At 68.1% G+C, this 55,201-nt stretch carries 53 protein-coding genes, 1 tRNA gene, 1 other RNA gene, 5 pseudogenes and 1 riboswitch (2 of these 61 cut by a window edge); of the genes and pseudogenes, 31 read left to right on the top strand and 29 right to left on the bottom strand.

Annotated elements, in window-relative coordinates; all coding sequences use genetic code 11:
- From metG (WT26_RS16585) to WT26_RS16595, 3 genes are all read left to right on the top strand, one after another.
- On the top strand, positions 1-503 hold the end of the coding sequence (gene metG / locus WT26_RS16585; RefSeq protein WP_069273300.1) for a methionine--tRNA ligase. Its footprint begins 1,675 nt before the window's first position; the window shows 503 of its 2,178 coding nt (coding positions 1,676-2,178); its start codon lies off the left edge, out of view; its stop codon occupies positions 501-503.
- A gap of 308 nt (positions 504-811) precedes the next feature.
- Entirely contained in the window at positions 812-1,945 is a 1,134-nt protein-coding gene (locus WT26_RS16590) for a hypothetical protein (protein ID WP_069270457.1), read from the top strand.
- Positions 1,929-3,077, top strand: a complete 1,149-nt coding sequence (locus tag WT26_RS16595) for a DNA methyltransferase (RefSeq protein ID WP_069270458.1) — start codon at positions 1,929-1,931, stop codon at positions 3,075-3,077. The genes WT26_RS16590 and WT26_RS16595 overlap by 17 nt, the downstream gene beginning before the upstream one ends.
- Before the next feature lie 34 nt (positions 3,078-3,111).
- Here WT26_RS16595 and WT26_RS39070 read toward each other — a convergent pair.
- Positions 3,112-3,317: pseudogene (locus WT26_RS39070) on the bottom strand (hypothetical protein); the annotation flags it as partial.
- Between the two features lie 7 nt (positions 3,318-3,324).
- On the opposite strand from WT26_RS39070, the pseudogene metG (WT26_RS35865) reads away from it, so the two are divergent.
- The 3 genes and pseudogenes from metG (WT26_RS35865) to WT26_RS35870 all read left to right on the top strand — a co-directional run.
- Positions 3,325-3,867 (top strand): annotated as a pseudogene (gene metG, locus WT26_RS35865) (methionine--tRNA ligase subunit beta); the annotation flags it as partial.
- A 255-nt stretch (positions 3,868-4,122) separates the two neighbouring features.
- Positions 4,123-4,605, top strand: a complete 483-nt coding sequence (locus tag WT26_RS16605) for an Hcp family type VI secretion system effector (RefSeq protein ID WP_059537036.1) — start codon at positions 4,123-4,125, stop codon at positions 4,603-4,605.
- 14 nt (positions 4,606-4,619) lie between these two features.
- Positions 4,620-5,234, top strand: a complete 615-nt coding sequence (locus WT26_RS35870; RefSeq protein WP_080406652.1) for an N-acetylmuramoyl-L-alanine amidase — start codon at positions 4,620-4,622, stop codon at positions 5,232-5,234.
- 506 nt (positions 5,235-5,740) lie between these two features.
- Here the strand turns inward: WT26_RS35870 and WT26_RS16610 are convergent.
- Positions 5,741-9,775, bottom strand: coding sequence for a translocation/assembly module TamB domain-containing protein (locus tag WT26_RS16610; RefSeq protein WP_069273301.1), 4,035 nt, complete (start codon positions 9,773-9,775; stop codon positions 5,741-5,743).
- A gap of 28 nt (positions 9,776-9,803) precedes the next feature.
- Entirely contained in the window at positions 9,804-11,612 is a 1,809-nt protein-coding gene (locus tag WT26_RS16615) for an autotransporter assembly complex protein TamA (RefSeq protein ID WP_069273302.1), read from the bottom strand.
- A gap of 219 nt (positions 11,613-11,831) precedes the next feature.
- Here WT26_RS16615 and WT26_RS16620 point away from each other — a divergent pair, with 219 nt between their 5' ends.
- The 4 genes from WT26_RS16620 (at position 11,832) to panD (ending at position 14,401) form a co-directional block, all read left to right on the top strand.
- Positions 11,832-12,020, top strand: coding sequence for a DUF3460 family protein (locus tag WT26_RS16620; RefSeq protein WP_006478107.1), 189 nt, complete (start codon positions 11,832-11,834; stop codon positions 12,018-12,020).
- Between the two features lie 4 nt (positions 12,021-12,024).
- Positions 12,025-12,897 carry a segregation and condensation protein A gene (locus tag WT26_RS16625; protein WP_021164248.1) on the top strand — a complete coding sequence of 291 codons (873 nt, stop codon included), beginning with the start codon at positions 12,025-12,027 and terminating at the stop codon, positions 12,895-12,897.
- 234 nt (positions 12,898-13,131) lie between these two features.
- On the top strand, positions 13,132-13,971 hold the full coding sequence (gene panC, locus WT26_RS16630; protein WP_059665107.1) for a pantoate--beta-alanine ligase: 840 nt from the start codon (positions 13,132-13,134) through the stop codon (positions 13,969-13,971).
- 43 nt (positions 13,972-14,014) lie between these two features.
- Positions 14,015-14,401, top strand: coding sequence for an aspartate 1-decarboxylase (panD, locus tag WT26_RS16635; protein WP_069273303.1), 387 nt, complete (start codon positions 14,015-14,017; stop codon positions 14,399-14,401).
- A 130-nt stretch (positions 14,402-14,531) separates the two neighbouring features.
- Here panD and WT26_RS16640 read toward each other — a convergent pair whose 3' ends face one another.
- The 4 genes from WT26_RS16640 to WT26_RS16650 all read right to left on the bottom strand — a co-directional run bounded on the left by WT26_RS16640 (position 14,532) and on the right by WT26_RS16650 (position 17,592).
- Entirely contained in the window at positions 14,532-15,173 is a 642-nt protein-coding gene (locus tag WT26_RS16640) for a ParA family protein (protein WP_069273304.1), read from the bottom strand.
- A gap of 136 nt (positions 15,174-15,309) precedes the next feature.
- The gene (locus tag WT26_RS16645) at positions 15,310-15,726 is read right to left on the bottom strand and encodes a DoxX family protein (RefSeq protein WP_069273305.1); all 417 of its coding nucleotides are present in this window, start codon (positions 15,724-15,726) and stop codon (positions 15,310-15,312) included.
- A 149-nt stretch (positions 15,727-15,875) separates the two neighbouring features.
- The gene (locus WT26_RS38050) at positions 15,876-16,040 is read right to left on the bottom strand and encodes a hypothetical protein (protein ID WP_231130455.1); all 165 of its coding nucleotides are present in this window, start codon (positions 16,038-16,040) and stop codon (positions 15,876-15,878) included.
- 52 nt (positions 16,041-16,092) lie between these two features.
- Complete coding sequence (locus WT26_RS16650) at positions 16,093-17,592, bottom strand: cobyric acid synthase (RefSeq protein WP_069273306.1); 1,500 nt, start codon at positions 17,590-17,592, stop codon at positions 16,093-16,095.
- A 74-nt stretch (positions 17,593-17,666) separates the two neighbouring features.
- Here WT26_RS16650 and cobU point away from each other — a divergent pair, with 74 nt between their 5' ends.
- Genes cobU through WT26_RS16670 form a run of 4 tightly spaced genes read left to right on the top strand, consistent with a single transcriptional unit; the run spans position 17,667 to position 21,085 of the window.
- Entirely contained in the window at positions 17,667-18,221 is a 555-nt protein-coding gene (gene cobU, locus WT26_RS16655) for a bifunctional adenosylcobinamide kinase/adenosylcobinamide-phosphate guanylyltransferase (RefSeq protein ID WP_059531857.1), read from the top strand.
- On the top strand, positions 18,215-19,159 hold the full coding sequence (gene cbiB / locus WT26_RS16660; protein WP_069273307.1) for an adenosylcobinamide-phosphate synthase CbiB: 945 nt from the start codon (positions 18,215-18,217) through the stop codon (positions 19,157-19,159). Before cobU ends, cbiB begins: the two co-directional genes overlap by 7 nt.
- Complete coding sequence (gene cobD, locus WT26_RS16665) at positions 19,152-20,171, top strand: threonine-phosphate decarboxylase CobD (RefSeq protein WP_069273308.1); 1,020 nt, start codon at positions 19,152-19,154, stop codon at positions 20,169-20,171. The genes cbiB and cobD overlap by 8 nt, the downstream gene beginning before the upstream one ends.
- On the top strand, positions 20,168-21,085 hold the full coding sequence (locus tag WT26_RS16670; protein WP_069273791.1) for a cobalamin-binding protein: 918 nt from the start codon (positions 20,168-20,170) through the stop codon (positions 21,083-21,085). The genes cobD and WT26_RS16670 overlap by 4 nt, the downstream gene beginning before the upstream one ends.
- A gap of 14 nt (positions 21,086-21,099) precedes the next feature.
- On the opposite strand, the gene cobC is transcribed toward WT26_RS16670, so the two are convergent.
- The 6 genes from cobC to WT26_RS16700 are packed head-to-tail and all read right to left on the bottom strand — an operon-like array spanning position 21,100 to position 27,276.
- Positions 21,100-21,684: an alpha-ribazole phosphatase gene (gene cobC, locus WT26_RS16675; protein WP_069273309.1), complete on the bottom strand. Its 585-nt coding sequence runs from the start codon at positions 21,682-21,684 to the stop codon at positions 21,100-21,102.
- Positions 21,669-22,445 carry an adenosylcobinamide-GDP ribazoletransferase gene (locus WT26_RS16680; RefSeq protein ID WP_069273792.1) on the bottom strand — a complete coding sequence of 259 codons (777 nt, stop codon included), beginning with the start codon at positions 22,443-22,445 and terminating at the stop codon, positions 21,669-21,671. The genes cobC and WT26_RS16680 overlap by 16 nt, the downstream gene beginning before the upstream one ends.
- Complete coding sequence (gene cobT, locus WT26_RS16685) at positions 22,435-23,487, bottom strand: nicotinate-nucleotide--dimethylbenzimidazole phosphoribosyltransferase (RefSeq protein ID WP_069273310.1); 1,053 nt, start codon at positions 23,485-23,487, stop codon at positions 22,435-22,437. Before cobT ends, WT26_RS16680 begins: the two co-directional genes overlap by 11 nt.
- 52 nt (positions 23,488-23,539) lie before the next feature.
- Entirely contained in the window at positions 23,540-24,355 is an 816-nt protein-coding gene (locus tag WT26_RS16690; protein WP_069273311.1) for an ABC transporter ATP-binding protein, read from the bottom strand.
- Positions 24,352-25,350 (bottom strand): FecCD family ABC transporter permease, encoded by a 999-nt coding sequence (locus WT26_RS16695; protein ID WP_069273312.1) that lies wholly within the window; start codon positions 25,348-25,350, stop codon positions 24,352-24,354. The genes WT26_RS16690 and WT26_RS16695 overlap by 4 nt, the downstream gene beginning before the upstream one ends.
- Before the next feature lie 42 nt (positions 25,351-25,392).
- Positions 25,393-27,276: a TonB-dependent receptor domain-containing protein gene (locus WT26_RS16700; RefSeq protein ID WP_069270465.1), complete on the bottom strand. Its 1,884-nt coding sequence runs from the start codon at positions 27,274-27,276 to the stop codon at positions 25,393-25,395.
- 63 nt (positions 27,277-27,339) lie between these two features.
- Positions 27,340-27,594, bottom strand: a riboswitch (cobalamin riboswitch).
- 154 nt (positions 27,595-27,748) lie between these two features.
- On the opposite strand from WT26_RS16700, the gene WT26_RS16705 reads away from it, so the two are divergent.
- From WT26_RS16705 to WT26_RS16725, 5 genes and pseudogenes are all read left to right on the top strand, one after another.
- Entirely contained in the window at positions 27,749-28,099 is a 351-nt protein-coding gene (locus WT26_RS16705; RefSeq protein WP_021160796.1) for a hypothetical protein, read from the top strand.
- A complete protein-coding gene (locus WT26_RS16710) occupies positions 28,096-28,410 on the top strand; it encodes a cell division protein ZapA (protein WP_011352906.1) in 315 nt (104 codons plus the stop codon). The genes WT26_RS16705 and WT26_RS16710 overlap by 4 nt, the downstream gene beginning before the upstream one ends.
- An 81-nt stretch (positions 28,411-28,491) precedes the next feature.
- A non-coding RNA gene (gene ssrS / locus WT26_RS16715) (6S RNA) lies at positions 28,492-28,673 on the top strand.
- A 72-nt stretch (positions 28,674-28,745) separates the two neighbouring features.
- The gene (locus tag WT26_RS16720; protein WP_021160795.1) at positions 28,746-29,207 is read left to right on the top strand and encodes an EVE domain-containing protein; all 462 of its coding nucleotides are present in this window, start codon (positions 28,746-28,748) and stop codon (positions 29,205-29,207) included.
- A 180-nt stretch (positions 29,208-29,387) separates the two neighbouring features.
- Positions 29,388-30,131: pseudogene (locus WT26_RS16725) on the top strand (SIMPL domain-containing protein).
- A gap of 84 nt (positions 30,132-30,215) precedes the next feature.
- Here the strand turns inward: WT26_RS16725 and lgt are convergent.
- Together lgt and WT26_RS16735 are read right to left on the bottom strand one after the other, a co-directional pair.
- Positions 30,216-31,106 carry a prolipoprotein diacylglyceryl transferase gene (gene lgt, locus WT26_RS16730; protein ID WP_069273313.1) on the bottom strand — a complete coding sequence of 297 codons (891 nt, stop codon included), beginning with the start codon at positions 31,104-31,106 and terminating at the stop codon, positions 30,216-30,218.
- 89 nt (positions 31,107-31,195) lie between these two features.
- Positions 31,196-32,110 carry a LysR substrate-binding domain-containing protein gene (locus WT26_RS16735; protein ID WP_069273314.1) on the bottom strand — a complete coding sequence of 305 codons (915 nt, stop codon included), beginning with the start codon at positions 32,108-32,110 and terminating at the stop codon, positions 31,196-31,198.
- 148 nt (positions 32,111-32,258) lie between these two features.
- Here WT26_RS16735 and ilvD point away from each other — a divergent pair.
- Positions 32,259-33,927: pseudogene (ilvD, locus tag WT26_RS16740) on the top strand (dihydroxy-acid dehydratase).
- A gap of 126 nt (positions 33,928-34,053) precedes the next feature.
- A complete protein-coding gene (locus tag WT26_RS16745; protein WP_069273315.1) occupies positions 34,054-34,377 on the top strand; it encodes a c-type cytochrome in 324 nt (107 codons plus the stop codon).
- An 11-nt stretch (positions 34,378-34,388) separates the two neighbouring features.
- On the opposite strand, the gene WT26_RS16750 is transcribed toward WT26_RS16745, so the two are convergent.
- From WT26_RS16750 to WT26_RS16760, 3 genes are read right to left on the bottom strand one after another with little or no spacing between them, the layout of a single operon-like run.
- The gene (locus tag WT26_RS16750) at positions 34,389-34,985 is read right to left on the bottom strand and encodes a DUF2486 family protein (protein ID WP_069273316.1); all 597 of its coding nucleotides are present in this window, start codon (positions 34,983-34,985) and stop codon (positions 34,389-34,391) included.
- Positions 34,986-35,005: 20 nt separating this feature from the next.
- The gene (locus WT26_RS16755) at positions 35,006-35,422 is read right to left on the bottom strand and encodes a DNA polymerase III subunit chi (protein ID WP_059531813.1); all 417 of its coding nucleotides are present in this window, start codon (positions 35,420-35,422) and stop codon (positions 35,006-35,008) included.
- 34 nt (positions 35,423-35,456) lie between these two features.
- The gene (locus WT26_RS16760) at positions 35,457-36,968 is read right to left on the bottom strand and encodes a leucyl aminopeptidase (RefSeq protein ID WP_059531810.1); all 1,512 of its coding nucleotides are present in this window, start codon (positions 36,966-36,968) and stop codon (positions 35,457-35,459) included.
- Between the two features lie 122 nt (positions 36,969-37,090).
- On the opposite strand from WT26_RS16760, the gene lptF reads away from it, so the two are divergent.
- Genes lptF through WT26_RS16775 form a run of 3 tightly spaced genes read left to right on the top strand, consistent with a single transcriptional unit; the run spans position 37,091 to position 39,748 of the window.
- Positions 37,091-38,182 carry an LPS export ABC transporter permease LptF gene (lptF, locus tag WT26_RS16765; protein ID WP_059531806.1) on the top strand — a complete coding sequence of 364 codons (1,092 nt, stop codon included), beginning with the start codon at positions 37,091-37,093 and terminating at the stop codon, positions 38,180-38,182.
- A 3-nt stretch (positions 38,183-38,185) separates the two neighbouring features.
- Positions 38,186-39,334: an LPS export ABC transporter permease LptG gene (gene lptG / locus WT26_RS16770; RefSeq protein ID WP_059531803.1), complete on the top strand. Its 1,149-nt coding sequence runs from the start codon at positions 38,186-38,188 to the stop codon at positions 39,332-39,334.
- 27 nt (positions 39,335-39,361) lie between these two features.
- Positions 39,362-39,748 (top strand): sirohydrochlorin chelatase, encoded by a 387-nt coding sequence (locus WT26_RS16775; RefSeq protein ID WP_069273317.1) that lies wholly within the window; start codon positions 39,362-39,364, stop codon positions 39,746-39,748.
- 87 nt (positions 39,749-39,835) lie between these two features.
- On the opposite strand, the gene cobA is transcribed toward WT26_RS16775, so the two are convergent.
- From cobA to WT26_RS16805, 6 genes and pseudogenes are all read right to left on the bottom strand, one after another.
- Entirely contained in the window at positions 39,836-40,585 is a 750-nt protein-coding gene (cobA, locus tag WT26_RS16780) for a uroporphyrinogen-III C-methyltransferase (protein ID WP_069273318.1), read from the bottom strand.
- 71 nt (positions 40,586-40,656) lie between these two features.
- On the bottom strand, positions 40,657-41,973 hold the full coding sequence (locus WT26_RS16785) for a sulfate adenylyltransferase subunit 1 (RefSeq protein ID WP_069273319.1): 1,317 nt from the start codon (positions 41,971-41,973) through the stop codon (positions 40,657-40,659).
- A 22-nt stretch (positions 41,974-41,995) separates the two neighbouring features.
- Entirely contained in the window at positions 41,996-42,958 is a 963-nt protein-coding gene (cysD, locus tag WT26_RS16790; protein ID WP_059531791.1) for a sulfate adenylyltransferase subunit CysD, read from the bottom strand.
- A 76-nt stretch (positions 42,959-43,034) separates the two neighbouring features.
- Positions 43,035-43,782: pseudogene (locus WT26_RS16795) on the bottom strand (phosphoadenylyl-sulfate reductase).
- Positions 43,779-44,336, bottom strand: coding sequence for a DUF934 domain-containing protein (locus WT26_RS16800; RefSeq protein WP_069273320.1), 558 nt, complete (start codon positions 44,334-44,336; stop codon positions 43,779-43,781). Before WT26_RS16800 ends, WT26_RS16795 begins: the two are co-directional and overlap by 4 nt.
- A 25-nt stretch (positions 44,337-44,361) precedes the next feature.
- Positions 44,362-46,041 (bottom strand): nitrite/sulfite reductase, encoded by a 1,680-nt coding sequence (locus tag WT26_RS16805; RefSeq protein WP_059531785.1) that lies wholly within the window; start codon positions 46,039-46,041, stop codon positions 44,362-44,364.
- A gap of 216 nt (positions 46,042-46,257) precedes the next feature.
- Here WT26_RS16805 and WT26_RS16810 point away from each other — a divergent pair, with 216 nt between their 5' ends.
- The 3 genes from WT26_RS16810 to WT26_RS38055 all read left to right on the top strand — a co-directional run bounded on the left by WT26_RS16810 (position 46,258) and on the right by WT26_RS38055 (position 47,787).
- A complete protein-coding gene (locus tag WT26_RS16810; RefSeq protein ID WP_014896306.1) occupies positions 46,258-47,199 on the top strand; it encodes a CysB family HTH-type transcriptional regulator in 942 nt (313 codons plus the stop codon).
- 171 nt (positions 47,200-47,370) lie between these two features.
- Positions 47,371-47,455, top strand: a tRNA-Leu gene (locus WT26_RS16815).
- Between the two features lie 164 nt (positions 47,456-47,619).
- On the top strand, positions 47,620-47,787 hold the full coding sequence (locus WT26_RS38055; RefSeq protein ID WP_196774777.1) for a hypothetical protein: 168 nt from the start codon (positions 47,620-47,622) through the stop codon (positions 47,785-47,787).
- Between the two features lie 60 nt (positions 47,788-47,847).
- Here the strand turns inward: WT26_RS38055 and WT26_RS16820 are convergent, their stop codons facing one another.
- The 4 genes from WT26_RS16820 to WT26_RS16835 form a co-directional block, all read right to left on the bottom strand.
- Positions 47,848-48,768: a LysR family transcriptional regulator gene (locus WT26_RS16820; RefSeq protein ID WP_069273793.1), complete on the bottom strand. Its 921-nt coding sequence runs from the start codon at positions 48,766-48,768 to the stop codon at positions 47,848-47,850.
- Between the two features lie 148 nt (positions 48,769-48,916).
- Complete coding sequence (locus WT26_RS16825; RefSeq protein ID WP_059531772.1) at positions 48,917-49,690, bottom strand: SDR family oxidoreductase; 774 nt, start codon at positions 49,688-49,690, stop codon at positions 48,917-48,919.
- A gap of 132 nt (positions 49,691-49,822) precedes the next feature.
- The gene (locus tag WT26_RS16830; protein WP_069273321.1) at positions 49,823-50,323 is read right to left on the bottom strand and encodes a DinB family protein; all 501 of its coding nucleotides are present in this window, start codon (positions 50,321-50,323) and stop codon (positions 49,823-49,825) included.
- 53 nt (positions 50,324-50,376) lie between these two features.
- The gene (locus WT26_RS16835; protein WP_069273322.1) at positions 50,377-50,751 is read right to left on the bottom strand and encodes a copper resistance CopC family protein; all 375 of its coding nucleotides are present in this window, start codon (positions 50,749-50,751) and stop codon (positions 50,377-50,379) included.
- A gap of 123 nt (positions 50,752-50,874) precedes the next feature.
- Here WT26_RS16835 and WT26_RS16840 point away from each other — a divergent pair, with 123 nt between their 5' ends.
- Entirely contained in the window at positions 50,875-51,591 is a 717-nt protein-coding gene (locus WT26_RS16840) for a pseudouridine synthase (protein WP_069273323.1), read from the top strand.
- A 105-nt stretch (positions 51,592-51,696) separates the two neighbouring features.
- Positions 51,697-51,885, top strand: a complete 189-nt coding sequence (locus WT26_RS16845; protein WP_069273324.1) for a hypothetical protein — start codon at positions 51,697-51,699, stop codon at positions 51,883-51,885.
- Here the strand turns inward: WT26_RS16845 and WT26_RS16850 are convergent.
- Positions 51,868-52,902: an NAD-dependent epimerase/dehydratase family protein gene (locus WT26_RS16850; RefSeq protein WP_069273325.1), complete on the bottom strand. Its 1,035-nt coding sequence runs from the start codon at positions 52,900-52,902 to the stop codon at positions 51,868-51,870. The two genes, WT26_RS16845 and WT26_RS16850, sit on opposite strands and share 18 nt — an antisense overlap.
- A gap of 107 nt (positions 52,903-53,009) precedes the next feature.
- Here WT26_RS16850 and WT26_RS16855 point away from each other — a divergent pair, with 107 nt between their 5' ends.
- Entirely contained in the window at positions 53,010-54,041 is a 1,032-nt protein-coding gene (locus WT26_RS16855; protein ID WP_039368138.1) for a CDP-6-deoxy-delta-3,4-glucoseen reductase, read from the top strand.
- A gap of 293 nt (positions 54,042-54,334) precedes the next feature.
- Positions 54,335-55,201 carry the 5' portion of an acetylornithine transaminase gene (locus tag WT26_RS16860; protein WP_069273326.1) on the top strand. The gene runs 318 nt beyond the window's last position, so 867 of the gene's 1,185 nt are visible here — the first part of the coding sequence; it begins with the start codon at positions 54,335-54,337; its stop codon lies beyond the right edge, outside the window.

The raw sequence follows: 55,201 nt of genomic DNA on the forward strand, positions 1-55,201 counted from the left end.
ACGCGCTGCTCGCCGCGAACCGCGATTCGCTGGCCGGCGCGGGCGCCTCGACGGATGCGGCCGGCAGCGCGAAGGCTGCGAAAGCCGCGACGGCCGACGCCAAGGCCGCGAAGGCGAACGCGAAGCCCGCAGCGGCCGCGAACGGCGCGGACGGCACCGACGCGCCCATCTCGATCGACGATTTCGCGAAGATCGACCTGCGCATCGCGAAGATCGTCGCGTGCCAGGCCGTCGAGGGTTCGGACAAGCTGCTGCAGCTCACGCTCGACGTCGGCGAGGAAAAGACCCGCAACGTGTTCTCGGGCATCAAGTCCGCGTACCAGCCCGAGCAGCTCGTGGGCAAGCTGACGGTGATGGTCGCGAACCTCGCGCCGCGCAAGATGAAGTTCGGCCTGTCCGAAGGGATGGTGCTCGCCGCGTCGGCCACCGACGAGAAGGCGGAACCGGGTCTCTACATCCTCGAGCCGCACAGCGGCGCGAAGCCCGGCATGCGCGTGAAGTAAGCGGCGCGCGCCGCCGCTTTTGCGCGACAGCCCCGCACGATGCGTGCGGGGCTTTTTTATGTTTGAGCCGCCCGGTGCGTCCCGCGGACGGATTCCGTTACCATGTCGGCTTGCGCGGCAGCCGCTCGCGCATGCCGACGCAATATGCAGCACCGGAACCCGCCGGATTCCGAAGACCGCCGCGAGCGGTCGGCCACGGGCCGTGGCGGCGGGCTCCGCCCACAGAACAACGAAATGAAAACGCACCCGACACCTTCCCGGCCGGCCGGACGCGCGCGTCGTCCCGCATGAGCCGCGCCCGTTCCCCGATGACGATCCCGCTCGTGCCGGTCGCCGACGCGAACGGCGTTGCGCCGCTCGTCGCGCACAGCCGTGCGTTCGGCGCGCTCGCCGAACGCTTCGCGTGGCTCGCGCTGCGCGAGCCGCCCGCCGACGACAATGCCCGCTGGCACACGCACATGCTCGGCAAACGCGCGATCCGCTTCGCGCAGCCGCTGACGTTCACGCCCTACGCCGCCGCGCAGCCCTGCTCCGCGCGCTGCCGGTTCTGCTCGGAAACGCTCGTCGACGAGACCGCGTCCGGCCCGATGGCCGCGAGCCTGCGCCCGGGCGCGAACTATTTCGACCGGCTCGGCCGCGCGCTGCGGGCGCTGCGCGGCGTGCCGCTGTCGTATTCGCTGTCCGGGCTCGAGAACACCGACGATCCGGGCTGGCTGCTGTCGCTCGTCGCGACCCTCGGCGCGGCCGGCGCCGACGGCCCCGACGTCGGCGGCAGCGTGCTGTACACGAACGGCGCGGGCCTCGTCGAGCACGGCGGCGCGCTGCTGCCCGCGCTCGCGAGCTTCGGGCTGTCGTGGCTCGAATGGTCGCGCCATCACGATCGCGACGACGTGAACCAGTCGATCATGCGCTTTCGCCCCGGCCAGCCCGTGATGCGCGACGCCGCGTTCGAGACGGCGTTCGCCGCCGCGCGCGAGCGCTTCCCGGTCAAGCTCGTCTGCATCGTGCAGCGCGGCGGCGTCGAGACGCCGGCCGACGTGCTCCGTTATCTGGACCGCGCACGCGTGCTCGGCGCAAGCGCCGTGATCTTCCGCGAGTTCTCCGCGCTGCCCGACACGTACCGGCACAACGCGACGCGGCGCTACGTCGACCACGCGCGGGTCGCGATCGACGCGCTGCTGCTCGCGTGCGTCGCCGACCCCGCGTTCGCGTCCCGGTGCGAGCCGATCGCGCTGACGGGCGGCTACTACTTCTGGAACGCGCGCTGGGCGCACCGCGACGGGTTCGAGGTCGTGTTCGAGGCGTCCGACTACGGCGCGATGCGCGAGCATGAACTGCGCGACGCCGTGTACAAGCTCGTATTTCATCCGAACGGCAACCTGTGCGCGGGCTGGCAACCGACGCGCGACATCCTGTGGAGCGACGATGACCACCGTGACTAGCTGGCTGCGCCTGACCGAAGAGGCCGCCGACACCACCCTGCCCGCCGACCTGCGCGCGCGGGATTCATTCGCCGCGCGCGATTGCGGCTGGGTCGAGCAGATGGTGCCGTTCATCGGCAGCCACGCGACGCCGGGCGGCTGGATCGTCGATCCATTCTGCGGCTTCGGCACGACGCTCGTCGCCGCCGCGCAATGCAGCGCGCCGGCGCTCGGCGTCGAGGTCGATCCGGAGCGCGCGGCGTTCGCGCGCGAACGGCTCGCGCGGGCGGGCGCCGCGGCCGGCCGCCATCCGGTGCTCGCGGGCGACCTGTCGACCGCCGCGACGCAAGCCGCCGCGCGCGACGCCGGCGGCCCGTTCACGCTGTGCCTGACGAGCGTGCCGTATTTCGGCTGCGACGAGCTGCCCGGCAAGGCGGCCGACGGGCAGCTGTACGGCGTCGCGCACTACGCGCCGTATCTGGAACGGATGCGCAACGTATTCGCGGGCGTGCACGCGCTGCTCGAACCGGGCGGCTGGTGCATTGCGATGGCGCAGAACCTGCGCGTCGGCGGCCGGTTCGTGCCGCTCGCGTGGGATGTCGCGCGGCTGCTCGGCGAACGCTTCGTGCTGCACGAGGAACGCGTGCTGATCTACGAACGCGCGGGCGGCCCGGCGCCGCATGGCGACGGCGCGACCGATCGCACGCATGAGTACGCGCTCGTGTGCCGCAAGGCGCCGCTTGCGAGCGACGCCGACGCCGCCCGTGCGCTCGTCGCCGCGCTGACGCGCGACGGCTTCGCGTTCGCCGTGATCGGCGGCTTCGCGCGCCGGTTCGCGGCCGAAGCGGGCCATGTCGATGGCGACGCCGACGACGACACCGATACGCCGCTGAACGACGTCGACCTCGTGGTGCCGCCCGACGACGCGGGCGTGTCGCGGCTGCTGCAATGGCTGGAAGCCGACGGCTTTTCGCTGGAATCGTGGAATGCGCGGATCACGCCGCCTGTCGCGGCCGCCGCGCTGCGCTACCGTCGCTACTTCCGCGCGCGGCGGGTCGATGCGCGCGGCCGGCTGTTGCAGGTCGACGTCACGGTCGCCGACTCGCAGGAAGGATACGCCGCGTGCGCGACGGCAGGCGCGAACGACCGTTGAGCCGGTTGCGCGCGCGACGCGACGCGCGCCACCGTCACCGCTGGCCGAACCACCGGTCGAAGCGCCGCGTGTAGTGCCGCCGTACGCAGACGCCCACCAGAAGCGCGTCAGGTTGATCGTCCCCTTGAACGCGTTGGCCGCCGATTGCAGCCCCTGCTCGTAGCCGAGCACGAAGCGCTCGTTGATCGCCTTCGAGATCTGCACGACCTGTGGATCGGTCAGGCCGACATCGCTGCGGCCGAAATAGATCGACGCGCTGCTCGCCGCGAACCGCGATTCGCTGGCCGGCGCGGGCGCCTCGACGGATGCGGCCGGCAGCGCGAAGGCTGCGAAAGCCGCGACGGCCGACGCCAAGGCCGCGAAGGCGAACGCGAAGCCCGCAGCGGCCGCGAACGGCGCGGACGGCACCGACGCGCCCATTTCGATCGACGATTTCGCGAAGATCGACCTGCGCATCGCGAAGATCGTCGCGTGCCAGGCGGTCGAAGGCTCGGACAAGCTGCTGCAGCTCACGCTCGACGTCGGCGAGGAGAAGACCCGCAACGTGTTCTCCGGGATCAAGTCCGCGTACCAGCCCGAGCAGCTCGTGGGCAAGCTGACGGTGATGGTCGCGAACCTCGCGCCGCGCAAGATGAAGTTCGGCCTGTCCGAAGGGATGGTGCTCGCGGCGTCGGCAACCGACGAGAAGGCCGAGCCGGGCCTCTACATCCTCGAACCGCACAGCGGCGCGAAGCCCGGCATGCGCGCGAAGTATGCGGCGCGCTGCCTGCGCGACAACCCTCGCACGTAGATAGCGTGGTTTTTTTATGCCTGCGCCACGCCGTTGTCGATGCTGACGTTGCGAGCGCCAATGACATCTACCGCACGCTGCTCCCCGTTTGCAACGACCTACGAGATTACCCCCCCGACGCCAACGCAACAATCCGTCAAAACGATACATGTCCTATGGATTAAATGCACCAGGATGAGTAATTTTTCACACGAGAGCACTTTGAGCAGCAGGCAGGTGCTTTCGATTTCTCAATAATCCGATAGGAGAAATAAGATGGCGCAGGATATTTTCTTGAAGCTCACGGGTATCGAGGGCGAATCGACCGATCGCAGTCATTCGAATGAAATTGAGGTCCTGACGTGGACGTGGTCGGTAAGTCAGCAATCCAATATGCACATGGGAAGCGGTGGTGGCGCAGGCAGATGCACCGTTGACGATCTAGCGTTCGAGCACTACATCGATCGCGCCACACCGAATCTGATTCAGTATTGCTTGACAGGCAAGCCTCTCGACAGCGCTGTGCTGGTGATGCGTAAAGCTGGCGGCAAACCACTCGAATACCTGAAGATCACGATGGAGGACGTGCTCGTCACCGGAGTCAAACCAGTTAGCAACCCCAACATGCGGGTCCCGCGCGAAGAAGTTCGATTGTCCTTCTCCCGTGTGAAGCAAGAATATGTGATTCAGAACGCCCAGGGCGGCAGCGCCGGAACAGTGGCCATGGGTTACGACATTAAAGCCAACAAGACCATCTAACAACGGGACATATCATGCTATTCATTTCAAAACAAGGTCACGTCGATGCGGAGCGCATCCAGGTCAATATTTTTTCAGAAATTGAACGAAGCCCAATGAGCAAGGTTAATGGAATCGTCGTTCATCAAACAGACAGCCCAACTGCAGAAAGCACCTTCAATAGCTACAGGAAAAAAGGCGCCAATGGTGCGCACTTCCTAATCGACAAAGACGGAACAATCTATCAAACAGCTTCACTACTCAAAAGAACCAATCACGTCGGAAAACTCAAATCTCGCTGCATTATTACACACGAATGCCCTACCGCAGAATTGAAGATAGCAACCGGAATGGAAAACAAATATACAAAACTATCAATTCACGAGCACAAAAAAATATGGCCGAATCGCTACCCATCGAACAACGACTCGATTGGCATTGAATTGGTTGGAGAGACACACGACAAAGACATACCCGGCACAAACAGGAAGGAGAAAGTGTATGAAAGCGTCACGGAAAAGCAAAATTCATCCCTGCAATGGCTAATCAAAGAGTTAACCGAAACTCTTTATATTTCACCCCATGAAATTTATCGCCACCCTCAGCTATCTTACAAAACACCGACAGAAGCAGCCACCGCAAAATGGTAAATTCCAGGTCAGCCAAACTCTTGCTCCCACTTGTTTTCCTCACACTACAAACAACAGCCCAAGCAAGAACCGTGAGTACAGTGACGATCGATGAAACAGGATTAAATCTTGACACCAAGGACTCCAATTTGACGGAAAGCTGCAAGAAATTTAAACCAACGATCAACCAAGTCAGGCATTATTTCGAAAAAGCATATCCTGTTGAGAGTCATATAATTACGACCGAACGCTACTCACCCTGCTACGCAACCGGGACAATTACATTCAGCGACAATAGCGCCGGCAAATTCCAACTATATTCAGGAGGCACTTCCACACTATTTTGGTCCAGAGGGGGAGCAGTCAATTTGCTATATAAAAAAAATAAGTGGCACGATCCCTTTGCTTGCAACTACGGCCTTGGCGACGAGCAAGAATGCTGAGCCAGGCTCTTGAGGCCCCCGGTGCCCACCTCGTGCAGAACGCCAGGAGTCGTCCCCGGCGCTCTGTCATGCCTCCCCCCGCCGTCACCGGCCCCCGAACCACCGGTCGAAACGCCGCGTGTAGTTCAGGTCGACGCCCTGGAACGTGCCGCCGTACGCGGACACCGACCAGAAGCGCGTCAGGTTGATCGTCGCCTTGAACGCGTTGCTCGCCGATTGAAGCCCCTGCTCGAAGCCGAGCACGAACCGCTCGTTGATCGCCTTCGACACCAGCACGACCTGCGGATCGGTCAGGCCGACCTCGCTGCGGCCGACCGACACCTCGTCGAGACCGAAGGTCTGCGCGACGCGCTTGCCGGTCACGCTGCCGAGCAGCCCGAGCGCCGCCGTCATCGTGCCCTGCTGGCCGACGTTGTTGCCCTGGTCGGTGCCGTGCCCGAACAGCAGCCACGACAGCTTTTCGTTGTCCGTGACGTTCGGTTCCGACACCAGCTTGACCGTCAGCGACTGGATCGTGCCCGTGACCTGCACGCCTGCCTCGACTTCCTGGTTGCGCCGCATCGCGAGGATGTTGACGCCCGGGTTCGACACGGGGCCGTTGAACGTGAAGAAGCCGTTCTCGATCGCGAGCTTGCGGCCGAACGACGTATACGTCGAGCCTTCGGTCACGCGCACGTTGCCGACCGCGCGCAGCGGCACGCCCGGCGCGCTCATCACGGTGATCGTGCCGCGCAGCCCGAGATCCGCGCCGTGCCCCTTGAAGCGGAAGTTGTTGCCGAGGCCGATGTCGATGTTCGCGCGCGGCGCGAGCGACGGCGCCGGCTTGTCCTCGACCGGTTTCGGCTTGGCGACCGCGGTGCCCGTCGGCGTCTCGCCGCGCACCGTGCCGTCCGGCTGAACGATTACCACGTCGTCGGACAGGTGCGGCGCCGACTCCTCGGGCAGGTCGAACAGCGCGCGGTCGACGACGAACTTGCCGTCGATCGACAGCGCACCGCGCGGCCCGTCGTTCGCGACGGTGGCCTTGCCCGACAGCGACAGCTTCCGGTCCGGCGCCGCGAACAGCTCGAGCTTGTCCGCGACGATGCTCGCGGTCAGGTCGGGCGCTTCGCCGTCGAGACGCACGCGGCCGAGTGCGCGCAGCGTGCCGTCGCCGCCGTGGAACTCGACCTGCTGGAATTCGACGAGGTTTTCCGACAGCTTGATACGCACGATGCCGTCCTTCAGCTGCACGCCCTGGTCGACGAGCGTCGCGGACAGGTCGTCGCCCGTCAGCATCCCCGACAGGTTCGGCTTCACCGGCGTGCCCGCGACGGTCAGCTTCAGCGCCGCGCGCCCGCCGAGCAGGTAGCTCGGCCCGAACAGGTTGCCGGTCGTCTTCAGCGCCGGGACGTCGACGTCGATGCGGCCCGACAGCGGGCCGTCGTCGGCCACGCCGAACATGCCGTCGCGCAGCGCGAACGGCACGATGACGTTCGCGTCGAGCGTGCCGATCCGGTTCGCCTTCGCGAGCGCCGTCACGTTGAGCCGGTTGCCGGGCGTGAAGCTCGCGCGCGCGGACAGGTCGGTCAGCCCCAGCGACGCGATACCGCGCCCGCTCTCGATCGTCACGTCGCCGCCGCGACGCTTCACCTGCACATGGCCGGTCGAGTTCGCGCCGAGCGAGAAATCCCAGTCGGCGTCGAGCACGACGTCGGTTCGCACCGGCGGCCGCTGGCCCGTCAGCTCCTGGCGGATCTCGAGGAAACGCGCGACCGACACGCCGCTCACGGTGCCCGCCGAGCGCATCTGGCCGTGATCGAACACGAACGACTTCAGGTCGATCGCCGCGCCCTCGAGCGTGAGCCGCGTCGCGCCGAGCGTCACGCGGCCGGCGCCGGCCGACACCGTCAGCGGCGACTGCAGCGCAATGGCCGGCGTGCCGCGGTTCGCGAGACGCGTCACGGTGCCGTCCCAGCGCATCCCGTCGCGGCTCTCGACCACGCCGCCGTTCGCCGCGAGCGTCACGTCGATCACGCGGCCGCCGGCCGTCCCGAGCGCCGACGCGTCGAGCGTGTGCTTCGCGCGCGTGCCGTCGAGGTTCGCGCGCAGCGATTTCAGCTTCAGCGAGCCCAGCGCGAGGTCGGTCGCGTCGGCCGTGAACACGAGTGCGCCGTGCGCGCCGTCGCGGATGTCCGCGCGGCCCTGCGCGGCACCGATCCGGTTCGAGCCGACGACGACGTGCTCGGCCTTGTAGGTGGCCGTCACGTTCGGGTGCGAGAAGCTGCCGGTCAGGTCGCCCTGCGCTTGCACGAGCCCTTCGACGCCGAAGCCGAGCCGGTCGAGCTGCGGCGCGTCGACGACGAAGCGCAGCCGGTCGCCGGGCGCCCCGAAGCTGCCGCGCAGGTCGACATGGTTGCCCGCGATCGACAGGGTCGCGTTGCTCGGCAGGATCCGCGAGCCGGCGAGCTGCACGACGCCGGCGCCGGTCAGCGGCACGCCGTCGTACAGGCTGTCGCCGAGCTTGAAGGTCGCCTTCGTCGACACCTGCGGCGCGAACGCGCCCGACGCCGTCAGCGTGCCCGACACGCGCGTCTCGCCGCGCTTGGGCGGCGCCTTGGCCGCCTTGGCGGGCGCCTTGCCGCCGCCGGCCTTCGGCGCGCTCTGCGCGGCGAGCAGCAGCGGATCGAACGCCGTCAGCGTCGCCTTCGCGTCGTAGCTGGAATGCGCATCGTGGCGGAACACGCCCGTCAGGTCGATGCGGCCCTTGCCCGCCGTCACGCGCGCATCGGTGAGCACGGTCTGCTGCGGCGTCAGCGCGACCTTCGCGCGTGCGCCGAGCGCGAGCTTCGGATCGTTCAGGTCGAAGTCGACGGTCGTCACGTCGCCCGCGAGCGTCACGCCGAGCGGGCCGCCCAGGCGCATCGGCCGCAGCTCGGCGACGAAGGCGTTCAGGTCGAGGTTCGCGACCTTCAGGTCGAAGCGGCCCTTGCCGCCCGTCAGCGTGCCGTTGCCCGTCACGCTGCCGTCGCGGATCAGCTTCAGCGCGAGCGCGTCGATCCGCTGCGCGTGCGCGTCGAGATGCACGTTCGCGTGCGCGTCGATCACCGGCAACAGGTGATCGCCGAGCGTGCCGGGCTTCGCGTTGACGATCGACACCGGGCCCGTCACCGCGAACCCGTTTGCGGGCGCCGAGCCGGCCGGCGCGGTCACGGGTGCGAGTTCCGCGCGCACCGCGAGATCGGCGGCCGGCGCGCCGGGCGCGAGCGCCTGCGGGTTCACGTGATCGAACGCCAGCGACGCGCGCGTGAGCGGCACCGCGCCGAACGGCGCGGCCTCGACGTGCGCGCGCCCGTTCAGCTTCATCCCGCTCGCGTCGACTTCGGCGACGAGCGCCTCGAGCGAGCCCGACACGCGGGCGCGCGCATCGACCGGCTCGTCGGACAGCTTGCCCGCGTAAGTGGCCTCCCCCGTCAGCGCGAACGGCTTCACGCCGTCGAGTTTCGCGCGCGCGGTCAGCGCACCGTACGGCGTATCGACGCCGTCGAGCACGAGTTCATGGTGACGGCCGTCGCTGCGGCCGTTCAGCGCGAGATGGTCGAGCTGCGTCGTCGAGCCGCCGTCGTGGATGGCCAGGCGATCGACGCGCAGGTCGCCGATCCGCAACTGCAGCGGCAGGCTCAGGTCCTGCGGCGTCGTACTCGGTGTCGACGGCCCCGGCGCGATCCGTACGTCGATCGTGCCTGCGCGGAGGTAGTCGACCGTCAAGCGCAGCGGCGCGCGGGTCAACGCCCAGCGGCCGTCGAGACGGTCGATCCGCACCTCCGTGCCCGTGCCGTCCGGGCTCGTCCACGCGAACGACTTCACGCGCACGCCGGTCGCGAGCGAGCCGCCGTCGAGCGTGCCCGCGAGCCGCGTGCCGAGCACGCGCTCCGCCGCCTGCCACGCGAGCCGCGTGCCGTGCTCGGTCGTCGCCGCGGCCAGCACGAGCCCGACGGCCAGCACGACGAGCAGCACGACGCCGGCCAGCGTCCACGCGACGCCGCGCACGAGCCGCGACCGACGCGGCGCGTCCTCGGGCGCTCGCTCGGGCGAGTCCGGATCGTGGGGCGGCGGCGTGTCGTGGGCGTCCTTCGTCATGCGGTGCGTGATGGATGAATCGGTTGGGTCAGAAAGCGATGCCGAGCGTCAGGTACGGGCGCACGCTATGGTTGCGCAGCCCGTACGCGACGTCGACGTTGATCGGGCCGACGGGGCTGCGCCAGCGCGCGCCGACGCCGACACCCGGGTAGAACACGCGTTCGCCCCACGCATCGGTGGCCGTGCCGATGTCGAAGAACGTCGCGGCGCCCCAGTCGCGGTTGAACCAGTGCTGGTACTCGGCGGTGCCCGTCATCAGGTACTTGGTCGGCAGGACCGAGCCGTCGACGCTGTTGCCGATGCTCTGGTAGCCGTAGCCGCGCACCGAGTTCGAGCCGCCCGCGCGGAACAGCAGCGACGCCGGCACGCCGGTCGAGCTGCCGCCCGTGAACACGCCGCCGAGCTCCGCGCGGAACACGAACAGGTCGCGCTTGCCGACCGGCAGGTACTGCTGGCCGCGCGCGTAGCCGCGGATGAAGGTCTGGTCGGTCAGCACGCCCTTGACCGCGAAGCCGGCCTCGGCGTGGATCAGGTTGCCCGAACGCGGGAACAGCGGATCGTCGACGTTGCGGCGCGTCCATGCCCATTGCGGCACGAGCGCGCGGCTCGTGGTCGGCCCCGCGCCGTTCTGGTCGAGCCGGTCCTGGTAGTACATCAGCGAATACGAATAGTCGATGAACTGGCCCGTGCGCGTGCGCTGCACGCCGACCCGCGCGCTGTAGATGCGCGTATCCGACACGTTGGTGTTCGTGTACGACGCGAGCACGCTGTTGGTCCACCCCTTCTCGCCCGGCGGCATCGACAGCTGGACCTGCCCGTATTGCTGGATCTGGTCGAGCCGGCCCGACACGGTCAGCGGCCACGCGGCGCCGAACGTGTCGAGATACGTGTAGGAGCCCTGCACATGCGGCCCGGTGTCGGTCGCAAAGCCGACGCCGCCGCGGATGTTGTTGTACGGAAACTCGCTGACCTTCACGTGCACGGGCGTGCGCTCGGGCTTCGCCGTATCGTCGCCGACGTCGATCGCGACGCTCGCGTAGTACGGCGTGTTCTGCAACTGCCGCTGCAATTCGGTGATCCGCTGCACGTCGTAGATCTCGCCTTCCGACAGCGGATTGACGTTCGTGACGATCTTCTCCGGATAGCGCCGCACACCGTCGACGTCGACCTTGCCGATCGTAAACGTCGGGCCGCTGTCGAACGTGACCGCGAGCGTCGCCCGCTGCGTGCGCGGGTCGATGCGCGCCTCCGACGACGCGATCTTCGCGCCGAGATAACGACGCGACTGCAGTTGCCTGAGCGCCGCGCCCTTCGCGCCGTCCCAGTCGGACTGCGTGAACGGATCGCCCGGCTTCAGCGAAAACGCGAAACGGGTCGCGGCTTCCTGCTTCGGGTCCTCGGTGCCGACGGGCCCCTTGAAGATCAGGTCGACGCTCGACACGACGGTCTGCTTGCCCGGATCGACCGCGATGCGCACGTCGCGCTTGCCGTCGCGCGTGCGCACGTCGGTGCGCACGACCGGCGAGAAATACCCGGCCGTCGCGGTCAGGTCGCGCACCTGCTGCGGGGTGGCCGTCACGAGGAAGTCGAACTGGTCGTCGCTGATGTCGTCGCGCTTCGCGAAGCGCGCGATGTCGAGGTGCGTCTTGAGCAGCTTGCGAACCGAGCGCGGCGCGTCGATGTCGACGTCGTACTTCGCCCAGGCGGGCAGTGCGGCGAGCGCGGCCAGGCAGCCGGCGAGGATGCGCGCGGCACGGGCCGCGCCGGCGTCGCCGCGTCGGGCGCCCCGCGCGGCGTCATGCGCCGTGTTTCGTTGCTGGTGTGCCTGCCCCGCCAAATATGACCTCGCCCTCAATGATGTGAATTGTTCGAAAACCCGTATTTGACCACACGGACGTCGCCGCCCCCGCCCGCGCGCCGCTTTGATGCTTGCGCGCAACGGCGCGATGCCCGCGCGTTCGACGCGCGATTGCCGCCGGCCGTTCCCGCGATGCGGTAAAATCCCGCCATCGTGAATCCGGCGCATCGTGCGCCGCCCGAAACGGAAGACCCAGCCATGCCGTACCAGTCCGATGTCACGCAGTTCCTGAACCAGCTCAAGCAACAGAAGCCGACGCTCGAGGAAGAGCAGCGCAAGGGCCGTTCCCTGCTGTGGGACAAGCAGCCGATCGACCTCGAAGAGCGCGCCGAGCAGCAGGAATCGCGCGTGAAGCAAACGTCGTACGTCTACTACCAGAACTTCTGACGACGTGAGCGCCGCCGACGAGGCCAGCGCCGCCCGGCAGGACGACGCGATCGCCGCGCCCGCGGGCGCCGATTCGACGCCCGACACGGTCGACGGTGTCGCGGCATTCGCTCGCCTGTACGGCGAGCCGCTGTTCAAGCTGCCGCAGGATCTCTACATCCCGCCCGATGCGCTCGAGGTGTTCCTCGAGACCTTCGAAGGCCCGCTCGACCTGCTGCTCTACCTGATCCGCAAGCAGAACTTCAACGTGCTCGACATCCCGATGGCGCAGGTCACCGCGCAATACCTGGGCTACGTCGACCAGATCCGCACGTCGAACCTCGAACTCGCGGCCGAGTACCTGCTGATGGCCGCGATGCTGATCGAGATCAAGTCGCGGATGCTGCTGCCGGTCAAGAAGGCCGACACCGGCGAGGAAGCCGAGGATCCGCGCGCCGAACTCGTGCGCCGCCTGCTCGAATACGAGCAGATGAAGCTGGCCGCGCAGCGGCTCGACCAGTTGCCGCAGCTCGGCCGCGACTTCCTGCGTGCCGAGGTCTACATCGAGCAGAGCGTCACGCCGCGCTTCCCCGACGTGAATTCGGACGACCTGCGCGCCGCGTGGGCCGACGTGCTCAAGCGCGCGAAGCTCGTCCAGCACCACAAGATCTCCCGCGAGGAGCTGTCGGTGCGGGAGCACATGAGCCTGATCCTGCGCCGGCTGCAGAACGCGCGCTTCATGGAATTCGCCGAGCTGTTCGACACGTCGCGCGGCGTGCCGGTCGTCGTCGTGAATTTCATCGCGATGCTCGAACTCGCGCGCGAATCGCTCCTCGAGATCACGCAGGCCGAGCCTTTCGCGCCGATCTACGTGCGCCTCGCTTACCTGCCCGCCTGAACCGCACCGCCGGGCGGCGCGCCGGACCCGGCCCGCCCGCGCGGCCGCATTCCTGATAAAAGTGAACGATCGTCCTTTTTTCGATGCGTTTGGCGGCCAAATCCTCTACAATCCGCCGACGCCCGATGCGCCGCCCGCGCGCGGATGCCGCGGATACTACTTTTTGCCGCTTCGACCCCGACGCCGCTGCTGCGGCGCCAACGCGCGCATGCGCGAGGAAACCGCTACCCGATCATGAAAGTCATCAGCTCGATCCAGGAACTGCGCGACCAGTTGCGTGGACAGAACCGCACGGCGTTCGTGCCGACGATGGGCAACCTGCACGAAGGGCACCTGTCGCTGATGCGCCTCGCGCGCCAGCACGGCGACCCGGTCGTGGCGAGCATCTTCGTCAACCGGCTGCAATTCGGCCCGAACGAGGATTTCGACAAGTACCCGCGCACGCTCCAGGACGATATCGAGAAGCTGCAGCAGGAAAACGTCTACGTGCTGTTCGCGCCGACCGAGCGCGACATGTACCCGGAACCGCAGGAATACCGCGTGCTGCCGCCGGACGACCTCGGCGGGATTCTCGAGGGTGAGTTCCGGCCCGGCTTCTTCGCCGGCGTGTGCACGGTCGTCACGAAGCTGATGTCCTGCGTGCAGCCGCGCGTCGCCGTGTTCGGCAAGAAGGATTACCAGCAGTTGATGATCGTGCGCCGGATGTGCCAGCAGCTCGCGCTGCCGGTCGAGATCGTCGCGGCCGAAACCGTGCGCGACGCGGACGGCCTCGCGCTGTCGTCGCGCAACCGCTACCTGACGACCGACGAGCGCAAGGAAGCGCCCGAACTCGCGAAAACGCTGCAGCGCGTGCGCGACAGCGTGCTCGGCGGCGAACGCGACCTCGGCAGGCTCGAGCAGCACGCGCGCACGCACCTGGCCGAGCGCGGCTGGGCGCCCGACTACATCGCGATCCGCCGACGCGCGAACCTGATCGCGCCGAGCGCCGCCGAACTCGAAGCCGGCGAACCGCTCGTCGTGCTCGCGGCCGCGAAGCTCGGCGCGACGCGCCTGATCGACAACCTGGAAATCTGACGGCCGCCCGCCCGCGCCTATCACGACGCATCACGGAGACACCATGCAGCGCCACATGCTCAAATCGAAGATCCACCGCGCGGCCGTCACGCACTGCGAGCTGCACTACGAAGGCTCGTGCGCGATCGACGAAGACCTGCTCGAAGCGGCGGGTATCATCGAAAACGAACGGATCGACATCTGGAACATCAACAACGGCGAGCGCTTCTCGACGTACGCGATCAAGGGCGAGCGCGGCAGCGGAATGATCTCGCTGAACGGCTCGGCCGCGCGCCGCGCGCAGCTCGGGGACCTCGTGATCATCGCGGCATTCGCGATGGTCGACGAAGCCGAGATTCAGGCCGGCTGGAGGCCGAAGCTCGTGTTCATCGACGACGGCAACAAGATCAAGGGTCACCGCGATCACGTGCCGACGCAGAACTGGACCTGAGCCGGAGCGCCGCGTCAGGCGGCGCCCAATGCAAAGAAGGGCCGGATTCCGTCCAGCACGGAATCCGGCCCTTGTCACGTGCGCGCGGCGCGCCGGCGGTTGCCGCCGGCGGCCGATCCGCGCCGCACCATCATGCGCCCTTCGACGCCTTGCGCTCCGCCCATTCGACGATCGGCCGCCACTGTTCGAGATCCTTCTCGACCCGGCTCTTCGCGACGTCCCACAGCGTGAGGCCGTGCGCGGCGATCTGCACGTAGTTCTGCGTGTCGCGCACATAGCCGAGCACCGGCAGGCCGAGCCCTTCGACGAACCGGTGCAGCTGGTCCGACGAGCGCGTGCGCGCATCGACCCGCATCCCGACGATCCCGACCTCGACGCTGCCCTTGCGCACGGCCTTTTCGTTCGCGAGCCGTTCGAGAAAGTGCTGGGTCGCGAGGATGTCGAACATCGACGGCTGCAGCGGCACGATCACCTTGTCGGCCAGTTGCAGCGCGACATTGAGCCGGTTGCCGTGCAGCCCGGCCGGTGTATCGATCACCGCATATTCGAGGCCGCGCGGCGGCTTCGTCGGCGCGTCCGGATCGAGTTCCCATGCCTCGATTGCCGGCAGTCCGGCCGGCCGCAGGTCGAGCCACGCATGCGCGGACTGCTGCCGGTCCAGGTCGGCAAGCGCGACCCACGCGCCCTGCGCCGCGAAATAGCCGGCAAGATTGGTGGACAGCGTGCTCTTCCCCACGCCGCCCTTCGGATTCGCCACCACGATCACCGTCATGAATTCCCCCGAAAAAGCCGCGCGGCGCCCGCCGCAGGGCAGGCGCCGCTCGATTGCGGATACAGGGAGCGATGATATCGGCAAACGGGGTGTCACCGGAACCGGCGGCATCGATGCCGCCCGGCGCCGGACCGGGTCACGCCGCGCGCTGCGCCGCGGCCCGCGGCGCGCCGAGCGCGAATGCGCCGCCGCCCAGCAGCGCCTGCACGGCGAGCGTGACGGCCCAGAACGCCGGGTATTCCCAGCCGCCGTTCGGCGACGCGAAGCTCCAGCCGTTCGGCAGATGCGCGGCGAGCGCGCCGAGCATGAACGGCAGCAGCACCAGCGCGGCGACGCGCACGCGGAAGCCCGCGAGCAGCGCCAGGCCGCCGGCCAGTTCGACCGCCGTCGTGACGTAAGCAAGCCACGCGGGCAGGCCGATCGACGCGAAGAACTGCGCGGTGCCGGGCAGCGTGAAGACGAACACCTTCTGCGCGACGTGCGCGAGGTACAGCACGCCGAGCGCGACGCGCAGCAGGGTCGCGGCGAAATCGTTGAGGCGATTGGGGTTCATGTCGGGGTTCCTTCGTGAGTGGATTGGAATGAACCGCACTCTATTTGAACCTTTTCCGCCAATAAACACGCAACACCGCTTAAATTATCTCTCCACGAGAACGAATCAAAATAAAAAGGGACATGAGCCATCATGCCCCGATTCGTGCGTCAGTAGCCGCCGCCCTTGCCCTGCGATCCGCTGTAGCCGGACGAGCTGCCGCCGCCCGATCCGTAATCGCAGGCCTGCGCCCACGTCGGGACCGTCAGCAACGCCAGCAGCAATACGGCCCACCACCATCGAGCCTTCATCGTCGCACTCCTCCAGGCGGACATCCGCCCTCCTTTGGTTGTACGCCACGCGACGAAAAATGCGAGGACGAATCGCTCAGCGGAATTCGGCGTACAGCGCCGGCAGGTCGAGATGGTCGGCGAACGAGTCGGCCAGCCGCTCGAGCGATGCCTCGCGCAGCGCCGGATAGTCGATGCGCTCCGCGCCGTCGAGCCCGGCCCACGCGAGCAGCGCCGCGCATGCGTCGGGCGAGTCGAACAGCCCGTGCACGTAGGTCGCGAGGATCTGGCCATCGGCGGACATCGCGCCGTCCGCGTGCGCGGCGGCCGCGCCGTCGGCCGTCAGCTCGAGCGCGGGCGACGCGAGCGCGGGCCCGTGCGTATCGCCCATGTGGATCTCGTAGCCGCGTACGGCGGCCCCGCCCGGCAGCGCGAGGTGCCCGGTCACGTTCTTCAGCGTCTTGTCGCGCTGCAGCGTCGTGTCGAAATCGAGCAGCCCGAGCCCCGGCACGCTGCCGGGCGCCCCTTCGAGGCCGAGCGGATCGTCGAGCGTACGGCCGAGCATCTGCATCCCGCCGCAGATGCCGATCACCTTGCCGCCGTAGCGCAGATGGCGACGGATCAGCGTGTCCCAGCCCGCGTCGCGCAGCCAGGCGAGATCGCGCTGCACGCTCTTCGATCCGGGCAGGATCAGCAGGTCGGCGTCCGGTACGGGGCCGCTCTTCCAGTACGTGAATTCGACCTGCGGATGCGCACGCAGCGGGTCGAAATCGGTGTGGTTGCTGATGCGCGGCAGCGCCGGCACGACGACGCGCAGCACGCGGCCGCCGGCGTGCGCGGCGTCGCTCCGCGCCTGGGCGGGCAGCATGTCCTCGGCGTCGAGCAGCAGGCCGTGCAGGTACGGCAGCACGCCGAACACGGGCTTGCCCGTCTGCGCACGCAGCCAGTCGAGCCCCGGTTCGAGCAGCTTGAGGTCGCCGCGGAAGCGGTTGATCACGAAGCCGCGCACGCGCGCGCGCTCGCTGTCCGACAGGCACGCGAGCGTACCGACCAGGTGCGCGAACACGCCGCCGCGGTCGATGTCGGCGACGAGCACGACCGGGCAGTCGACGCGTTCGGCAAACCCCATGTTCGCGATGTCGCCTTCGCGCAGGTTGATCTCGGCCGGGCTCCCCGCACCCTCGACGATCACCGTGTCGTAGCCGGCGCGCAGGCGCGCGTACGACTCGAGCACGGCCTCGAACGCGACCGGCTTGTAGCCGTGATACGCGCGCGCATCGAGGTTCATGCGCGCCTTGCCGTGAATGATCACCTGCGCGCCGCGGTCGCTCGTCGGCTTCAGCAGCACGGGGTTGAAATCCGTATGCGGCGCGACGCCCGCGGCCAGCGCCTGCAGCGCCTGCGCGCGGCCGATTTCGCCGCCGTCGGCCGTCACCGCGCTGTTGAGCGCCATGTTCTGCGGCTTGAACGGCGCAACGCGCGCGCCGCCGCGGCGCGCCAGCCGGCACAGGCCCGCGACCAGCGTGCTCTTGCCCGCGTCGGACGTCGTGCCCTGGATCATCAGCGTGCCGCGCGGCCGCGGCTCGGGTGCATTCATCGTGTAATGGTCGTCGCGAGGCAAAGGCCGCATTATCCCCCGCGCCGGGTTGCCCGCGCCGTTACAATCACGCGATGATTCCGCACGACCTCACCTTCGTCCTCGGCGGCGCCCGCTCGGGCAAGAGCGCGCACGCCGAGCGCCTCGCCGCCGACTGCGGCCGCCCCGTCACCTACATCGCGACCGCGACCGCCGCCGATGCCGAATTCGCGCAGCGCATCGCGCACCATCGCGCGCGCCGGCCGGCCGCCTGGGGCTTCGCCGACGCCCCCGTCGACCTCGCCGGCACGCTCGCGCGGCTCGACGATCCGCACGCGTGCCTGCTCGTCGACTGCCTGACGCTGTGGCTCACGAACCTGCTGTGCCCGGCCGACGGCGAACCGCTCGACGATGCGCAGTACGCGGCGCAGGTCGACCGGCTCGAGCAGGCGTTGCGCGGCGCGCGTGCGAAGGTGATCGTCGTCAGCAACGAGATCGGGCTCGGCGTCGTGCCGCTCGGGTCGGTCACGCGCCGCTACGTCGACGAACTCGGGCGCCTGAACCAGCGCGTCGCCGCGCTCGCGACGCGCGTGACGCTGCTGGTGGCGGGGCTGCCGCTCGAACTCAAGGCCGGAGCGCCGTCATGCTGATGCTGTCGCTGCCCGTTGTCGCGATGTTCGCGGTCGCGGCCGCGATCGTCGACCGCGCGATCGGCGAACCGGCCGGCTGGCATCCGCTCGTCGCGTTCGGCCGCCTCGCCGCGCGCATCGAAGGCGCGCTGAACACGGGCCGGCGCGGCCGCGCGATCGGCGTCGCCGCATGGATCGCGGCGGTCGTGCCGCCGGTCGCCGTCGCGGCATGGCTCGCGGCCGTGCTGCCATGGCCGCTCGCGGCCGCGCTGCACATCGCCCTGCTGTGGTTCGCACTCGGCGCGAAAAGCCTCACCGACCATGTCGCGCCGATCGCCGCGGCGCTGCTGCGGCGCGACCTCGGCGCCGCCCGCTCGCTGACCGCGCGCATCGTGTCGCGCGACACGAGCGACGCGGACGAAGGCGCGCTGTCGCGTGCGGCCGTCGAATCCGCGCTCGAGAACGGCAACGACGCGATCTTCGGCGCGCTGTTCTGGTTCGTCGTCGCAGGCGGCCCCGGCGCGCTGCTGTTCCGGCTCGCGAACACGCTCGACGCGATGTGGGGCTACCGCACGCCGCGCTTCCTGACCTTCGGCTGGGCCGCCGCGCGCCTCGACGACGCGCTCAACTGGATTCCCGCGCGCCTGACGGCGGCCAGCTACGCGCTGCTCGGCGACACGGCCGCCGCATGGCGCTGCTGGCGCACGCAGGCACGCCACTGGGACAGCCCGAACGCGGGCCCGGTGATGGCCGCCGGCGCCGGCAGCCTGAACGTGCAGCTGGGCGGCCCGGCCGTCTATCACGGCGAGATCGAGCACCGCCCGGTGCTCGGCGCGGGTTCGCCCGCGAGCGCCGCGCATATCGTCGCCGCGTTGTCGCTCGTCACGCGCACGCTTGCCCTGTGGCTCGCGCTGCTGGTCGCGAGCGGCGCACTCGTCATGGCCACCCATCATGTCTGACACCCGCATCGTGCACGGCGGCAACCTGCATGAAGCCGCACGCCGCCACGGCATTCCGTACGACACGTGGCTCGACCTGTCGACCGGCATCAATCCGGTCGGCTATCCGGTGCCGCCCGTCCCGGCCGACGCGTGGCGCCGGCTGCCCGACGACGGCGACGGCCTCGCCGCGTGCGCGGCCGATTACTACGGCGCGCCGGACCCGGCGCACGTACTGCCGGTTGCCGGCAGCCAGGCCGCGATCCGCGCGTTGCCCGCGCTGCTGCCGGCCGGCGACGCCGGCGTCGCGACGCTCGCGTACGGCGAATACGCGCCCGCTTTCGCGCGACACGGCCATCGCGTCGTCGCGCTCGACATCGGCACCGATACGTTGCCTGCAACGCTGCGCCACGTCATCGTCGGGAATCCGAACAATCCGACCGCCGAATGCGTGCCGGCCGAACGCCTGCTCGGCTGGCATGCGCAACTGGCGGCGCGCGGCGGCACGCTGGTCGTCGACGAGGCGTTCGCCGATACGGGCGCGGCCGGCTCGCTCGCCGCTTGCGTGAACCGCCCGGGGCTCGTCGTGCTGCGTTCGGTCGGCAAGTTCTTCGGGCTCGCCGGCATCCGCGCAGGCTTCGTGCTGGCCCATCCCGAGCTGATCGTCTCGCTGCGCGACCTGCTCGGCGCCTGGACGGTCGGCGGCCCCGCACGCCATGCGGTCGCCGCGGCATTCGCCGATCGCGCATGGCAGGCCGCCGCCCGCGAGCGGCTCGCGGCCGACGGCGAGCGGCTCGCGGCGCTGCTGCGCGGACACGGCTACGTCGTGCATTCGACGCCGCTGTTCAGCTGGACCGCCGATCCGCACGCGGCGGACTTGCATGCGGCGCTGGCGCGGCACGGCATCTGGACGCGCCATTTCGCGCAGCCGTCGAGCGTACGCGTCGGCCTGCCGGGCAACGACGACGAATGGCGGCGTCTCGAGCGCGCGCTTGCACAGTGCGTGCCGGCATTGCGCGCGCAGCCGCGATGACGAACGACGTGCGCCGCGGCCTGCCGGCGCTTGCGGCACTGATCGCGCTCGGCGCCGCCCCGTTCGCGCATGCGGACGTCAGCGCACGCGACGACGCCGGCCATACCGTCACGCTGCCTGCACCCGCGCAACGCGTGATCAGCCTCGCGCCGCACGCGACCGAGCTCGTCTACGCGGCCGGCGGCGGCACGAAGCTCGTCGGCACGGTCACGTACAGCGACTATCCGCCCGCCGCGCAGGCGATACCGCGCGTCGGCGACAACAAGGCGCTCGACCTCGAGCGGATCGCCGCGCTGAAGCCCGACCTGATCGTCGTCTGGCGGCACGGCAACGCCGAGCGGCAAACCGACGCGCTGCGCGCATTGCATATCCCGCTGTTCTTCAGCGAACCGAAGCACCTCGACGACGTATCGTCGTCGTTGCGCCGGCTCGGCACGCTGCTCGGCACGCAGCCCGCGGCCGACGCGGCGGCGGCATCGTTCACGCGCGACATCGCGGCGCTGCGCGCACGTTATGCCGCGCGCGCGCCCGTCACGACGTTCTTCCAGGTCTGGGACCGGCCGCTGATGACGCTCAATGGCGCGCACCTGATCAACGACGTGATCGAACTGTGCGGCGGCCGCAACGTGTTCGCATCGCTCAAGCCGCTCGTGCCGACCGTCACCGACGAGGCCGTGCTCGCGGCCAATCCGGAGGCGATCGTGACGACGGGCGCGGGTGCGTCGCGTACGGACGAACCGCTGCCGAGCCTGGCGCGCTGGCGCACGTGGCCCGCACTGACGGCCGTGGCGCGCAACAACCTGTTCGCGATCGACGGCGACCTGCTGACGCGGCCGTCGCCGCGGATTGCGCAAGGCGCGGCCGCTCTGTGCGAGGATCTCGATGCCGCGCGTGCGCGGCGGCCCGCACGCTGACGGACGCGCGACGCTCACGCGTCCCAGTGCACGATCTCCCACGCGCCGGCCGCATCGTGCATGCGCAGCCACACGATGCCGCCGAACGGCACCGGCCGCGACAGCAGCGTATCGAGCGGCACGCACAGTACATGCGCCGCAAACACGCGGATCACGCCCGCATGCGTGACCGCCCATTGCGGCGCATCGGCCTGCACGGTCGCGTCGACGCCTTGCGCGACCCGGGCAGCGAACCGCGCGACGCTTTCGCCGCCATGCGCGCACGCATGCATCAGGTCGGCCGCCCACGCATCGAGTGCCGCGCGATCGATATCGTCCCAGCGCCGCATCTCCCACGCGCCGAAATCCATTTCCTGCCAGCATCCGTCGTACTGCAACGGCACGCCGAGCGCCTGCGCGAGCCGCTCGGCCACCGACGCGCAGCGCGTCAGCGGGCTCGACCAGATGCGCTGCGGCAATGGCGCGCGCAACGCGTCGAGCCGCTCGCGCACACCCTGCGCGCCGGCCTGCGCCGACGCGGCGAGCGGCACGTCGCTGCGTCCGTAGCATATGCCCGGCTCGACACCGACGGCCGGATGACGGATCAGGACGACGTCCATCCGAGCACCACGAGATAGATTGCCAGTTCGCACAGTTGTTGCGTGAAGCCGAGACAGTCGCCGGTATAACCGCCGATCCGCCGGACCAGATAGCGTGCGAGCCACGCGCGCAGCAGCACGAGCGCGCCGAGCGCGGCGACGCCCATGCGCCAGTCGGGCCAGAACAGCCACGGCAATCCGAACAGCGCGGCGACACACGCCGCGCGCGCCCCCATCCGTTGCGCGACCGGTTTCGCCTTGCCTTCGGGCCGCACGTAGTCGAGCGTCATCAGCAGGCTCACGGCCGCCGCGCGGCTCGCCGCGTGCGCGGCGATCATCGTCCATGCGGCACGCAACGGCAGCATCGACGCAAGTGCCTGCCATTTCACGCCGAGCGCGATCACGAGCGCGACCGCGCCGAACGTGCCGATCCGCGAGTCGTGCATGATGCGCAGCACGTCGTCGCGCGTATAGCCGCCGCCGAACGCATCGCAGCTGTCGGCGAGGCCGTCCTCGTGGAAGGCCCCCGTTGCGAGCAGCGTGGCGGCCATCGACAGCCCGACCGCGATCGACACGGGCAGCGCGCGCAGCGCGACCAGATACACGAGCGCGCCCCACGCGCCGACGCATGCGCCGACGAGCGGGAAATAACGCGCGGCCTGGTCGAGATCGCCGGCCGCGTAGCCGATCGCGCGCGGCACGGGCACGCGCGTGAAGTAGCCGAGTGCGACGAAGAAGTAGCGCAGCTCGGCCCGCGCGCCGCGCGCGCGATCAGGCGTCACGATCGTCGACACCGGCGGATTCGAAGCTCGCCATTTCCGTGAGGAACGCAGCGGCCGCACGCACGAGCGGCAGCGCGAGCGCCGCGCCCGTGCCTTCGCCGAGCCGCAGGTCGAGCGCGAGCAGCGGCTTCGCGCCGAAATGCTCGAGCATGCGCCGGTGTCCGGCCTCGTGCGACGTATGCGAGAACACGCAGTAGTCGCGCACGCCGGGCGCGATGCGTTCGGCGACGAGCAATGCGGCCGTCGCGATGAAGCCGTCGACGAGGATCGTCATCCGTTCGCTCGCGGCCGCGAGATACGCGCCCGTCATCATCGCGATCTCGAAGCCGCCGAACGTCGCGAGCACGTCGAGCGGCGCGATCGCGTGCGAGTGCTTGACGAGCGCACGGCCGAGCACCGCGCGCTTGTGCGCGAGGCCCTGGTCGTCGAGGCCCGTGCCGCGCCCGACGCAGGCGTCGATCGGCACGTCGAGCAGGCGGCTCATCAGGCACGCGGCCGACGACGTGTTCGCGATCCCCATCTCGCCGAAGCCGATCACGTTCGTGCCGAGCGACGCATGCAGGCGCACGCGCGCCGCGCCGGCCGCGAGCGCCGTCATCGCCTCGTCGCGCGTCATCGCAGGTTCCGTCGCGAAGTTGCGCGTGCCGCGCGCGACCGGCAGCGACACCAGCCGGTCGGACAGCGGCAGCGGCGACGCGACGCCGGCATCGACGATCTCGAGCGTGCTCTGCGCGACGCCCGAGAACGCGTTGATTGCCGCGCCGCCGGCGAGGAAGTTCGCGACCATCTGTGCGGTCACCGCCTGCGGATAGGGGCTCACGCCTTCGGCGGCAATCCCGTGATCGCCGGCGAACACGATCATCACGGGACGCTGCACGACCGGCCGCTCGGTGTGCTGGATCAGGCCGACCTGCAGCGCGACCGCCTCGAGCTGGCCGAGGCTGCCGGGCGGCTTGGTCTTGTGGTCGATCACATGCTGCAGGCGCTTGCGCAGCGCGTCGTCGAGCGGCGCGATCGCGGGCGGGAAGTCGATCGGTGTCATCGTGAGTTCACCTCATGGGCGCGGCAACCGCCGCGCGTCGAAAGAAAGGCATTCATCGCCGCTCGGGCCACGCCGGCAGCAGCGCATCGCGGCCGTTCTCGCGGATCAGCACGAGCGGATAACCGAACGCGTCGCTCGCGCGCTCGGGCGTCAGCACGTCGTGCACGGGGCCGGCCCACGCGTGGCCGCGGCCGTCGAGCAACAGCGCATGCGTCGCGAAACGCCGCGCGAGATTCAGATCATGGCACGAGAACAGCACCGTGCGCGGGCCCGCGTCGAGCCAGGCGGCCAGCGCGGTCAGGCAATCGATCTGGTGATGCAGGTCGAGATGCGCGAGCGGTTCGTCGAGCAGCATCGACGGCGCGGCCTGGCACAGCGTCGCGGCCAGCGCGACGCGCTGCCGCTCGCCGCCCGACAGCGACAGCACGTCGCGCGACGCAAGCGCGGCCAGGTCGAAGGTCGCCAGCGCGTCGCGCGCGGCCGCGCGATCGCCGTCGCGCTCCCAGCCCCAGCCGCCGAGATACGGAAAGCGGTTGAGCAGCACCGTATCGAACACGGTCGCGCTGAATGCGTCGTGCAGTTGCTGCGGCATCAGCGCGCGGCGCTGCGCGAGCTGCGCGGGTGGCCACGCGGCAAGCGGCCGGCCGTCGATCTCGACGTGTCCGCCGGCCGGCGGCTGCAGCCCCGCGAGGGTCGCAAGCAGCGTCGTCTTGCCCGCGCCGTTCGGCCCCGCGACGCACCAGATCTCGCCCGGACGGAACGCCTGCGTGAAGCCGTCGAGCAGCGTGCGCGCGCCAGCCTTCAGCGTCAGGCCGACGGCCGCGTAGCTCATCTCGGCGCCGGCGGCGTGCAATGCGGCACGGGTCATCGTATCGGCCTCCTGAGCAACATCCACAGGAACACCGGCACGCCGATCAACGCGGTCATCACGCCGACCGGCAGTTGCGCGGGCGCGATCGCGGTGCGGGCGAGCAGGTCGGCCGCCATCACGCCACCGCCGCCCGCGAGCATCGCGGCGGGCAGCAACATCCGCTGATCGTTGCCGAATGCGAGCCGCAGCGCGTGCGGCACGACGAGGCCGACGAAGCCGATCGTGCCGGCCGTCGTCACCGCGGCCGCGGCGGCCAGCGACGCGACGAGATAGATCCGCACACGCAGGCGCGCAACGGGCACGCCGAGCGCGAGCGCCGTCGCATCGCCGCGCAGCAGCACGTTCAGTTGCGGCGCGGCCGGCAGTGCGATGCACGCGGCCAGCAGCAGCGCGCCCCACGCGAACCACGGTGCGCTGACGCCGTTCAGGTCGCCCGTCAGCCAGAAGATGATCCCGCGCAGCCGCGCATCGGGCGCGAGCGACAGCAGCAGCGTGACGAGCGCGCCCCACCCCGCCGCGATCACGACGCCCGTGAGCAGCAGCCGCGGCGACGCATCGCGCGACTCGCCGCGCCACAGCTCGCGGCGCGCGAGTCCGAGCACGAGCGCGACCGACACGAGCGAGCCGGCGAACGCCGACACATCGACGAGCCACCATGCGCCGCCCGCGATCATCGCGACGAGCGCGAAGCCGGCCGCACCGCCGGACACGCCGAGCACGTACGGATCGGCGAGCGGGTTGCGCAGCAACACCTGCAACAACGAACCGGCCAGCGCGAGCAGCGCACCGCATGCGAAGCCCGCGAGCGCGCGCGGCAAGCGCAGCGTGCGGACGATGTCGGCGAACAGCGCGTCGCCGCCATGCGGCACGAGCGACGCGAGCGCCTGCCACGGCGACATCGGCACGCTGCCGATCGACAGCGACGCGACGAACAGCGCGGTGACCACGACCGCGAGCGCGGCCCAGATCGTGGTGGCGCGCGCGGCGCTCATGCGGCGTCCCGTCCCGCGCGCGCGGGCGCGCCGCCCGGCCGCTTACTGCTGCTGCCAGCCGAGCGTGACATAGGCGCCGCGGCGCGGCGTGTTGTAGGCATAGGCAAGCTCGTAGTCCTTGTCGAAGAGGTTGTCGATGCGTGCGCTGACGTACCACGCCTTCGTGATGTTGTAGCGCGCGGACAGGTTGACGAGCCCGTAGCCGCCGAGACGTCCGCCGTATCGATCGTTGCGCGCGCCACTGACGAGCCATTCACCGCCGACCCGCACGGGACCGAACGCACGGCTCACCGAAGCCGACGCGAAACGCCGCGCGCGACGGTCCAGGTCCCGATTCTGCGATTCGTCGACCGGGTTCTGCAAGGTGGCGGCGACCCGCACGTCGGTCGCGCCGACATGCCCCTGCCACGATGCTTCGAGCCCCTGTACCTTCGCGCGGCCGACGTTCCGCGCGACGGGCTGGTAGTCGATGAGGTTCGTGTAACGCGTCTGAAATGCGGTCAGGCGCGCGACGCCCACCGCATCGGACGCATACTGCACCGCGGCCTCGACCGAATGGCTGCGCTCGGGCCGAATCGACGGATTACCGTAAATCGGGTAGTAGAGGTCGTTGAAGGTCGGTGCGCGAAACGCGCTCGAATAGCTCGCGGTGACTTTCCACCGGTCGGTGAGATCGAGACCGTAGCCGAGATAGTACGAGTTCGCGCCGCCGAAATCCGAATACTGGTCGCGCCGCACGTTCGCCTGGAACTGCTGGCGGCCGATGCGTGCCGTGTAGCCGAGCCAGCCGGAATTCACGTGACGCTGCGGCACCGCATAGACGTTCGACATGAACTGCTGGTCGAGCCGTTCGTAGCCGGCCTGGATCACGTGGTCCGGCGCGATCCGGAAATCGTTCTGCCACGTGTACTGGCGGCCGTCGGTATTGAAGTGGTCGGTGTAAGCGCCGTTCAGTTCCGACTGGTTGCGGTCGTTGCCGATCGCGACGCTCACGTGCGTCGTCCACCAGTCGAACAGCTTGCCGTTCGCGAACGCGCGCGCCTGCTGCACGCGCGAATACAGGTTGTTCAGGTCGGTCGGCGCGCCGAACGCGCTGTCGTAGCTGCTGTTGCCGTTCGACTGAAAGTAGCTGACGCCTGCGTCCCAGCGGTCGTCGAAGCGGTGCCGCAGCGACGCGGTGACGCTCTCGTTCAGATAGCCGTTCGCGTTCGGGTTCGCCTTCGGCCGCTTCGCCGGATCGAGCGCGGAGAATCCATTGTCCTTCTCGCGCGCGACCGACACGCTGAAGGTCGTCCTGCCTTCGCCGTCGAGCCGGCCCGACACGCCCGCCTGCTGGGTCTGCGTGCCGTAGCTGCCGAGGCCGACCGCGAAATTGAAGCGCGGCGGATGATTGCCGCCATGCTTCGTGAACACCTGCACGACGCCGCCGATCGCGCCGGAGCCATACAGCGACGACACGTTGCCGTTCACCACCTCGACGCGCTCGATCTGGTCGAGCGGCAACTGGCTCAGTTGCGCTGTGCCGAGACTCGCGGAATCGACCCGCACGCCGTCGATCAGCACGAGCGACTGCGTCGATTGCGCGCCGCGCAGGAACAGCGTCGCGGTCGCGCCCGGGCCGCCGTTGCGCACGATCTGCGCGCCCGGCGCAAGCGCGAGCAGCGTCGGCAGGTCGGCGCCGGGATGCGCGGCGAGGTCCTGCGCGTCGAACACGGTGGTTTGCGGGATCGCGTCGGCGAGCGCCTGCGGCGCACGCTGCGCGGTGACGACGACCGGCGCGAGCAGCGCGGCGTCAACGGTATGGCCGGCGGATGCGGCCGTGGGTGCGGCGGGGCCATTGCCGTCGGCGGCCGTCGTCTGCGCGGCGGCGGCAAGCGGCAGCCCGCAAAGCGCGCCGAGCGCCGTGCGAGCGATTGGGGTCGGCATCGAAGAAAGTCCTGTGAACCGCAGCGCGCCCCGCTTCCCCGCAGGCCGCGCGTCACGAAGCCCGTGCGGGCTCCCCGCCTCGGCCGGTATCCGGGCTGGCGGCGTCCGGCTCGCCTTCCCGCGCAAGACATGCGCAGTGGCCTGCGCCCGCGTGCGAACCGCACACGCCGAGCGCACCCGAGCCGGCCTGCATCGTCCGATGCGGCCGCTTACCGTTGCGGGGGCAGCGCAGGTTGGCGGCTTCCTGGCGGAGCCCGCGCCCTGCTTCCCGTTTAACCGCGCGTGGCACGCGCGAGCACCGAGGCGGCGCCAGTTTAGGAGCGGGTCGCACGAGCGTCAAGAAAACGGTCCGCGCGACGCGCAACCGGCATATTCGCGGCAAGAAGCAGGGGTGTTACGACTGGAAACGTTACAGATGTCGGTTTGCGCGTTATTCCGCGCTAAAATGCTGGGTCTTTAGAGGACGCAGCAAATGCTCAACGAACTCGAAACCCTATCTCAAAATATTGGCCGTCTGATTTCGCTGAACAAGCGCTATCACTCGGAACGGCTCGCGCTCGAGGAGCAGGTCGCGCAATTGCGCGCGGACGCGGACACGGTCCGCGCGGAACTCGCGCAACTGCGCGACGAACGCAATGCGCTCGCGGCCGAGCGCGACACGCTGTCGGCAAAGATCGACGACGCCCAGGTGAAACTGAACGCGATTCTCGAAAAGCTGCCGCGCTCGAAAAGCGCGGAGCAAGCCGACAACCAGCTCGACCTGCTGGATGCGCAGGCGCGTACGGATGGCGATGACGCGGCCAGCCACGGAGAACATGCATGAGCACCAAGCAGATCGAAGTCTCGATTCTCGGTCAGGCCTATCGGCTCGCCTGTTCGGCCGAGACCGAAGCGGCGCTGCTCGAAGCGGTCGCACGCGTCGACGCCGAAATGTCGAAAATCCGCTCGAACAGCTCGGTACGCGGCACCGATCGCATCGCCGTGATGGCGGCGCTGTCGCTCGCTTCCGAATTGCTGCGGCTGCAAACGAGCGTGCGGCACGGTGAAGCATTTCCGGCGGAGGAAATCCGTCGTACAATGCACCAGATGAACGAACAGCTCGGCGCGGTGCTCGCACAGCACGAGACGCAGTAACGTTTTAATCGATGCGTCGATTCCCCTTGATCTCGGCGATCAACGGTGGTCAAATTGGCGCATCGAATCACAGTTCAGTCAGCTTCCCTGCCTGGTTCGCCAAGGTCATATATTCCTTGAACCAATGCCATGTGCACGGTTGCGGAAATTTGTAGCACGGGCGCGCGCGTCACTCTGTCTGATGTACCCGAAGTGCTGCTAACTGCGACCAATTCTGAACCTCAGGTTCAGGATGCCGGCCTAGCGGCCAAGGCGGGGGCCTATCCAACGGCATCGGGCAAAGCCCGGTGCCGTTTTCTTTTGTAGCAGCCTTCTTTCTGCGTCGATCACGATCCATGCAATACTGGCTGATGAAGTCCGAACCGGACGAAGCAAGCATCGACGATCTCGCCAACGCACCGCAGCGCTCGCTGCCGTGGACGGGCGTGCGCAATTATCAGGCGCGCAATTTCATGCGCGACACGATGAAGATCGGCGACGGCGTGCTGTTCTATCACTCGAGCTGCCCCGAGCCGGGCATCGCAGGCCTCGCCGAGGTGTCGTCGACGCCCTACCCCGATCCCACGCAGTTCGATCCGAAAAGCCCCTATTACGATCCGAAGTCGACCCGGGAAGCGCCGCGCTGGCTGCTCGTCGACGTGCGCTACGTGAAGAAATCGCCGCTCGTGCCGCTCGCCGCGCTGCGCGAACACGACGAACTCGCCGACATGCGCGTGCTCGCACGCGGCAACCGGCTGTCGATCACGCCCGTCACGCGCGCCGAATGGCGGTTCATCACCGAAAAGCTGATGAAGTAGGCGCACGCCAAACGTCAAATCTGGTCAGTACGCGCCGCCGCCGCGGAACTCACGGCACGTTCGCGCGGCCTAAGCAACCGCTGCCGGCCGATCGAGCCGGCCGTCGTTTTCTCGTCGCGCGGTACGCCCGCGTCGCGCACGCGTGATCCGCGTGCGCGCCCTCGCACAAGGAGTCCAACAATGACCAAGAAATCCGCACTCGCGCTGTCGCTCGCCCTTGCCGCCGCCGTTCCCGTCGCGCTGACGCTCGCGTCGCCCGCCGCGCACGCGCAAGCCGCGAACCCGCACTTTCCGGAGCCGGCAGGCGTGCTGTCGCTGTCGTCGCAGGCCAGCGCCGACGTGCCGCAGGACATCATCCACATCACGCTGTTCTACGAGCAGCAGGCCAAGGATCCGGGCAGCCTCACCGCGCAATAATTGAACCAGCGCGCCGACGCCGCCCTGTCGCAAGCGAAGGGCGTATCGGGCGTCACGGCCCACACGGGCGCGTTCTCCGTCTATCCGAGCACCGATCGCGACGGCAAGATTTCCGCATGGCGCGGCCGCACCGAGGTCGCGCTCGAATCGCGCGATTTCGCCGCGGCGTCGAAGCTGGCCGGCCAGTTGTCGAACCTGATGCAGGTCGCGAACGTCGAGTTCTCGCTGTCGCCCGAAGCGCAGCGCGCAGCCGAGCAGAAGCTGACGACCGAGGCGATCAAGTCGTTCCGCGCCCGCGCGGACGAAGCCGCGAAGGCATTCGGCTACAGCAGCTACACGATCCGCGACGTGAACGTCGGCAGCGGCCGCAACGTGCAGCCGTATCCGCGCATGATGGCGATGGCCGCCGCACCGATGGACAGCGCAAAGATGAGCGCACCGATCGCGGTCGAAGGCGGCAAGGCTACCGTGTCGGTCACCGTCAACGGTTCCGTGCAGATGAAGTAACGCACGACGCTCGAGCACTTCGGATGCGAAAACGCCGGCCCAGTGGCCGGCGTTTTTCGTCGGTGCGTCAGTTGCGCGATCGCATCACGTAGCCGAGGCCGCCGCGCGGCGGCGATACGCCCAGACCATCAGTGCGACACCCGCGAGGATCATCGGCAGCGACAGCCACTGCCCCATCGACAGGCCGAGCGCGAGCAGGCCGAGGAAGTCGTCGGGCTCGCGTGCGAACTCGACCGTGAAGCGTGCGAGGCCGTAGCCGATCAGGAACAGCGCGGACACGGCGCCCATCGGCCGCGACTTGCGCGCGAAGAAGAACAGCGCGAAGAACAGCACGATGCCTTCGAGCGCAATTTCATAGAGCTGCGAAGGATGGCGCGGCAGCATCTGGTATTGCATGAACACGTCGGCGAGATGCCACTTCTCGACGAGCTCCGGGTGCTTCGGCAACCAGGCCGCATCGTCGCGCATTGCCCCCGGAAACAGCATCGCCCACGGTGCGGACGGATCGGTCACGCGGCCCCATAGTTCACCGTTGATGAAATTGCCGAGCCGCCCGGCCGCGAGCCCCGTCGGCACCATCGGCGCAACGAAATCGGTGACCTGCAGCCAATGACGCTTGCGCTGCCACGCGAACAGCACCATCGCGAGCGTCACGCCGAGGAAACCGCCGTGAAACGACATGCCGCCCTCCCACACCTTGAACACGTCGAGCGGATGCGAAAAGTAGAAATCGGCCTTGTAGAACAGCACGTAGCCGAGGCGGCCGCCGAGCACGGTGCCGAGCACGCCGTAGAACATCATGTCGTCGATGTCCTTCGCGGTCCAGCCCTGCGCCGCGACGTGCGGCAGCTTCAGGCGGATCCGGCCGACGACGATCGCCGCGATGAAGCCGACGAGATACATGAGCCCGTACCAGCGCACGGCCAGCGGCCCGAGATGGATCGCAACGGGGTCGAAATTCGGGTGAATGATCATGGGTTAGCGAAGAAGTTTTCGAATGCGGTACGGCCGTCGCACACGCGCGGCACCGCGCGTTGGACGGCACCGGCGCGCCATCGTTCACGTCACGGGGCAAGCCCCTGCGCGCGCACGACGTCGATGAAGCCGGCCAGCACGGGGCTCACGTCGCCGGTACGCCACACGAGGCCCGTTTCGACGACCGGCGCGTGACCGGCGAGCGGCCGGTAGACCACGCCGGTGCGCCGCAGGTTACGCAGCGATTGCGGCACCAGTGCGACGCCCATGCCGGCCGACACGAGGCTGACGATCGTCTGCATCTGGATCGCCTCCTGGCCGATGCGCGGAGTTTCCCCCGCCGCGCCGTAGCAGCCCGTAATGATGTCATAAAAGCCGGGCGCCAAACGACGCGGAAAGATCACGAGCGGCAACGCGGCGACTTCCGCGAGATGGACGGGCTCGTCTTCAGGCGCGTCGCTCGCGGCCGCCGGCATCGCGATCACCAGCGGCTCGCGCAGGACCGGCAGGTACGACAGCCCGGCCGCGTGGCGCGGCGGCACGGGCGGAATGACGAGCCCCGCGTCGATGCGGCCGGCGACGAGTTCGTCGATCTGCACGTCGCTCGTCGACTCCGCGAGTTGCAGGCGCACCTGCGGATAGCGCGCGCCGAACGCACGCAGCAGCGAAGGCAGCAGCCCGTAATCGGCGGTCGACACGAACGCGAGCGACAACGAGCCGGCCTCGCCGCGCGCGAGCCGTCGCGCCAGCGGCGGCAACGCATCGGCCGACGCCAGCAGCCGGCGCACGTCGGGCAACAGCGCGGCCCCGACCGCCGTCAGCGCCACCGAGCGCTTGCTGCGCACGAACAGCGCGACACCGAGCGCGTCCTCGAGCGCGCGGATCGCCTGCGACAGCGGCGGCTGCGTCATCGACAGGCGTTCGGCCGCGCGGCCGAAATGGCGCTCGTCGGCGACGGTCGCGAAATAGCGCCACTGGCGCAGGTCGGGGGTCAGGTCAGGCATCCGTCAGTGATATGAAAATCGACCTAATAAGCGATGAATAATATATTGGACACGCGCAAACGGACATTGCATGCTTGCCTCAGCCGAGTCGATGCGTCGCCGCCGAACGCACCCGCCGACGTCCCCGCCAACAAGGATGGAGTCCCCCATGGCTTACAACCGCCGCTCGAAGCACATCACGCAAGGCGTGGCGCGATCGCCGAACCGCTCGATGTATTACGCGCTCGGCTACCAGAAGGACGATTTCGACAAGCCGATGATCGGCATCGCGAACGGCCATTCGACGATCACGCCGTGCAATTCGGGCCTGCAGCGCCTGTCGGACGCGGCCGTCGCGGCCGTGAAGGCATCCGATGCAAACCCGCAGATCTTCGGCACGCCGACGATTTCGGACGGCATGTCGATGGGCACCGAAGGCATGAAGTACTCGCTCGTGTCGCGCGAGGTGATCGCCGACTGCATCGAGACCTGCGTGCAGGGGCAATGGATGGACGGCGTGGTCGTGGTCGGCGGCTGCGACAAGAACATGCCGGGCGGGATGATCGCGCTCGCGCGCCTGAACGTGCCGGGCATCTACGTTTACGGCGGCACGATCCGCCCCGGCAACTGGAAGGGCCGGGACCTGACGATCGTCTCGTCGTTCGAGGCGGTCGGCGAATTCACCGCGGGCCGGATGTCGCAGGAGGATTTCGAAGGCGTCGAGCAGAACGCATGCCCGACATCGGGTTCGTGCGGCGGGATGTACACCGCGAACACGATGAGTTCGTCGTTCGAGGCGCTCGGGATGTCGCTGCTGTGCTCGTCGACGATGGCCAACCCCGACCAGGAGAAGGTCGATTCGGCCGCCGAGTCGGCGCGCGTGCTCGTCGAGGCCGTGAAACGCGACCTGAAGCCGCGCGACATCATCACGAAGGAGTCGATCGAGAACGCGGTGTCGGTGATCATGGCGACGGGCGGTTCGACCAATGCCGTGCTGCACTATCTCGCGATCGCGCACGCGGCCGAGGTCGACTGGACGATCGACGACTTCGAGCGCATCCGCAAGCGCGTGCCCGTGATCTGCGACCTGAAGCCGTCGGGGAAGTACGTCGCGACCGACCTGCACCGGGCCGGCGGGATTCCGCAGGTGCTGAAGATCCTGCTCGACGCGGGGCTGCTGCACGGCGACTGCATGACGATCACCGGCCGCACGATCGCCGACGAACTGAAGGACGTGCCCGCCGCGCGCGGACCAGGACGTGATCTTCCCGATCGACCGCGCGCTGTACAAGGAAGGCCACCTTGCGATCCTGAAAGGCAATCTCGCGGAAGACGGCGCGGTCGCGAAGATCACCGGCCTGAAGAACCCCGTGATCACGGGCCCGGCGCGCGTGTTCGACGACGAGCAGAGCGCGATGGACGCGATTCTCGGCGACCGGATCCAGGCAGGCGACATCCTCGTGCTGCGCTATCTCGGCCCGAAGGGTGGCCCCGGCATGCCCGAAATGCTCGCGCCGACGTCCGCGATCATCGGCAAGGGGCTCGGCGAATCGGTCGGTTTCATCACCGACGGCCGCTTCTCGGGCGGCACCTGGGGCATGGTGGTCGGCCATGTCGCACCCGAGGCGTTCGTCGGCGGCACGATCGCGCTCGTGCAGGAAGGAGACTCGATCACGATCGACGCGCACCGGCTGCTGCTGCAGTTGAACGTGGACGACGCGGAACTCGCGCGCCGCCGCGCCGCGTGGCAGCAGCCGGCACCGCGCTACACGCGCGGCGTGCTCGCGAAATTCGCGGCACTCGCCCGGCCCGCGAACCAGGGTGCCGTGACCGGCTGACGCCCGTCCGGGCCGGAATGCGGCCCTGATTGACCGAACGCAAAGGGAGCGCGAAAAACTCGCGCTCCCTTTGCTTTTATAATGCGCGGGTCATGAAGCCGGCCGTCCCCGCCGGCGGAGAACCGCATGAAACAGATGATATTGCGCGCGACGCTCCTGACCCTGCTGCTCGGCGGCACGGCCGCGCACGCCGCCGAGGCGGACGGGCTCGCGCTTGCCCAGCGCAAGAACTGCATGGCCTGCCACGCGATCGGCAAACCGCTGATGGGCCCGTCGTTCCACGACATCGCCGGCAAGTATGCGGCGCGCGGCGACGCGAGCGACTACCTCGCACAGACGATCGTGAAAGGCAGCGTCGGTGTATGGGGCGGCGTACCGATGCCCGCCAATACGCAACTGACGAACACCGAAGCCCACGCGCTCGCGCAGTGGGTGATGTCGCTCAGATAAGGCCGGCCCGGTCAGCCCGAATGTCCGATGCGGCGGCGTGCGATTTCCTCGTCGACTGCGTCGCGAACCCAGTCCATCACCTCGGTTTCCAGCGCCAGCGCCACTTCGCGCGTGATCTGGCCGACCAGCCAGGCCGAATGCTCATGCAGCGCGTCGCGACAACGGGCCTCGATGGCGTCGCGCCCTTCCCCGGTCAGATAGTTCGTCAGTCGATTGCGCAGACGCTCGGCGATGTGCTGGGCATCTTCCGGCGTCAACGCTGCCGCCGTCTCGGCAGCCTGCGCGGCCATCTCGGGCGCTTCCGCCTCCCGCTGGACCGGCGCCAGCTCGACGACCGGCACCTCCGGCATCGGCACCGGCTGGACCACGACCGTCGCGGGGCCGGCTTCGATGTCGGCAGGCGCAGCCGTTTCGGGCGCTGGCGCCGTCTGCGCCGCAGCCTCCGGCGCCATCGCGGCCGGATTGCCCGGCGCGATCACGTCGGTCAGCACCGGAATCGCCGCGTCGTCCTGCGGCAACCCGGCCTCGCGCCCGCGCGCGGGCGCCGGATGGCCCGGCACCAGCACGTCGGTCAGCGTCGGGATCGAGGAGGTTTCGGCTTGTCCCACGGTGATACTCCGTCGACTGGCTAGCCGCCCTGCTTGTAGTTGTTCAGCGCGTATCCGCGGTCGCGGTAGAACCGATAGCGGTCACGGCCCGCGGCCAGTTCCTCCGGCGCGTTGCCGACCACTTCGAGCAGGCGCTCGAAGCGGGCAAACTGCGCGGGCACGGCCGCGCCGAGGTTCAGCAGCACGTGGTGATGCGGTGCGCGGTCGAGATCCGCGGCCAGCACGATCGGCGTGCCGGCTGCGTGCTCGCTGTCGACACCGCAATGCGGGATGAAATCGAGCGGCGAGAACGTCCAGAGCCGCTCGTCGAGCGCGCGCAGGCGCGCGGGCTCGGCGAGCACGACGACCGGCTGCCCGGCCTGGTAGGCCTTGCGCAGCAGCCGGCACGCGTACGCGAGCGAATCGCCGACGTTCGAGTGGAAATCGATCCGCGTCATTGCCCGCGTACCCGCAGCGTCGTCGACACCGCCATCACTGGCCGGCGCGGTCGATCAGGAACTGCGCGAGCAACGGCACCGGACGGCCCGTCGCCCCCTTCGCCGCACCGCCCTTCCACGCGGTGCCCGCGATGTCGAGGTGAGCCCACGGATAGCTGTCGGTGAAGCGCGACAGGAAGCACGCGGCGGTCACGGCGCCGGCCGGGCGCCCGCCGATGTTCGCGAGATCGGCGAAGTTCGACTTCAGCTGATCCTGGTACTCGTCGTCGAGCGGCATGCGCCATGCCGGGTCGTTCGCCTCGCGCGACGCGTCGAGCAGTTCGCCCGCGAGCGCGTCGTCCGTCGAGAACAGGCCGCTGTTGTGGCCGCCCAGCGCGATCACGCATGCGCCCGTCAGCGTTGCAACGTCGATCACGGCGGCCGGCTTGAAGCGCTCGGCATACGTGAGCGCGTCGCACAGGATCAGGCGGCCTTCGGCGTCGGTGTTCAGCACCTCGATCGTCAGGCCCTTCATGCTCGTGACGATGTCGCCCGGCTTCGTCGCGTTGCCGCCCGGCATGTTCTCGCAGGTCGGCACGATCGCGACGACGTTGATCTTCAGGCCCATCTCGGCGACCGCACGCATCGTGCCGAGCACCGAACCGGCGCCGCACATGTCGTACTTCATCTCGTCCATGCCCTCGCCCGGCTTCAGCGAGATGCCGCCCGTGTCGAACGTGATGCCCTTGCCGACCAGCACGACCGGCGCGGCCTTCGCGGCGGCGCCCTGGTAGTGCAGCACGATGAACTGCGGCGGCTCGACCGACGCGCGCGCGACCGACAGGAACGAGCCCATCTTCAGCGCCTGGATCTGCTTGAGCCCGAGCACTTCCGCCTTCAGGCCCCAATCCTTCGCGATCTTCTTCGCGGTGTTGCCGAGGTAGGTCGGCGTGCAGACGTTGCCCGGCAGGTTGCCGAGGTCGCGGGTCAGATCCATCCCGTTCGCGAGCGCGACGGCCTGCTTGACCGCGACCTTCGCGGCCTTCTCGTCGGACGGATCGACGCTGAACACGACGCGCTTGAGCGTGTGCGACGCCGGTTCCGGCTTGCTCTTCATCTGCGTGAAGCGGTAGGTCTCGTTGCGCAGCGCGAGAATCGCCGCGCGCACGCCCCAGTCGGAGCTGCGCTCGTCGACCGGCAGTTGCGCGAGCGTGAACGTGACCTGGACGACCTTGGTCGCCAGCAGCGCGCGCCACGCGGCCGTCGCTGCGTCGTTATAGGCTTTCTGGTTGAAAGCATCCTGCTTGCCGAGGCCGACGAGCAGCACGCGCGACGCGCCGATGCCCGACACTTCGTGCAGGAACAGCGTCTTGCCGCGCTTGCCGTCCATGTCGCCGGCCTTCACCACGCGCGAAATCAGTCCCTTGGTGGCCGTGTCGATGTCGAGCGCCGCGCCCGAAAGGGTCTGCGCCTCGAAGATGCCGAGCACGATGCAGTCGGACTTCCCGGTCAGGAACCCCTTCGCCTCGCCTTTGCTCCAATCACAGCCTTTTATGCTAAAGTCCATCGCGCTTGTCCTCGGATAAAATCTGGGCTAAGGATGAAAGCCGCAATTATCCGCTATTTTTCCCGTGGCGGCGCGAGCGCTCCGCTACGCGTGCGCAGCCTCCCGCCCTCTTCTCATCAAGAATGATCTTCGAACGCTCCCTCCAGCGCGAGCTTGCGTATACGGCTGGCGCCGTGTTCATGGTGCTGCTCACGATCATGCTCACGACGATGATGATCCGCATCGTCGGCTACGCCGCGTCCGGCGAAATCGATCCGCGGGACGTCCTCGTGCTGATCGGCCTCACCGTGATCGGCTACCTCGCCGTGATGCTCGTCGTCACGCTGTTCGTGTCGATCCTGTTCGTGCTGACCCGGTGGTACCGGGACTCCGAAATGGTCGTCTGGCTCGCGTCGGGCGTGAGCCTCACGCGCCTCATCAAGCCGATCGGCGTGTTCGCCACGCCGATCATCCTGCTGATCGCGTTCTTCGCGTTCGTCGGCTGGCCGTGGTCGAACCAGCAAAGCAAGATGATCAAGGCACGCTTCCAGCAGCGCGACGAGATCTCGCTGCTCGCGCCGGGCCAGTTCCGCGAGTCGGCCACGAACCACCGCGTATTCTTCATCGAGAAGATGACGCCCGACCAGAGCAAGGTGCAGAACGTGTTCGTCACGTCGACCGAGAACGGCAAGGTCAACGTGGTCGTATCGCAGACGGGCCACACGGAAACGCGCGACGGCAGCCGCTTCGTCGTCCTGGAGGACGGCCGCCGCTACGACGGCACGCCCGGCCAGCCGAACTTCAAGATCATGGAGTTCGAGCGCTACGGCGTGAAGATCACGAGCACGCCGGTCACCAACGTGCCGACCACGAACAGCACGCCGACGCCGGACCTGCTGCGCAACCCGACGCGCGACAACCTCGCGGAATTCGCATGGCGCGCGGGGCTGCCGCTGATCGCGATCAACCTGCTGGTGCTCGGCATTCCGCTGTCGTACCAGAACCCGCGCCGCAGCCGCACGATCAACCTCGTGATGGCCGTGCTGATCTACCTCACGTACTCGAACCTGCTGAACGTCGTGCAGGCGCAGATCGAGCAGGGCAAGATGTCGTTCGGCGTCGGCCTGGTCGGCCTGCACGTCGTCGTCGCCGCGATCGTCGCGTTCATCTTCTGGTTGCGCGTGCGCAATCGTCCGCTGTTTACACGCGCGCTGTTCGGCCGCTCGGGAGCATGATCGATGCGGCTCTATGAAAAGTACTTCGCGCGACAGATCTACATCACGTTCGTCTTCATCCTGTTCGCGTTCTCGGGCCTGTTCTTCTTCTTCGACCTGATCAGCGAACTGAACTCGGTCGGCCACGGCAACTACAAGTTCGGCTACGCGGTGCTGCGCGTCGCGCTGCAGACGCCGTCGCGCTTCTACGAGATCATCCCGGTCGCCGCGCTGATCAGTGCGATCTACGTGTTCGCGCAGATGGCCGCGAACTCGGAATTCACGATCTTCCGCGTGTCGGGCCTCGCGACCAACCAGGCGCTGCGCTCGCTGCTGAAGATCGGCGTACCGCTCGTGATCGTCACCTACCTGATCGGCGAATTCGTCGGCCCGTACGCCGATCAGTTGTCCGAACGCGTGCGGCTGCAGGCGCTCGGCGCATCGGTGTCGTCGAACTTCCAGTCGGGCGTGTGGGTGAAGGACACGCTCGCGGCCCGCGAGAACGGCGAGCAGGTCACGCGTTTCGTCAACGTCGGCAGCCTGTCGCCCGACTCGACGATCAGCAACGTGCGCATCTACGAATTCGATTCGAAGTTCCAGCTCCAGAACGTGCGGATCGCGCAGACGGGACGCTACGAGCCGCCCGGCCACTGGCTGCTGAAAGGCGTCTCCGAGACCGAGCTGACGCCGATCAAGCCGATCAGCGGCCAGCCGGCCGACGCGCTGAACCCCGTGTACCGGTCGCAGCAGGTATCGCTGCCCGAATACCGGCTGCGTTCGGACCTGACGCCGCAGATCCTGTCGGTGCTGCTCGTGTCGCCGGAGCGCATGTCGATCATCAACCTGTTCCGCTACATCCAGCATTTGCGCGAGAACCAGCAGGACACGCAGCGCTACGACATCGCGCTGTGGCGCAAGCTGCTGTATCCGTTCGCCGTGTTCGTGATGCTCGTGCTGTCGCTGCCGTTCGCTTACCTGCACACGCGGGCGGGCGTGGTCGGCGTGAAGGTGTTCGGCGGCATCATGCTCGGGATGAGCTTCCAGCTCCTCAATACACTGTTCTCGCACATCGGCACGCTGAACACGTGGCCCGCGCCGCTCACGGCCGCGACGCCGGGCCTGATCTATCTCGCGCTCGGCCTGTTCGCGCTCAAGTGGGTCGACCGGCACTGAGCGCCGCGTCACGACGGAGGCTTCGACATGAGTTCGCACGGCATCGTCCTGTTCGGCCACGGCGCCCGCGACCCGCGCTGGGCCGAGCCGTTCGAGCGGCTCGCCGCGCGACTGCGCGCCGCGCGCGGCGAACCCGCTTCGTCCGTGTCGCTCGCATTCCTCGAGCTGATGACGCCGACGCTCGGTGATGCCGTCGCCGCGCAGGTCGCGGCCGGCTGCTCGCACATCACCGTCGTGCCCGTGTTCTTCGGCCAGGGCGGCCATGTGCGCCGCGATCTGCCGCAACTCGTCGATGCGTGCCGCGCCGCGCATCCGGGCATCGAGATCCGCTGCGCGACGCCCGTCGGCGAAGACGACGGCGTGCTCGACGCGATCGCGCGCTATTGCCTCGATCAGCTGGACGACGGCGCGTAAGCGCTGCACCTGCCCCGCCTGCCGCACAAGAAAAAAGCGCCGGCCTTCACAAGCCGGCGCTTTTTTGTTTCGGACGCCCTGCTCCGCTCAGGCCGCGTCGCGCATCCCGCCGGCCCGTTTCGCGTGCTCGCCACGTTCGGCGAACGCCTCGCCGATCATCAGCAGGCTCGGTTCCGCGGGATCGAGCCACGCCTGCGCGTCGCCCGCCGCCATCTGTGCGAGCGTCAGCGTCAGCGAGCGCTCGCGCGCGGTGCTGCATGCCTCGACGATCGCCACGGGCGTCGCCGGCGCACGGCCCGCGTCGATCAGTTCCTGCGCGATGCCGGGCGCGCTGTCGCGGCCCATGTAGTAGACGATCGAATCGGCACGCGCGGCTTCGCGGATCTCGTCGCTGCCCGGCGCGCGGCTGTGCGTCGCGAACGCGACGCTGCGCGACACGCCGCGCAGCGTCAGCGAACGCTTCAGCGTCGCCGCGCCGGCCAGTGCCGCGGTGATGCCCGGCACGACCTCGTAGTCGATGCCGGCCGCTTCCAGCGCCCGCATCTCCTCTTCGGCACGACCGAACAGCATCGGGTCACCGCCCTTCAGCCGCACGACGCACGCGTGCTCGCGTGCCGCATCGACGATCTGCTTGTTGATGAAGTGCTGCGCGGTCGAGCGCTGCCCGCAGCGCTTGCCGACCGCGATCCGGCGCGCGTTCGGCGCGTAGTCGAGCATCGCGGGCTCGACGAGCGCGTCGTGCAGCACGACGTCCGCCTGCGCGAGCAGCCGCGCGCCGCGCACCGTGATGAGGTCCGCCGCGCCCGGCCCTGCTCCGATCAGATACACCTTGCCCATGTTTGTCGCTTCACTTGCCCGGAGGCGCCGGCATCGGCCCGCGCCGCCCGAAAGGCGGCGCGGTTCGCCGCTTATGCCGAGAACGCCCGGATCATGCCCGCGGCGACCGTGTGATGCGTCGCCTCGTCGATCAGCACGAACGCACCGGTGCCCGGATGCGCATCGTACGTATCGCAGACGATCGGCTTCTGCAGCGTCAGCGCGACACGGCCGATGTCGTTCATCTTCAGCTCGTGACGGTCGGTCGCATGCGACAGCGTGTGCACGTCGAGCACCTGCTTGACGCCGCCGATCTTCGCGAACACCGTGCTGGTGGTCTGCTTCAGCAGGTACTTGCGCTGCGGCGACAGCGGCGTCTCGTCGAACCAGCACAGATCGGCTTCGAGCTTCTTCGCCGGTGCAACCGGCTCGCCGGACGTGACGAACATGTCGCCGCGCGACACGTCGACGTCTTCCGCGAGGCGGATCGTCACGGTCTGGCCCGCGAACGCGTGCGCGACCGACGCGGTGCCGCCCGGCACCGGCGCGATGATCTCGGCGACCGTCGCGGTGCGGTTCGACGGCAGCACGGCGATCACGTCGCCGACCTTCACTTCGCCCGACTCGATACGGCCCATGTAGCCGCGGAAATCGTCGGCCGAGCTGCCGTCCTGGCGCGCAACCCACTGCACCGGGAAGCGCAGCGCGTCATGCGCCTGCGTCTCGACCGGCAGCGATTCGAGCACGTCGAGCAGCGGTTCGCCCGCGTACCACGGCATGCGTTCGCTCGCACCGACGATGTTGTCGCCCTTCAGCGCCGACACCGGCACGAAGCGCACGTCGGTGAGGCCGAGCTGCTTCGCCAGCGTGACGTACGCGTCGCGGATCTCGTTGAAGCGCGCTTCGCTGTAGTCGACGAGATCCATCTTGTTGATCGCGACGATCACGTGCTGCAGCGCGAGCAGCTTGACGATCGCGCTGTGGCGCTTGGTCTGCGGCAGCAGGTCGGCGACACCGTTCTCGACCGTCACGCGCGTCGCGTCGATCAGGATGATCGCCGCGTGCGCGGTCGAGGCGCCCGTCACCATGTTGCGCGTGTACTGCTCGTGGCCCGGCGTATCGGCGATGATGAACTTGCGCTTCGCGGTCGCGAAATAGCGGTATGCGACGTCGATCGTGATGCCCTGCTCGCGCTCGGCTTCGAGACCGTCGGTCAGCAGCGCGAGGTCGAGCTCGTCGCCGACCGTGCGCTTGTTCTTCGCGCGCGACAGCGCGGACAGCTGGTCGGACAGCACGGCCTTGCTGTCGTACAGCAGGCGGCCGATCAGCGTGCTCTTGCCGTCGTCGACGCTGCCCGCCGTGATGAAGCGCAACACGCCGAGGTCTTCGGTGTTCTCGATGATGCTCATGATGTGAATGTCCTCGTGTGCTTCAGAAATAACCTTGCTTCTTGCGCTGTTCCATCGCGGCTTCGGAGGCCTGGTCGTCCATCCGGGTCGCGCCGCGCTCGGTGATCTCGGTCACCGCCGTCTCGGCGATGATCTTCTCGACGTCGTCCGCGTCGCTCTCGACCGGGCACGTGCAGGAAATGTCGCCGACCGTGCGGAAGCGCACCTGCGCGAGCTCGCTCGTCTCGCCGTCACGCATCGGCGTGAGCGGCGTGACCGGCACGAGCAGGCCGTTGCGGCGTACGATCTCGCGCTGGTGCGCGTAATAGATCGACGGCAGTTCGAGGTTCTCGCGCGCGATGTACTGCCACACGTCGAGCTCGGTCCAGTTCGAGATCGGGAACACGCGCAGGTGCTCGCCGTTGTGCAGGCGGGCGTTGTACAGGCTCCACAGTTCCGGGCGCTGCGCCTTCGGATCCCACTGGCCGAATTCGTCGCGGAACGAGAAGATGCGCTCCTTCGCGCGCGCCTTCTCTTCGTCGCGGCGCGCGCCGCCGATCAGCGCCGTGTAGCCGTGCTGTTCGATCGTCTCGAGCAGCGTGACGGCCTGTGCGGCATTGCGCGAATCGGTTTCGCGGCGCAGCACGACCGTGCCGCGCTTGATCGAATCCTCGACGTGACCGACGACCAGCTCGGCGCCGAGTTCTTTCGCGCGGCGGTCGCGGAAGTCGATCACTTCCTCGTAGTTGTGGCCCGTGTCGATGTGCACGAGCGGGAACGGCAGCGTCGTCTTGCGGTTCGCGCCGAGGCCGAACGCCTTCAGTGCCAGATGCAGCACGACGACCGAATCCTTGCCGCCCGAGAACAACAGCGCCGGCTTGCTGCATTCGGCGACCAGTTCGCGCAGGATGTGGATCGACTCGGCTTCGAGCCAGTCGAGGTGGCCCATGCGGCTGTCGGCACCGGCGGGCGGGGCAAAGGCGGATTGCTCGAGCGTCGTGCTCATGATTTCAGTCCTTCTCTTCTGGGTTCGTGCCGCCCGCTGTCGCGGGCGGCGCAATATTCAGTTTCTTGTCAGGCTTTCAGTGCGTGGCGCCGGTTTCGGCTTCCGCGGGAATCGGCGTGATCGTGATGTGCAGCCCGCATTCCTTCGTATCGCGCGACTCCCACCACCAGCGGCCCGCGCGGCTGTCCTCGCCGGGGCGGATCGCCCGCGTACAGGGCTCGCAGCCGATGCTCGGGTAGCCGCGCGCATGCAGCGGATTCACCGGCACGTCAAACGCGTTAAGGTACGCCCACACGTCGCTTTCCGTCCAGTCGGCGAGCGGGTTGTACTTCGCGATCCCGCGCGCTTCGTCCTGTTCTTCCTCGTGCAGCTCGGCACGCGTGACCGACTGCTCGCGGCGCTGGCCGGTGACCCACGCGCCGACGTCGGCCAGCGCACGGTTCAGCGGCTCGACCTTGCGGATGTGGCAGCACGACTTGCGCAGCTCGACGCTCTCGTAGAACGCATTCAGGCCGTGCTCGGCGACGTACCGGTCGACCGCGTCCTGCTGCGGGTGAAACTGCTCGATCTCGTATCCGTAGCGCTCGCGCACGCGGTCGATCATGCCGAGCGTTTCCGCGTGCAGGCGGCCCGTGTTCAGCGAGAAGATGCCGATCGACACCCCCTTCGACAGGATCGCGTGCGTCAGCAGCATGTCTTCCGCCGCGAGGCTGCTCGCGAACTTCACCTTCGTGACGGGCGCCGATCCGTGCGAGCAGCGCGTCGAGGCGCTCGACCTTCGCGGCGAGTTCCGGCGTCGGCGCGGTGGCGATGGCGTCGCTCATGCGCCCACCTTCGCGTCGGACGCCGCTGCGTCAGCGGCCGCACCGCGACGGCGGAACAGCGGTTCGGGCTGGTCGAACGCGCCCTGATAACGCTGCGTGAATTCCGTGAACGCGTTCAGCGCGTCGTGGATGTCCTTGTCGGCGCGCACCGCGAATGCGTCGAAGCCGCAACGCGACATGTACAGCAACTGGTCGCGCAGCACGTCGCCGATCGCGCGCAGCTCGCCCGTCCAGCCGTGGCGCTCGCGCAGCAGGCGCGCGATGCTGTAGCCGCGGCCGTCCGCGAAGCGCGGGAAGTCGACGGCGACCAGCGAAATCGCGCCGAAGTCGGCCACGAGATCGGCCGGCTCGCTGTCCGGGGCGAGCCACACGCCGAGCTCGTCCTTCGTCTTCGCGGCGACGAGCGCCGCGCGCTCGGCCTGCCACAACGCGAACGGCACCAGCACCTTGCCGGCCGGCAACGCATCGACCGCGGGCAGTGCACCGTCTTCCGCCGCGCGCACGACCTGCCATGCATCGTCGATCACTGCGCGGTTCTTGATAATCGAAGCCATCTGCTAATTCCTTCTACCCGGTTGGTTACGCGTTCACTGCCTGGCGCGCCGCATACACGCGCTCCTTGAACGGCGCGATGCCGATGCGGTCGTACGTGTCGACGAAGCGCTCGCCGTCGACGCGCGATTCGACGAACGTGTCGATCAGCTTCGCGATCACGTCGGGCACTTCTTCCGCCGAGAACGACGGCCCGATCACGCGGCCGAGGCGCGCGCCGTTCCGGCCCGTGCCCTGCTCGCCGCCGAGCGACACCTGGTACCACTCGGCGCCGTCCTTGTCGACGCCGAGGATGCCGATGTTGCCGACGTGGTGGTGACCGCACGAGTTCATGCAGCCGGAAATGTTCAGCGACAGGTCGCCGAGGTCGTACACGTAGTCCAGATCGTCGAAACGCTGCTGGATCGCCAGCGCGATCGGGATCGACTTCGCGTTCGCGAGCGAGCAGAAGTCGCCGCCCGGGCACGCGATGATGTCGGTCAGCAGGCCGATGTTCGGCGTCGCGAAACCGGCCGCCTTCGCCTTTTCCCAGACCTCGAACAGGTCGCGCTTCTTCACGTTCGCGAGAATCAGGTTCTGCTCGTGCGACACGCGCAGCTCGCCGAACGAGTAGGCGTCGGCCCAGTCGGCCACCAGGTCCATCTGCCGGTCGGTCGCATCGCCCGGCGCAACACGGTGATCCTTCAGCGACAGCGTGACGGCTGCATAGCCGGCCACCTTGTGCGGTGCGACGTTACGCTCGACCCAGCGCGCGAACGCCTTGTTCTCGAGCAGGTGCTGTTCGAACGATGCGTCGGTATCGGCCAGCTTCTCGTAGACGGGCGGCCGGAAGTACTGCGACACGCGATCGACTTCCGCCTGCGTGAGCGTCGACGGGCCGTCCTTCAGGTGCTGCCACTCTTCCTCGACCTGCTGCGCGAACTTCGCGGGCGACAGCGCCTTCACGAGGATCTTGATGCGCGCCTTGTACAGGTTGTCGCGGCGGCCGTAGCGGTTGTACACGCGCAGCACGGCTTCGCAGTAGGTCAGCAGGTGCTGCCACGGCAGGTCTTCCTTGATCACCGCGCCGACGATCGGGGTACGGCCGAGGCCGCCGCCCGCGAGGATGCTCGCGACCACTTCGCCCTGCGCGTTCTTCTTCAGGTACACGCCGAGGTCATGGATCTGCACGGCCGCGCGGTCGACCTTCGAGCCCGACACCGCGATCTTGAACTTGCGCGGCAGCCATGCGAATTCGGGATGGAACGTCGACCACTGGCGCAGGATTTCCGACCACGGGCGCGGATCGATCTCCTCGTCTTGAGCGACGCCGGCGAACTGGTCGGCCGTGATGTTGCGGATGCAGTTGCCCGACGTCTGGATGCCGTGCATCTGCACCGACGCGAGCTTCGCGAGGATCTCGGGCGTTTCCTCGAGCTGGATCCAGTTGAACTGGATGTTCGAGCGGGTCGAGAAGTGGCCGTAGCCGCGGTCGTGTTCGCGGGCGATGCGCGCCAGCATCCGGAGCTGGTCGCTGCGCAGGTTGCCGTACGGAATCGCGATGCGGTGCATGTACGCGTGGCGCTGCATGTACAGGCCGTTCTGCAGGCGCAGCGGACGGAATTCTTCTTCGCTCAACTCGCCCGACAGCCGGCGGCGCACCTGATCGCGGTACTGCGCGACACGCTCGTCGACGATCGTCTGGTCGTATTGGTCGTACTGATACATTCGGGGACCCCAGGGTTTTCGTGGTGACCGCGCGACGTCCTAGCCACGTCGCGCCCGAATCTCCGTTCCGTCGCCATGGCCGGCCTTCCGCTGCCCGGATGGATTGCTAATGACGAAAACAGATATCCATATTTGAAAAACTCCGGTGAATCGTAATAAACTCGCCTTATATTTCAAACGACTAAAAAATTCTGTTGATATGCGGAAGGGTTATAAATGAACCTGCACCAATTTCGCTTCGTGCGCGAGGCCGTCCGGCAGAATTTCAACCTCACCGAGGCCGCCAAGGCGCTCTACACGTCGCAGCCGGGGGTATCGAAGGCGATCATCGAGCTCGAGGACGAGCTCGGCGTGGAGATCTTCACGCGGCACGGCAAGCGCGTGCGCTCGCTCACCGAGCCGGGCAGGATCATCCTCGCGTCGGTCGAGCGGATTCTTCAGGAGGTTGAAAGCCTTAAAAGGGTCGGAAAAGATTACGCAGCACAGGATCAGGGCAACCTGACCATCGCCGCGACCCACACGCAGGCCCGCTACTCGCTGCCGGCCGCGATCGCCGAATTCAAGAAGCGCTTTCCGAAGGTACACCTGTCGATCCTGCAAGGCAGCCCGACACAGGTGGCCGAGATGGTGATCCACGACCAGGCCGATCTGGCGATCGCGACCGAGGCGATCTCCGACTACAAGGAGCTCGTGTCGCTGCCCTGCTTCCAGTGGCATCACGCGGCCGTCGTGCCGGCCGACCACCCGTTGCTCGAACGCAAGCCGGTCACGCTCGACGATCTCGCGCAGTACCCGCTGATTACGTACGACGACGCGTTCGCGGGCCGCAAGAAGATCAACCATGCGTTTGCGCTTCGCGGGCTGTCGCCGGACATCGTGCTCGAGGCGATCGACGCCGACGTGATCAAGACCTACGTCGAACTCGGCCTCGGCGTCGGGATCATGGCCGACATCGCGTTCAATCCCGAGCGCGACCGCAACCTGCGGCTGATCCCGGTCGGCCACCTGTTCGGCAGCAACGTGACGCGTGTCGCGCTCAAGCAGGGCGCCTACCTGCGCAGCTATGTGTATACGCTCGTCGAACTGCTGTCGCCGACGCTGAACCGCAAGCTGATCGAACAGGCGCTCAAGGGCGAATCCGAATCGTACGAGCTTTGACCGGCGCGCATGATGACAGGGGGTGCACATTGCCCCCTTTTTTTCGGGTACGGCGCGTTCGTCCATCTCGGCCAGTGACACGCCTTCGACTTTCCGAGCTTGCCCGGCCCCGCATTTTCAGGGATAATCCGCGTTTTCGCCGCGCACAATCGCATGCGCGGCCAGGATCAAGCCCAGGTGGTGAAATTGGTAGACGCAGGGGACTCAAAATCCCCCGCCGCAAGGCGTGCCGGTTCGATTCCGGCCCTGGGCACCAGACACGCCGCGCATCATGCGTGGCCTGCCATCGAAACCCGCGAAAGCCAGACGCTTCGCGGGTTTTTTCTTTTCGGCGCGCTCGCCAAGTGCATTCGCCGCCGCAACGCGCCTGCCCGTGCGACTGTCCAACCGACAGCACCAAGACGCAACCGGAGGCACCCCATGTTCCTGCGAGCGATTTCACGATGGCTCGGCGGCGGCATGCTCGCGTCGACCCTATGGCTCACGCTGTCCGGGTGCGACCTGCTTCGCGAACCGCCGGTGCCCGACTGGCCGGGGCCGCATGCGCCCTACCCGTTCCCGGACAACATTCCACATCGCACCGAATGACCGATGCGCCCCTCCGAGGCGCCACAAGCCGCTCTCCCGGCCAATCCGCCATCGCGCCGCTCAGCCGGCGCGCCCCGTCTCGCGCAGCGCATCGCCCATCAGCTCGCCGAACCACTCGACGAAGGCATTGAGCCGCCGCGAACGATGGCGCCGGTGCGGATACACGGCCGATACGTCCATCGGCGCGGCGCGGTGGCCCGGCATCACGTCGACGAGTGCGCCGCTGACGAGCAGATGCTCGACGTCGAAGCGCGGAATCTGGATCAGCCCCATCCCGGCGATGCAGCTGGCGATATAGGTTTCGGCGTTGTTGACGATCACGCGGCTGGGCAGCGCGAACTGGCGCGTCGTGCCGTGCTCGCACACTTCCCACGGCAGCTCGCGCCCGGTCGTCGGCGACGCATAGCCGATCGCCCAGTGTCCGTGCGCAAGCGCGTCCGGATGCTCGGGCACGCCGCATTCGCGCAGGTAGTCGGGGCTCGCGCAGTTGATCAGCGTGAACTGCCCGAGCGGCCGCACGACGAGGCTGCTGTCCGCGAGCCGCCCGACGCGGATCGCGCAGTCGACGCCCTCCTGCACCAGGTCGATCGAACGATCCGTCGAGCCGAGCGACAGTTGCAGCTTCGGGTACCGGCGAAACAGCGACGGCAGCGCGGGCGCCACCATCCGGCGCGCGATCCGGCTCGGCACGTCGACGTTCAGCCTGCCGATCACGTCGCGGTCGCGACGGCGGAACAGGCGGTCGAGTTCATCGGCTTCCGCGAGCAGGCGCCGGCCGCGTTCGAGCAGCAGCGCGCCGTCGGCAGTCAGCTGCACCTGGCGCGTCGTGCGATGCAAGAGGCGCGTGCCGAGCCCCGTCTCGAGCTGCTGGACGGCCGCCGACACGGTCGCGCGCGGCACGTCGAGCGCGTGCGCGGCCTTGATGAAGCTGCCCATCTCGGCAACCTGCAGGAAGATTCTGACCTGATCCAGCTTGTCCATCGGCAAGAAGCGTGGGTTCGGGCGCGCACCGTCGTCCGGCGCGCCGGATGTGAAAAGGCGCGCGGCCGTGATGCCCGCGCGCCCGTCCATTGTCCACGCAAACGCGCCATTGCGGTGCGCGGACCCGCCCGACCGGTTACTTGGTCGGTTACTTGGTCGTATAGCCGCCGTTGATCAGGATCGTCTGGCCCGTGATCCACCAGCCGTCGGTGACGAGATGGCGAATGAACGGCACGACGTCCTCGATGTCGGTCAGGCCCGTCTTGCTGAACGGCGACAGCGCCGCCGCCGTCTTGTGATACGCGACCGCATCGGCCCCCTCGGCCGGATAGAAGAACGGCGTGTCCATCGGACCCGGCCCGACGGCCGTCACCGAGATCCCGCGCGCGCCGTATTCCTTCGATGCCGCGCGCGTGAAATGCTCGACCGGCGCCTTCGATCCTTCGTACGCCGCATAAAACGGCGTGAACGCGCCGAGCAGCGACGTCACGAGCGTGACGAGCTTGCCGTGATCCTCGAGGTGCCGCCCCGCTTCCTTGATGAAGAAGAACGCCGACTTGCTGTTGACCGCGAACATGTCGTCGTACTCGGCCTCGCTGATCTCGGTGAACGGCTTCTTCAGCACCTTGCCGACCGTGTTGATCGCGATGTCGATCTTGCCGAAGCGCTGCTTCGCGTCGTCGAACAGCTTCGCGACCGCGGCGGCCGTCGTCAGGTCGCCCTGGAACGTGGCAGCTTCCGCGCCGGCCGCGCGCACCGCGGCGGCGGTCTCCTCGGCCTGTGCCTGCGATGCGGCGCTGTTGTAGTGAATCGCCACTGCCTTCGCGCCGTGGCTCGCCAAATCCCGGGCGATCAGGCCGCCGAGATTCTTTGCGCCGCCTGCGATCAGGACGACCTTGTCTGCGAGCGTATGAGTTGCCACGGTGGACTCCTTTTCTCGTTGAACGAAACTTGGAGTGTAGGCACGTGCGACGCACCGGTCAGCCGGTCGCGGCTGGATGGATTATCCAGAAAATCGATCCAATCCGGCGCCGCATGCGCCTTATGCGCACGCTCAGCGCGCGTGCCGCTCGGCGTCGATCCTGCCGAGCAGCCATTGCATGCCGGCCAGATGCTGCTGGTCGTGGCTGCACAGGTAGTGGACGAGCCCGCGCACGGTCAGCGAGCCGTAACCGTCGAATTCGCCGATGCGCGCCAGTTGGGCCGGCGTGAGGCGCGCCACGATGTCGACCGTCCGGCGCCGGGCGTCGCGAAACGCGGCGAGCACGTCGGATGCGCGGGCGTCGTCGTAGCGGCGCTCGATCGCGAGCGCGTCGCCATCGATCGACATGAGCAGCGGGCGGTCTTCCTCGAGCATCCGCCGCAACCGCACGTGATAACCGTCGATCTCGATGTCGCGCACGTGGCAGAGCTGCCCGAGCGGCGAGAAGTGCTCGCTCGGGATCCCGGCCCAGTCGTCGGGCGTCCAGCGCGCGTAGCCGTCGGGGACGGCCGCGAAATGGGCTTCGAGCTGACGGGGAAAATCGGCGAGTGCGTCGAGCGTCGTCGGATTCATGCGAGCGTCTCCGTGTCGAATGCGGGGCAGCGGACGCCGCCCCGCCGCTGCATTCATTTCACGCTGAAGCCGTACGCGCCCTGCGTGCGGTGCCCGTCGGTCGCGACGGCCACCCATTTCACCGTATAGGCGCCCGTGCCGACCGCCGTGAGCGGCACCGTCATCCGCTTGCGGTTCGACGCGTCGATGCGCACGTGACCGTCCGACACCGTCTTGCCGCTGCCGTCGACGACGACGATCGAGCTGAACGCCGGCTCCAGCGGCTCGGTGAAGTCGATCGTGACGGCGGTCGGTGCGACGGCCAGCGCGGCGTTGGCCGCCGGATCGGCTTTGGCCGGCCGCGCATGCGCGAATGCGGCCGTCGACACGGTCGCGGCGAGCGCGACGGCGGCCGCCTTGCGGCCGAGGGAGAGCAGATCGAAGGTCATGTTCTTGTTCGTGATGAAGGATCGGATGCCGCGCGCGCGAACTGCCCGCGGCGCTCCGGCAGCTTACCAGTGCACGCGCCGTCGTGCCGGGGAGCGGGCGCCGCTTGATAGAATGCGCGCGCTATGGATCTCGAAAGCATTCTCTACACCCAGGGCTTCGGTTCGCGCCGCCAGTGCCGCGGCCTGGTCGAGGCGGCGCGCGTCGCGGTCGCCGGCGCGCCCTGCACCGACCCCGACGCCGCGTTCGATACCGACGGCCTGGTCGTTTCGGTCGACGGCGTCGCATGGCCGTTCCATGCGCGCGTGTATCTCGCGCTCAACAAGCCGGCCGGCTACGAGTGTTCGCGCGACCCGCAGCACCACGCGAGCGTGTTCAGCCTGCTGCCCGCGCCGCTCGTCGCGCGCGGCGTGCAGTGCGTCGGTCGCCTCGACCAGGACACGACGGGCCTGCTGCTGCTGTCCGACGACGGCCAGTTCGTGCATGCGTACACGTCGCCGAAGCGCAAGGTGCCGAAGACCTACGTGGCGACCGTGCGCCACCCGCTCGACGATGGGCAGCTGAATGCGCTGCGTAGCGGCGTGCAACTGCACGGCGAGCCGAAGCCGATCGCGGCGGTCGCGGCCGATGCGCGCGAGCCGCACGCGCTCGCGCTGACCGTCCTCGAAGGCAAGTATCACCAGGTCAAGCGCATGGTGGCGGCGGCGAGCAATCGCGTCGAAGCGCTGCATCGCGAAAGCATCGGCGGCTTCACGCTGCCGGCCGACCTCGAGCCGGGCGCCTGGCGCTGGTTGAGCGAGGCCGATCTGGCGTCGCTGCGCAATTCCGTCAAAACCCTGTAAGGGAAAATCCGCACGACCGTTCGACGCCCGGCCGCGTCCCGGCCGCAGGTTCCCCCGCTATACTGAAATGACAAGCTGTACGAGCAGCGATGCAGGGGAGACATCATGAACATCACCGATTCGATCTATCTGTCCTACGTGACGATCGCGTTCGCCGTGGTCGGCTCGCTCGCGATCGGCGGGCTGCTGGCCTTCATGCGCGCGACGCACAAATATCATCCGAACCTGATTGGCGCGCTGATCGGCGCGCTGCTGTGCTTCCTGCTGATCGAGGCATTACCGGCGCTGACCTGACGCGCTGCCCGGCGCGAGCGTTTGAAGGAAATCGTCTACGGTCGGATACCGCAACGTCACGCACAATTCGGCCTTGAGCCGTGCGTTGGACAGGCGCCGCGACTCGCGCATGAACGACAGCAGGGTCGGTTCGAGCTGGCGCTCGGCGTCGGCGCGGCTGACGCGTGGCGGCCTCGGCAGGCCGAGCACCTGCGCGACCCGGTCGAAATACTCCCCCATCCGCAGTTCGCTGTCGTCCGACGCGTGCACGGCGCGCGCCGGCCTGCCGCGTTCGGCCGCGCGGCGCAGGATCGCCGCGAGATCGTCCGCGTGGATGTGGTTCGTGTAGACGTCGTCGGCCGGCTCGAGTGCCGGCGTACCGCGCTCGAGCCGTGCGACCGGCAGGCGGTTCGCCGCGTAGATGCCCGGAATGCGCACGATGCGCGCGGACAGCACGCCGCGCACCGTCGCCGCGCGCAGTTGCCGCTCGGCCGACACGCGCCGGAACGCCCGCGGATTCGCGGGACGCAGCGGATGCGTTTCGTCGATGCGGGCGCCGCCGCAGTCGCCGTATACGCCCGTCGTGCTCGCATAGACGAGCCTCGGCGCGCGAAGGCCGTCGGGTACAATACGCGTTTCCCGCGAGGGCGCACCGGCCTGCCGGAGCGCCGCGCGCGCGGCCCGCAGCCTGCCGGATGCCGGCGCGGGCTGCGCGAGCCGCCGCCCGGGCATGGTCAATGCGGCAACGAGCGCACGCGTGCGCCGATCGTCGCGGCCATCGGATTGCGGCGGCGCGAGATGCAGGATCGTGCGGGCCAGGCCCGCGAGGCGGCCGAGCGTCGCCCGGCGATCGAGGTCGCCGACGATCGGCGTCGCGCCTGCGGCGCGCAGTTCGTCGCGGCGGGCCGGGTGGCTCGTCAGCGCGAAGATCCGCAGGTTGCGGCGCGTGTCGCGCCATTGCGCGACGCAGCGCATGCCGACGTCGCCGCAGCCGACGATCAGTGCGCGCGGCCGGCGCAGGATTCGAGTCGCGATCATGTTGGTTGCGAAATCAGTAGCCACCGTTGCGCGACGCGCAGCGGGCTTGCATTTTAGCTGCCGTGCTCGACGGGCACGGTCCCCACATTTTGTTCTAGTTTGGTTCTATGGCATTCAACGTCACTCTCAAGCAAAGCGGCCGGCAATTCCAGGTCGAGTCGGACGAAACCGTGCTGGCGGCTGCGCTGCGCCAGAACGTCCATCTGCCGTACGGCTGCAAGAACGGCGCGTGCGGCTCCTGCAAGGGCCAGATCGTGTCGGGCCAGATCGAACAGGGCCCGCACGCCGCGTCGGCGCTGTCCAACGACGAGCGCACGCGCGGCCTCGCGCTGCTGTGCTGCTCGAAGGCGCAGTGCGACCTCGAAATCGACGTGCGCGAAATCGCCGGCGTCGACGGCGTGCAGGTCAAGAAGCTGCCGTGCCGGATCGCCGCGCTCGAACGCAAGGCCGACGACGTGATGGTCGTGAAGCTGCAGTTGCCCGCCAACGAACGCCTGCAGTATCTCGCGGGCCAGTACGTCGAGTTCATCCTGAAGGACGGCTCGCGCCGCAGCTACTCGATGGCGAACGCGCCGCACGAGGAAGGCCCGATCGAGCTGCACATCCGCCACATGCCGGGCGGCAAGTTCACCGACCACGTGTTCGGCGCGATGAAGGAGCGCGACATCCTGCGCTTCGAAGGCCCGCTCGGCACGTTCTTCCTGCGCGAGGACTCCGACAAGCCGATCGTGCTGCTCGCATCGGGCACGGGCTTCGCCCCGATCAAGGCGATCATCGAGCACGTGAAGCACACGGGCATCACGCGCCCGATGACGCTCTACTGGGGCGCGCGCCGCAAGAAGGACATCTACCTCGGCGAGCTCGCCGAGCAGTGGGCGCGCGAAATCCCGAACTTCAAGTACGTGCCGGTGCTCTCCGAGCCGGACGCCGGCGATCAATGGACGGGCCGCACCGGCTTCGTCCATCGCGCGGTGATCGAGGATCTGCCCGACCTGTCGGGCCACCAGGTGTACGCGTGCGGCGCGCCGGTGATGGTCGAATCCGCGCAACGCGACTTCACGCAGCACCACGCGCTGCCGGCCGACGAGTTCTACGCCGACTCGTTCACGAGCGCCGCCGATCTCGCGCATCCGGTCTGACACCCGCGCAGCCGCGTCCCGCGTTGCGCGCCGCGATGTCACATCCCCGGCATCGCGGCGGTTTACAGTGAGGCGCGGGATGCCTTATGCTTGCGCACATGAACCGCTTCCTGTCCGCCCTTCGACGTCGCCGCTCGCCGCTCCGCCCGGATGCCGCAGGCTCGTCACGGACTCGCGCGTAACCCCCACACTGCTTCACCGGTTACGCACAAGCTGTTCGACCCACCAGCCACGGCCTTCCGTGGCTTTTTTATTGCCTGTTTCCCTTTCAACGTCCGCTGGAGTCTGCTGCCATGCCCCTGAACGATTATCCGATCGACTCGCTGATGTACATCACGAACCGCCCCGACATCGTGTTTACGCACGGCAAGGGTTCGTGGCTCTACGATCACACGGGCAAGCGCTATCTGGACTTCATCCAGGGCTGGGCCGTCAACAGCCTCGGCCACTGCAACGACGGCATCGTCGAAGCGCTGAAGACGCAGGCGGAAAAGCTGCTGAACCCGTCCCCGGCGTTCTACAACGAACCGATGGCGAAACTCGCCGGCCTGCTCACGCAGCACAGCGTGTTCGACAAGGTGTTCTTCACGAACAGCGGCGCGGAGGCGAACGAAGGCGCGATCAAGCTCGCGCGCAAGTGGGGCCGCAAATTCAAGAACGGCGCCTACGAGATCATCACGTTCGACCACAGCTTCCACGGCCGCACGCTCGCGACGATGTCGGCCAGCGGCAAGCCGGGCTGGGACACGATCTACGCACCGCAGGTGCCGGGCTTCCCGAAGGCCAAGCTGAACGACATCAACTCGGTCGAGAAGCTGATCACCGACAAGACCGTCGCGGTGATGCTCGAGCCGATCCAGGGTGAAGGCGGCGTGATTCCGGCGACGCGCGAATTCATGCAGGCGCTGCGCGCGCTGACGAAGCAGCACAACCTGCTGCTGATCGTCGACGAGGTGCAAAGCGGCTGCGGCCGCGCGGGCACGCTGTTCGCGTACGAGCTGTCCGGCATCGAGCCGGACGTCATGACGCTCGCGAAAGGCATCGGCGGCGGCGCCCCGCTCGGCGCGCTGCTGTCGAAGGCCGAGGTCGCGGTGTTCGAGGCCGGCGACCAGGGCGGCACGTACAACGGCAATCCGCTGATGACGGCGGTCGGCTATTCG

The organism is Burkholderia cepacia (assembly GCF_001718835.1).
Lineage (GTDB): Bacteria > Pseudomonadota > Gammaproteobacteria > Burkholderiales > Burkholderiaceae > Burkholderia > Burkholderia cepacia_F.

Excerpts from the sequence above, each read along its gene's own strand:
- WT26_RS16590 (WP_069270457.1), top strand. The coding sequence starts at position 812 with ATGACGATCCCGCTCGTGCCGGTCGCCGACGCGAACGGCGTTGCGCCG.
- WT26_RS16595 (WP_069270458.1), top strand. The coding sequence starts at position 1,929 with ATGACCACCGTGACTAGCTGGCTGCGCCTGACCGAAGAGGCCGCCGAC.
- WT26_RS16605 (WP_059537036.1), top strand. The coding sequence starts at position 4,123 with ATGGCGCAGGATATTTTCTTGAAGCTCACGGGTATCGAGGGCGAATCG.
- WT26_RS35870 (WP_080406652.1), top strand. The coding sequence starts at position 4,620 with ATGCTATTCATTTCAAAACAAGGTCACGTCGATGCGGAGCGCATCCAG.
- WT26_RS16610 (WP_069273301.1), bottom strand. The coding sequence starts at position 9,775 with ATGACGAAGGACGCCCACGACACGCCGCCGCCCCACGATCCGGACTCG.
- WT26_RS16620 (WP_006478107.1), top strand. The coding sequence starts at position 11,832 with ATGCCGTACCAGTCCGATGTCACGCAGTTCCTGAACCAGCTCAAGCAA.
- panC (WP_059665107.1), top strand. The coding sequence starts at position 13,132 with ATGAAAGTCATCAGCTCGATCCAGGAACTGCGCGACCAGTTGCGTGGA.
- panD (WP_069273303.1), top strand. The coding sequence starts at position 14,015 with ATGCAGCGCCACATGCTCAAATCGAAGATCCACCGCGCGGCCGTCACG.
- WT26_RS16640 (WP_069273304.1), bottom strand. The coding sequence starts at position 15,173 with ATGACGGTGATCGTGGTGGCGAATCCGAAGGGCGGCGTGGGGAAGAGC.
- WT26_RS16645 (WP_069273305.1), bottom strand. The coding sequence starts at position 15,726 with ATGAACCCCAATCGCCTCAACGATTTCGCCGCGACCCTGCTGCGCGTC.
- WT26_RS38050 (WP_231130455.1), bottom strand. The coding sequence starts at position 16,040 with ATGTCCGCCTGGAGGAGTGCGACGATGAAGGCTCGATGGTGGTGGGCC.
- WT26_RS16650 (WP_069273306.1), bottom strand. The coding sequence starts at position 17,592 with ATGAATGCACCCGAGCCGCGGCCGCGCGGCACGCTGATGATCCAGGGC.
- cobU (WP_059531857.1), top strand. The coding sequence starts at position 17,667 with ATGATTCCGCACGACCTCACCTTCGTCCTCGGCGGCGCCCGCTCGGGC.
- cbiB (WP_069273307.1), top strand. The coding sequence starts at position 18,215 with ATGCTGATGCTGTCGCTGCCCGTTGTCGCGATGTTCGCGGTCGCGGCC.
- cobD (WP_069273308.1), top strand. The coding sequence starts at position 19,152 with ATGTCTGACACCCGCATCGTGCACGGCGGCAACCTGCATGAAGCCGCA.
- WT26_RS16670 (WP_069273791.1), top strand. The coding sequence starts at position 20,168 with ATGACGAACGACGTGCGCCGCGGCCTGCCGGCGCTTGCGGCACTGATC.
- cobC (WP_069273309.1), bottom strand. The coding sequence starts at position 21,684 with ATGGACGTCGTCCTGATCCGTCATCCGGCCGTCGGTGTCGAGCCGGGC.
- cobT (WP_069273310.1), bottom strand. The coding sequence starts at position 23,487 with ATGACACCGATCGACTTCCCGCCCGCGATCGCGCCGCTCGACGACGCG.
- WT26_RS16690 (WP_069273311.1), bottom strand. The coding sequence starts at position 24,355 with ATGACCCGTGCCGCATTGCACGCCGCCGGCGCCGAGATGAGCTACGCG.
- WT26_RS16695 (WP_069273312.1), bottom strand. The coding sequence starts at position 25,350 with ATGAGCGCCGCGCGCGCCACCACGATCTGGGCCGCGCTCGCGGTCGTG.
- WT26_RS16700 (WP_069270465.1), bottom strand. The coding sequence starts at position 27,276 with ATGCCGACCCCAATCGCTCGCACGGCGCTCGGCGCGCTTTGCGGGCTG.
- WT26_RS16705 (WP_021160796.1), top strand. The coding sequence starts at position 27,749 with ATGCTCAACGAACTCGAAACCCTATCTCAAAATATTGGCCGTCTGATT.
- WT26_RS16710 (WP_011352906.1), top strand. The coding sequence starts at position 28,096 with ATGAGCACCAAGCAGATCGAAGTCTCGATTCTCGGTCAGGCCTATCGG.
- WT26_RS16720 (WP_021160795.1), top strand. The coding sequence starts at position 28,746 with ATGCAATACTGGCTGATGAAGTCCGAACCGGACGAAGCAAGCATCGAC.
- lgt (WP_069273313.1), bottom strand. The coding sequence starts at position 31,106 with ATGATCATTCACCCGAATTTCGACCCCGTTGCGATCCATCTCGGGCCG.
- WT26_RS16735 (WP_069273314.1), bottom strand. The coding sequence starts at position 32,110 with ATGCCTGACCTGACCCCCGACCTGCGCCAGTGGCGCTATTTCGCGACC.
- WT26_RS16745 (WP_069273315.1), top strand. The coding sequence starts at position 34,054 with ATGAAACAGATGATATTGCGCGCGACGCTCCTGACCCTGCTGCTCGGC.
- WT26_RS16755 (WP_059531813.1), bottom strand. The coding sequence starts at position 35,422 with ATGACGCGGATCGATTTCCACTCGAACGTCGGCGATTCGCTCGCGTAC.
- WT26_RS16760 (WP_059531810.1), bottom strand. The coding sequence starts at position 36,968 with ATGGACTTTAGCATAAAAGGCTGTGATTGGAGCAAAGGCGAGGCGAAG.
- lptF (WP_059531806.1), top strand. The coding sequence starts at position 37,091 with ATGATCTTCGAACGCTCCCTCCAGCGCGAGCTTGCGTATACGGCTGGC.
- lptG (WP_059531803.1), top strand. The coding sequence starts at position 38,186 with ATGCGGCTCTATGAAAAGTACTTCGCGCGACAGATCTACATCACGTTC.
- WT26_RS16775 (WP_069273317.1), top strand. The coding sequence starts at position 39,362 with ATGAGTTCGCACGGCATCGTCCTGTTCGGCCACGGCGCCCGCGACCCG.
- cobA (WP_069273318.1), bottom strand. The coding sequence starts at position 40,585 with ATGGGCAAGGTGTATCTGATCGGAGCAGGGCCGGGCGCGGCGGACCTC.
- WT26_RS16785 (WP_069273319.1), bottom strand. The coding sequence starts at position 41,973 with ATGAGCATCATCGAGAACACCGAAGACCTCGGCGTGTTGCGCTTCATC.
- cysD (WP_059531791.1), bottom strand. The coding sequence starts at position 42,958 with ATGAGCACGACGCTCGAGCAATCCGCCTTTGCCCCGCCCGCCGGTGCC.
- WT26_RS16800 (WP_069273320.1), bottom strand. The coding sequence starts at position 44,336 with ATGGCTTCGATTATCAAGAACCGCGCAGTGATCGACGATGCATGGCAG.
- WT26_RS16805 (WP_059531785.1), bottom strand. The coding sequence starts at position 46,041 with ATGTATCAGTACGACCAATACGACCAGACGATCGTCGACGAGCGTGTC.
- WT26_RS16810 (WP_014896306.1), top strand. The coding sequence starts at position 46,258 with ATGAACCTGCACCAATTTCGCTTCGTGCGCGAGGCCGTCCGGCAGAAT.
- WT26_RS38055 (WP_196774777.1), top strand. The coding sequence starts at position 47,620 with ATGTTCCTGCGAGCGATTTCACGATGGCTCGGCGGCGGCATGCTCGCG.
- WT26_RS16820 (WP_069273793.1), bottom strand. The coding sequence starts at position 48,768 with ATGGACAAGCTGGATCAGGTCAGAATCTTCCTGCAGGTTGCCGAGATG.
- WT26_RS16830 (WP_069273321.1), bottom strand. The coding sequence starts at position 50,323 with ATGAATCCGACGACGCTCGACGCACTCGCCGATTTTCCCCGTCAGCTC.
- WT26_RS16835 (WP_069273322.1), bottom strand. The coding sequence starts at position 50,751 with ATGACCTTCGATCTGCTCTCCCTCGGCCGCAAGGCGGCCGCCGTCGCG.
- WT26_RS16840 (WP_069273323.1), top strand. The coding sequence starts at position 50,875 with ATGGATCTCGAAAGCATTCTCTACACCCAGGGCTTCGGTTCGCGCCGC.
- WT26_RS16845 (WP_069273324.1), top strand. The coding sequence starts at position 51,697 with ATGAACATCACCGATTCGATCTATCTGTCCTACGTGACGATCGCGTTC.
- WT26_RS16850 (WP_069273325.1), bottom strand. The coding sequence starts at position 52,902 with ATGATCGCGACTCGAATCCTGCGCCGGCCGCGCGCACTGATCGTCGGC.
- WT26_RS16855 (WP_039368138.1), top strand. The coding sequence starts at position 53,010 with ATGGCATTCAACGTCACTCTCAAGCAAAGCGGCCGGCAATTCCAGGTC.